At 70.8% G+C, this 56,205-nt stretch carries 49 protein-coding genes, 3 pseudogenes and 1 riboswitch (1 of these 53 cut by a window edge); of the genes and pseudogenes, 16 read left to right on the forward strand and 36 right to left on the reverse strand.

Features of this window, described 5'->3' with window-relative positions; translation table 11 throughout:
• On the reverse strand, window positions 1–131 hold the 5' end (the start) of the coding sequence (locus OF819_RS18595; protein WP_267244692.1) for a methionine synthase. 865 nt of this gene lie to the left of the window's left edge; 131 of the gene's 996 nt are visible here — the first part of the coding sequence; the start codon lies at window positions 129–131; the stop codon falls past the left edge of the window.
• Window positions 128–817 (reverse strand): SDR family oxidoreductase, encoded by a 690-nt coding sequence (locus tag OF819_RS18600; RefSeq protein WP_267244693.1) that lies wholly within the window; start codon window positions 815–817, stop codon window positions 128–130. The genes OF819_RS18595 and OF819_RS18600 overlap by 4 nt, the downstream gene beginning before the upstream one ends.
• Window positions 818–990: 173 nt before the next feature.
• Between OF819_RS18600 and OF819_RS18605 the strand changes: the two genes are divergently transcribed.
• Window positions 991–1,326: a DUF427 domain-containing protein gene (locus OF819_RS18605; protein ID WP_267244694.1), complete on the forward strand. Its 336-nt coding sequence runs from the start codon at window positions 991–993 to the stop codon at window positions 1,324–1,326.
• Between the two features lie 58 nt (window positions 1,327–1,384).
• Here OF819_RS18605 and OF819_RS18610 read toward each other — a convergent pair whose 3' ends face one another.
• Both OF819_RS18610 and OF819_RS18615 read right to left on the reverse strand, forming a co-directional pair.
• Entirely contained in the window at window positions 1,385–1,618 is a 234-nt protein-coding gene (locus tag OF819_RS18610; RefSeq protein ID WP_267244695.1) for a hypothetical protein, read from the reverse strand.
• Between the two features lie 157 nt (window positions 1,619–1,775).
• The gene (locus OF819_RS18615) at window positions 1,776–2,321 is read right to left on the reverse strand and encodes an ATP-binding protein (protein WP_267244696.1); all 546 of its coding nucleotides are present in this window, start codon (window positions 2,319–2,321) and stop codon (window positions 1,776–1,778) included.
• Between the two features lie 160 nt (window positions 2,322–2,481).
• On the opposite strand from OF819_RS18615, the gene OF819_RS18620 reads away from it, so the two are divergent.
• Together OF819_RS18620 and OF819_RS18625 are read left to right on the forward strand one after the other, a co-directional pair.
• A complete protein-coding gene (locus tag OF819_RS18620; RefSeq protein WP_267244697.1) occupies window positions 2,482–3,336 on the forward strand; it encodes a helix-turn-helix domain-containing protein in 855 nt (284 codons plus the stop codon).
• A gap of 14 nt (window positions 3,337–3,350) precedes the next feature.
• Window positions 3,351–3,542 (forward strand): DUF397 domain-containing protein, encoded by a 192-nt coding sequence (locus OF819_RS18625; RefSeq protein ID WP_267244698.1) that lies wholly within the window; start codon window positions 3,351–3,353, stop codon window positions 3,540–3,542.
• A 14-nt stretch (window positions 3,543–3,556) separates the two neighbouring features.
• Here OF819_RS18625 and mnmA read toward each other — a convergent pair whose 3' ends face one another.
• Complete coding sequence (mnmA, locus tag OF819_RS18630) at window positions 3,557–4,687, reverse strand: tRNA 2-thiouridine(34) synthase MnmA (RefSeq protein WP_267244699.1); 1,131 nt, start codon at window positions 4,685–4,687, stop codon at window positions 3,557–3,559.
• A 60-nt stretch (window positions 4,688–4,747) separates the two neighbouring features.
• Here mnmA and OF819_RS18635 point away from each other — a divergent pair, with 60 nt between their 5' ends.
• On the forward strand, window positions 4,748–5,440 hold the full coding sequence (locus tag OF819_RS18635; protein WP_267244700.1) for an N-acetylmuramoyl-L-alanine amidase: 693 nt from the start codon (window positions 4,748–4,750) through the stop codon (window positions 5,438–5,440).
• A 112-nt stretch (window positions 5,441–5,552) separates the two neighbouring features.
• Here OF819_RS18635 and OF819_RS18640 read toward each other — a convergent pair whose 3' ends face one another.
• The 4 genes from OF819_RS18640 to OF819_RS18655 all read right to left on the reverse strand — a co-directional run bounded on the left by OF819_RS18640 (window position 5,553) and on the right by OF819_RS18655 (window position 8,924).
• Window positions 5,553–7,001 (reverse strand): WGR domain-containing protein, encoded by a 1,449-nt coding sequence (locus tag OF819_RS18640; protein WP_267244701.1) that lies wholly within the window; start codon window positions 6,999–7,001, stop codon window positions 5,553–5,555.
• A 144-nt stretch (window positions 7,002–7,145) separates the two neighbouring features.
• Window positions 7,146–8,309: a cysteine desulfurase family protein gene (locus OF819_RS18645; RefSeq protein ID WP_267244702.1), complete on the reverse strand. Its 1,164-nt coding sequence runs from the start codon at window positions 8,307–8,309 to the stop codon at window positions 7,146–7,148.
• A gap of 121 nt (window positions 8,310–8,430) precedes the next feature.
• Window positions 8,431–8,754 (reverse strand): DUF4190 domain-containing protein, encoded by a 324-nt coding sequence (locus OF819_RS18650; RefSeq protein ID WP_267244703.1) that lies wholly within the window; start codon window positions 8,752–8,754, stop codon window positions 8,431–8,433.
• A gap of 8 nt (window positions 8,755–8,762) precedes the next feature.
• Window positions 8,763–8,924 carry a hypothetical protein gene (locus OF819_RS18655; RefSeq protein WP_267244704.1) on the reverse strand — a complete coding sequence of 54 codons (162 nt, stop codon included), beginning with the start codon at window positions 8,922–8,924 and terminating at the stop codon, window positions 8,763–8,765.
• Window positions 8,925–9,019: 95 nt separating this feature from the next.
• On the opposite strand from OF819_RS18655, the gene OF819_RS18660 reads away from it, so the two are divergent.
• A complete protein-coding gene (locus tag OF819_RS18660) occupies window positions 9,020–9,637 on the forward strand; it encodes a TetR/AcrR family transcriptional regulator (RefSeq protein WP_267244705.1) in 618 nt (205 codons plus the stop codon).
• 64 nt (window positions 9,638–9,701) lie between these two features.
• On the opposite strand, the gene OF819_RS18665 is transcribed toward OF819_RS18660, so the two are convergent.
• The 10 genes from OF819_RS18665 to OF819_RS18710 all read right to left on the reverse strand — a co-directional run bounded on the left by OF819_RS18665 (window position 9,702) and on the right by OF819_RS18710 (window position 20,052).
• Entirely contained in the window at window positions 9,702–10,541 is an 840-nt protein-coding gene (locus tag OF819_RS18665) for a thioesterase family protein (protein ID WP_267244706.1), read from the reverse strand.
• 51 nt (window positions 10,542–10,592) lie between these two features.
• Entirely contained in the window at window positions 10,593–11,252 is a 660-nt protein-coding gene (locus tag OF819_RS18670; protein WP_267244707.1) for a trimeric intracellular cation channel family protein, read from the reverse strand.
• A gap of 53 nt (window positions 11,253–11,305) precedes the next feature.
• Complete coding sequence (locus OF819_RS18675; RefSeq protein WP_267244708.1) at window positions 11,306–12,322, reverse strand: ABC transporter ATP-binding protein; 1,017 nt, start codon at window positions 12,320–12,322, stop codon at window positions 11,306–11,308.
• Complete coding sequence (locus tag OF819_RS18680; RefSeq protein WP_267244709.1) at window positions 12,319–13,380, reverse strand: ABC transporter ATP-binding protein; 1,062 nt, start codon at window positions 13,378–13,380, stop codon at window positions 12,319–12,321. The genes OF819_RS18675 and OF819_RS18680 overlap by 4 nt, the downstream gene beginning before the upstream one ends.
• 6 nt (window positions 13,381–13,386) lie before the next feature.
• Window positions 13,387–14,298 (reverse strand): ABC transporter permease, encoded by a 912-nt coding sequence (locus OF819_RS18685; RefSeq protein ID WP_267244741.1) that lies wholly within the window; start codon window positions 14,296–14,298, stop codon window positions 13,387–13,389.
• A 43-nt stretch (window positions 14,299–14,341) separates the two neighbouring features.
• A complete protein-coding gene (locus OF819_RS18690) occupies window positions 14,342–15,346 on the reverse strand; it encodes an ABC transporter permease (RefSeq protein ID WP_267244710.1) in 1,005 nt (334 codons plus the stop codon).
• Window positions 15,347–15,446: 100 nt separating this feature from the next.
• On the reverse strand, window positions 15,447–17,114 hold the full coding sequence (locus tag OF819_RS18695) for an ABC transporter substrate-binding protein (protein WP_267244711.1): 1,668 nt from the start codon (window positions 17,112–17,114) through the stop codon (window positions 15,447–15,449).
• Between the two features lie 285 nt (window positions 17,115–17,399).
• On the reverse strand, window positions 17,400–18,152 hold the full coding sequence (locus tag OF819_RS18700) for an enhanced serine sensitivity protein SseB C-terminal domain-containing protein (protein ID WP_267244712.1): 753 nt from the start codon (window positions 18,150–18,152) through the stop codon (window positions 17,400–17,402).
• 135 nt (window positions 18,153–18,287) lie between these two features.
• Window positions 18,288–19,046: an enhanced serine sensitivity protein SseB gene (locus OF819_RS18705; protein ID WP_267244713.1), complete on the reverse strand. Its 759-nt coding sequence runs from the start codon at window positions 19,044–19,046 to the stop codon at window positions 18,288–18,290.
• Window positions 19,047–19,386: 340 nt separating this feature from the next.
• Complete coding sequence (locus tag OF819_RS18710) at window positions 19,387–20,052, reverse strand: AAA family ATPase (RefSeq protein ID WP_267244714.1); 666 nt, start codon at window positions 20,050–20,052, stop codon at window positions 19,387–19,389.
• Between the two features lie 161 nt (window positions 20,053–20,213).
• Window positions 20,214–20,314: riboswitch (glycine riboswitch) on the forward strand.
• A gap of 152 nt (window positions 20,315–20,466) precedes the next feature.
• Here OF819_RS18710 and gcvT point away from each other — a divergent pair.
• The 4 genes from gcvT (at window position 20,467) to OF819_RS18730 (ending at window position 24,922) form a co-directional block, all read left to right on the forward strand.
• Entirely contained in the window at window positions 20,467–21,606 is a 1,140-nt protein-coding gene (gene gcvT / locus OF819_RS18715; protein ID WP_267244715.1) for a glycine cleavage system aminomethyltransferase GcvT, read from the forward strand.
• Between the two features lie 52 nt (window positions 21,607–21,658).
• The gene (gene gcvH / locus OF819_RS18720) at window positions 21,659–22,036 is read left to right on the forward strand and encodes a glycine cleavage system protein GcvH (RefSeq protein WP_267244716.1); all 378 of its coding nucleotides are present in this window, start codon (window positions 21,659–21,661) and stop codon (window positions 22,034–22,036) included.
• A 41-nt stretch (window positions 22,037–22,077) separates the two neighbouring features.
• Window positions 22,078–23,337, forward strand: a complete 1,260-nt coding sequence (glyA, locus tag OF819_RS18725) for a serine hydroxymethyltransferase (RefSeq protein ID WP_267244717.1) — start codon at window positions 22,078–22,080, stop codon at window positions 23,335–23,337.
• A 217-nt stretch (window positions 23,338–23,554) separates the two neighbouring features.
• A complete protein-coding gene (locus OF819_RS18730; RefSeq protein ID WP_267244718.1) occupies window positions 23,555–24,922 on the forward strand; it encodes an L-serine ammonia-lyase in 1,368 nt (455 codons plus the stop codon).
• A 59-nt stretch (window positions 24,923–24,981) separates the two neighbouring features.
• On the opposite strand, the gene OF819_RS18735 is transcribed toward OF819_RS18730, so the two are convergent.
• The 5 genes from OF819_RS18735 to OF819_RS18755 form a co-directional block, all read right to left on the reverse strand.
• Window positions 24,982–26,154 carry a YncE family protein gene (locus tag OF819_RS18735; RefSeq protein WP_267244742.1) on the reverse strand — a complete coding sequence of 391 codons (1,173 nt, stop codon included), beginning with the start codon at window positions 26,152–26,154 and terminating at the stop codon, window positions 24,982–24,984.
• Between the two features lie 442 nt (window positions 26,155–26,596).
• Window positions 26,597–27,103 carry an ATP-binding protein gene (locus tag OF819_RS18740; protein WP_416370568.1) on the reverse strand — a complete coding sequence of 169 codons (507 nt, stop codon included), beginning with the start codon at window positions 27,101–27,103 and terminating at the stop codon, window positions 26,597–26,599.
• Window positions 27,104–27,370: 267 nt separating this feature from the next.
• Entirely contained in the window at window positions 27,371–28,138 is a 768-nt protein-coding gene (locus tag OF819_RS18745; RefSeq protein ID WP_267244720.1) for an enoyl-CoA hydratase/isomerase family protein, read from the reverse strand.
• Window positions 28,139–28,216: 78 nt separating this feature from the next.
• On the reverse strand, window positions 28,217–29,494 hold the full coding sequence (locus OF819_RS18750) for a L,D-transpeptidase (RefSeq protein ID WP_267244721.1): 1,278 nt from the start codon (window positions 29,492–29,494) through the stop codon (window positions 28,217–28,219).
• Window positions 29,495–29,696: 202 nt separating this feature from the next.
• Window positions 29,697–30,932 (reverse strand): Ig-like domain-containing protein, encoded by a 1,236-nt coding sequence (locus OF819_RS18755; protein WP_416370569.1) that lies wholly within the window; start codon window positions 30,930–30,932, stop codon window positions 29,697–29,699.
• A 407-nt stretch (window positions 30,933–31,339) separates the two neighbouring features.
• On the opposite strand from OF819_RS18755, the gene glgX reads away from it, so the two are divergent.
• Window positions 31,340–33,463 carry a glycogen debranching protein GlgX gene (gene glgX, locus OF819_RS18760; RefSeq protein ID WP_267244743.1) on the forward strand — a complete coding sequence of 708 codons (2,124 nt, stop codon included), beginning with the start codon at window positions 31,340–31,342 and terminating at the stop codon, window positions 33,461–33,463.
• A 125-nt stretch (window positions 33,464–33,588) separates the two neighbouring features.
• Here the strand turns inward: glgX and OF819_RS18765 are convergent.
• Window positions 33,589–33,735: pseudogene (locus OF819_RS18765) on the reverse strand (LuxR C-terminal-related transcriptional regulator); the annotation flags it as partial.
• Window positions 33,736–33,941: 206 nt separating this feature from the next.
• Between OF819_RS18765 and OF819_RS18770 the strand changes: the two are divergent.
• The 3 genes from OF819_RS18770 to OF819_RS18780 all read left to right on the forward strand — a co-directional run bounded on the left by OF819_RS18770 (window position 33,942) and on the right by OF819_RS18780 (window position 40,910).
• Window positions 33,942–36,029 (forward strand): ABC transporter transmembrane domain-containing protein, encoded by a 2,088-nt coding sequence (locus OF819_RS18770; protein ID WP_267244723.1) that lies wholly within the window; start codon window positions 33,942–33,944, stop codon window positions 36,027–36,029.
• Window positions 36,026–38,134, forward strand: a complete 2,109-nt coding sequence (locus OF819_RS18775) for an ABC transporter ATP-binding protein (protein ID WP_267244724.1) — start codon at window positions 36,026–36,028, stop codon at window positions 38,132–38,134. The genes OF819_RS18770 and OF819_RS18775 overlap by 4 nt, the downstream gene beginning before the upstream one ends.
• Window positions 38,135–38,879: 745 nt before the next feature.
• Window positions 38,880–40,910, forward strand: a complete 2,031-nt coding sequence (locus OF819_RS18780; RefSeq protein ID WP_267244725.1) for a M4 family metallopeptidase — start codon at window positions 38,880–38,882, stop codon at window positions 40,908–40,910.
• Between the two features lie 86 nt (window positions 40,911–40,996).
• Here OF819_RS18780 and OF819_RS18785 read toward each other — a convergent pair whose 3' ends face one another.
• On the reverse strand, window positions 40,997–41,896 hold the full coding sequence (locus tag OF819_RS18785; RefSeq protein ID WP_267244726.1) for a tyrosine-protein phosphatase: 900 nt from the start codon (window positions 41,894–41,896) through the stop codon (window positions 40,997–40,999).
• Between the two features lie 12 nt (window positions 41,897–41,908).
• Between OF819_RS18785 and OF819_RS29140 the strand changes: the two genes are divergently transcribed.
• The gene (locus OF819_RS29140; RefSeq protein WP_323748938.1) at window positions 41,909–42,418 is read left to right on the forward strand and encodes a helix-turn-helix transcriptional regulator; all 510 of its coding nucleotides are present in this window, start codon (window positions 41,909–41,911) and stop codon (window positions 42,416–42,418) included.
• Here the strand turns inward: OF819_RS29140 and OF819_RS18795 are convergent.
• A complete protein-coding gene (locus tag OF819_RS18795) occupies window positions 42,403–42,885 on the reverse strand; it encodes a hypothetical protein (RefSeq protein ID WP_267244727.1) in 483 nt (160 codons plus the stop codon). The two genes, OF819_RS29140 and OF819_RS18795, sit on opposite strands and share 16 nt — an antisense overlap.
• Window positions 42,886–42,920: 35 nt before the next feature.
• Window positions 42,921–43,346, reverse strand: coding sequence for an SMI1/KNR4 family protein (locus OF819_RS29265; RefSeq protein ID WP_416370570.1), 426 nt, complete (start codon window positions 43,344–43,346; stop codon window positions 42,921–42,923).
• A 155-nt stretch (window positions 43,347–43,501) separates the two neighbouring features.
• Here OF819_RS29265 and OF819_RS18800 point away from each other — a divergent pair.
• Window positions 43,502–43,661: pseudogene (locus OF819_RS18800) on the forward strand (IS5/IS1182 family transposase); the annotation flags it as partial.
• Window positions 43,662–43,706: 45 nt separating this feature from the next.
• Here OF819_RS18800 and OF819_RS18805 read toward each other — a convergent pair.
• The 4 genes and pseudogenes from OF819_RS18805 to OF819_RS18820 form a co-directional block, all read right to left on the reverse strand.
• A complete protein-coding gene (locus OF819_RS18805; protein WP_267244744.1) occupies window positions 43,707–44,231 on the reverse strand; it encodes an SMI1/KNR4 family protein in 525 nt (174 codons plus the stop codon).
• Between the two features lie 600 nt (window positions 44,232–44,831).
• Window positions 44,832–45,897 (reverse strand): annotated as a pseudogene (locus OF819_RS18810) (IS630 family transposase).
• A gap of 13 nt (window positions 45,898–45,910) precedes the next feature.
• Entirely contained in the window at window positions 45,911–46,303 is a 393-nt protein-coding gene (locus OF819_RS18815) for a hypothetical protein (protein WP_267244728.1), read from the reverse strand.
• 254 nt (window positions 46,304–46,557) lie between these two features.
• A complete protein-coding gene (locus OF819_RS18820; RefSeq protein ID WP_267244729.1) occupies window positions 46,558–47,244 on the reverse strand; it encodes a hypothetical protein in 687 nt (228 codons plus the stop codon).
• 232 nt (window positions 47,245–47,476) lie between these two features.
• On the opposite strand from OF819_RS18820, the gene OF819_RS18825 reads away from it, so the two are divergent.
• The gene (locus tag OF819_RS18825; protein ID WP_267244730.1) at window positions 47,477–48,724 is read left to right on the forward strand and encodes a helix-turn-helix domain-containing protein; all 1,248 of its coding nucleotides are present in this window, start codon (window positions 47,477–47,479) and stop codon (window positions 48,722–48,724) included.
• Window positions 48,725–48,810: 86 nt separating this feature from the next.
• Here OF819_RS18825 and glgP read toward each other — a convergent pair whose 3' ends face one another.
• The 4 genes from glgP to OF819_RS18845 all read right to left on the reverse strand — a co-directional run.
• Window positions 48,811–51,588 carry an alpha-glucan family phosphorylase gene (gene glgP / locus OF819_RS18830; protein ID WP_267244731.1) on the reverse strand — a complete coding sequence of 926 codons (2,778 nt, stop codon included), beginning with the start codon at window positions 51,586–51,588 and terminating at the stop codon, window positions 48,811–48,813.
• Window positions 51,589–51,766: 178 nt separating this feature from the next.
• Complete coding sequence (locus OF819_RS18835; RefSeq protein WP_267244732.1) at window positions 51,767–53,101, reverse strand: FAD-dependent monooxygenase; 1,335 nt, start codon at window positions 53,099–53,101, stop codon at window positions 51,767–51,769.
• A 71-nt stretch (window positions 53,102–53,172) separates the two neighbouring features.
• Window positions 53,173–54,294, reverse strand: coding sequence for a monodechloroaminopyrrolnitrin synthase PrnB family protein (locus OF819_RS18840; RefSeq protein WP_267244733.1), 1,122 nt, complete (start codon window positions 54,292–54,294; stop codon window positions 53,173–53,175).
• Window positions 54,295–54,361: 67 nt separating this feature from the next.
• The coding region (locus OF819_RS18845; protein ID WP_267244734.1) for an MFS transporter at window positions 54,362–56,205 on the reverse strand (1,844 nt) is incomplete at its 5' end.

Consider the following 56,205-nt stretch of genomic DNA (forward strand, 5'->3'; position numbering starts at 1 on the left):
CCTCGGGCGGGCAGCTCGGGCAGGTGCGGAAACTCCTCGAAGGTCCCGGCGACGGTCTTCGCGGCCTCGCGCGCGTCCCCGCCGGGCATGGACCCGACGCCGGTCGCGCCCCGGAACATCTGCTCGCTCATCGCCTCGGCCGCACCGTCAGATCGTTGATCTCCGCGTCCCGGGGCAGGTCGATCGCGGTGAGAATCGCCGTCGCGACGGACTCGGGGTCGATCCAGCGGGACGGCTCGTACTCCTTGCCCTCCTGGGAGTGCACCTTGGCCTGCATGGGGCTGGCGGTGCGCCCCGGATAGACGGAGGTCACCCGCACCCCGTTCGCGTACTCCTCCTGCCGCAGCGAGTCCGCGAGCGCCTTCAGCCCGTGCTTGGACGCGGCGTACGCGCTCCACTGGGCATGCGCGTTGAGCCCGGCGCCGGAGTTGACGAAGACCACATGCCCCCGCGCGGCCCGCAGCTGGGGCAGAAAAAGCCGGGTGAGCTCGGCGGGCGCGATCAGATTGACATTGAGCTGCTGCCGCCAGGTCTTGCAGCTCAGCTCGCCGACCGCGCCGAGGTCCACGACCCCCGCGCTGTGCACCAGCGAGTCGATCCGCTCCGGCATCGTCTGATGCCCGAACGCCCACGAGATCCGGTCCGGCTCCGCGAGATCCGCGACGAGCGTACGGGCCCCGGGGAACTGCCCGGCCAGCTCCTTCGCCCGTCCCGCGTCCCGCGCCAGCAGTACGAGGTCGTCGCCGCGCTCATCGAGCCGCCGCGCCACGGCCGCGCCGATTCCGGAACCGGCGCCGGTGATCACATGTGTAGCCATGGCCCCATGCTCGCATCACCGGCGGCGCATGCACTCCTCCAGGGTGTGCCCGCCCTCACCGATGAGCTGCGCCAATTCGCGCACGGGCCGGGTGTGGCGCTCGCCGCGGATGTTCATGGCCGACGCCTGCGGGTGGGGGGAATCCCCATCCCGGCGTTCTCGTTGTGCCGTGCATGACCTCAGGCCACCGCATCACGATCGAACGCTCCACGCACCACGTCCGCGTCCTCTCGGCCGGAGCCGTCCTGGCGGAGAGCCGCCGCCCTCTGGTGCTGCGCGAGACAGGCTGCCCCGTGCGTTACTACATCCCCCCGGAGGACGTCCGCACAGACCTGTTGACGGAATCGGACACCCACACGTACTGCCCCTTCAAGGGCACGGCCTCCTACTGGTCCCGCCCGGAAGCGAAGGACCTGGTGTGGGCGTACCCGGTCCCCAAGCCGGACGTGGCTCAGATCAAGGGGCACTTCTGCTTCTACGAGGCGGAGGTGGTGGAGCCGTCCGGCTGAGCAGCTCATGGGCCCGCTGGTCAGCCGGCTGAACACTCGGGGCACTCGCCGACTCTCGTCAGCATTCCCCGGACGCGGTCGCCCCCTGCATGTTCCAGGTCTCCACAGTGAACGAGTCCGGCGGCTGCTGCCGCACCGCCGCCCGTACGTCTCCGGCCGACGGAGGCGCTGACGCCCTGGGGCACGGCGCGGCCGCGCCGGCCGAGGGAGCCTGAACGCCCCACCACAGCAAGGGGACGACGCCGACGCCGGCCAGTGCCGCCGTCCATCTGCGGATGAGCAGGCTCCGCATGAGTCACTCCTCAGCATCATGCCGGGCGCCGCGGCCCGGCCCACCCCGACGCTACGAACGCCCGCTCACGCCGGCATCCGCACGCACATGGCGCTAGCCCGACCGGTGTCACCGTTGCTCCACCCGGACGGCGCGCGCCGCTGCCCCGGCGTCATGCTCAGGCGGCCAGCGCAGGGGCCACGGGCGCGGCGGGGCCCGCGTCGCCGAGCAGCGGGAGGTCCCCGGGCGGGGGCGGGCCGTCGTCGCCGTGGACCAGTTCGAACCAGATGCTCTTGCCGCCCGCCCCGAGGAGCGCCTCCCCGATGCGGCAGCCGCCCCAGGCGTCGGCGAGCAGATCCAGGATCAGCAGCCCGCGGCCCCGCTCGGCGTCCGGCCCTTCCGGGATCAGCGGAACGGGGAACTCGGGGCTCGTGTCCATCACGCTCACCCGGAGCACGGGCAGCGTCCAGCGCAGCCGGACGGTCGCGGGCCCGGAGGAGTAGCAGACGGCGTTCGCGGCAAGCTCCGACGTCAGCAGCTCGGCCCGGTCGGTGAGTTCGTGCAGCCGGTGCGCGGTGAGCACGGCGCGGAGCGTGGTCCGGGCGATGGCGGGGCCGCGGGGGTCCCGCGGGAAGTGGAGCTCGTACTCCCAGGGGTCTGCGAAGGGGATCGGGGCGGGAGTGTGTCCGCCCGGGGCCGGATGCTCGTGGTCCGCATGTGCCATGCGGGGGCCTCCTACGGCGAGTTGAGTGGTGTGGCTCACACGATAGGACACCTCAACTCACGTGTGAGGCATCTTTCACGGACGAGTGAATGCCAGGTCGGTTCACTAGACCGCCGTAACACCCGCTGCCAGACTGGCCGTTCGCTTCAGGAGAGGAACCATGGCACCACGGAGCGCACCCACCGGCCGTCAGCGCCGTCTGGCCACCGAGCTGCGCCGCATGCGCGAACACGCGGGCGTTTCCATTCAGGAAGCGGCCTCGATGCTCGGCGCGGATCGCACAATGATCTCCAACATCGAGGCCGGGCGGACCACCGTCAGCGATGAACGGGTACGGCAACTCGCCAGCCACTACAAATGCCCGGACCAGGCGCTCGTCGACGCGCTCGCGGACATGGCCAACAGCCGCAGGGCCAGGCACTGGTGGAGCGAGTACCGGGGAAAGCTGCCGGATGGGCATCTGGACGTATCAGAGTTGGAATACCATGCCGTACGTATCCGCACAGCGCAGACGGTGCACGTGCCGGGGCTGCTTCAGACGGAAGACCATGCGCGGGCCATCTTTGAGCTTGGTGTGCCCAAGCTGTCCCGCCTCGACGTCGAGCTGCGCGTCGCACACCGCATGAGTCGGCAGTCAGTGCTCACCTGTGAGAACCCGACCCCGTACACCGGCATCATTCACGAAGCGGCACTGCGCATCGAGTTCGGTGGTCATGCGACAGCACGAGAGCAGCTGGCACGATTGGCGGACGCCGCCGACTGGCCAAACGTGACGCTGCGTGTCATCCCCTTCAGCGCCGGAGGGTTCTACGGGGCTGGTCAGTCCATCCTGTACGCGGAAGGTGAGGTGCCACAGCTGGACACCGTCCAGTTGGACACCGCAGTCGGGGCGAGCTTCGTTGATGCGCCGTCACCGCTGGCGAACTATCGTTCCCTTCTGGACCTGATGGAGGAGTCGGCGCTGCCTCCGAAAGAGTCGCAGGAGTTGATCCGGTCCATCAGGCGGGATCTCTGAGAGGACCGAGAACAGTGACCGCATTCGAGTGGAAGCGCGCGAGCTACTGCAGCGGCGGCGGGAACAACTGCGTAGAAATCGCGCTCCTCGACGACCGCACCGTGGGCATACGGGACAGCGTGCGACCGACGCCGGTCATCACCGTCCCGCGCGCCGCGCTGGAACAGCTCCTCGCCGGGGTGCGGGCCGGGGCCCTCGGGGGCTGACCGCCCCCCGAGACTCAGACCGCCGCCGCCGTGCGGCGGACCGTCGTCGCGATCGTCGCCGAGCCGACCACGCGCGTGCCGTCGTACAGGACGATCGCCTGGCCCGGGGCCACGCCCCGCACCGGCTCGGCGAAGGTGACGTACAGCTCGTCGCCGACCGGCTCCGCGGTGACCTCCGTCTCGCCGCCGTGGGCGCGGAGCTGCGCGGTGTACGTGCCGGGGCCCGAGGGGGCCGTGCCGCACCAGCGGGGCTTGACAGCGGTGAGGGCGGTGACGTCGAGGGCGGCCGCGGGGCCGACGGTGACCGTGTTGTTCACCGGCGAGATGTCCAGGACGTACCGCGGCTTGCCGTCCGGCGCGGGGTGGCCGAGGCGGAGGCCCTTGCGCTGGCCGATGGTGAAGCCGTACGCGCCCTCGTGAGTGCCGAGCTTCGCGCCGGACTCGTCGACGATGTCACCCTCCGCCTTGCCCAGGCGGGAGGCGAGGAAGCCCTGGGTGTCGCCGTCGGCGATAAAGCAGATGTCGTGGCTGTCGGGCTTCTTCGCCACGGCCAGGCCCCGGCGCTCGGCCTCCGCGCGGATCTCGTCCTTGGTGGTGAGGGTGTCGCCGAGCGGGAACATCGCGTGGGCGAGCTGCTTCTCGTCGAGCACGCCGAGGACATACGACTGGTCCTTGGCCATGTCGCTGGCGCGGTGCAGCTCGCGGCTGCCGTCCTCGCGGGTGACGACCGTCGCGTAGTGGCCGGTGCAGACCGCGTCAAAGCCGAGGGCCAGGGCCTTGTCGAGCAGCGCCGCGAACTTGATCTTCTCGTTGCAGCGAAGGCAGGGATTGGGCGTGCGCCCGGCCTCGTACTCCGCGATGAAGTCCTCGACGACGTCCTCGCGGAAGCGCTCGGCGAGGTCCCAGACGTAGAAGGGGATGCCGATGACGTCGGCGGCCCGGCGGGCGTCCCGGGAGTCCTCGATGGTGCAGCAGCCGCGAGCGCCCGTACGGAAGGACTGGGGGTTCGCGGAGAGCGCCAGATGCACCCCGGTGACATCGTGCCCCGCTTCAGCGGCGCGGGCGGCGGCGACGGCGGAGTCCACGCCTCCGGACATGGCGGCGAGGACCCGGAGCGGGCGGGGGCGCGGGGAAGTCTCAGTCATAGCCCTACCAGGGTACGGGCCGGGGGAACCGAAAGCTTGCGCGTATGCGTTGTGGTTCGCATGGGGAGCGATGACAGGCAGCAGCGGCACAAGCGTCACCTCGGCAGGCGGGCCGTGCTGCTGGGAGGCGGCGCGGCCCTCGTCGGCGGGGGCGTCTGGGCACAGGACGAGATCCGGCGCGTATGGCGCGGCATGCCCTGGGCGCGCAAGCCCCGCAAGGAGGGTGAGCTGGATCACGCGGGCGCGGAGTGGATCGCGGCGAATCCGGCGAACTGGCGGCTGGCCGACCGCCCCGACGACTACCGGATCGACCGGGTGATCATCCATGTCGTCCAGGGCAGCTATCCGACGGCGCTGAAGGTCTTCAAGGACCCCTTGCACGGAGCGGCGACCCACTACGTCGTCCGCAAGGACGGCCATGTGGCGCAGATGATCCGCGAGCTGGACGTGGCGTTCCACGCGGGCGACCGCGGCTACAACGAACGCAGCGTGGGGATCGAGCACGAGGGGTTCGTGGACCGCCCGGAGGACTTCACGGACGCGATGTACGAGGCGTCGGCGAAGCTCACGGCGGGGATCTGCGCCCGGTACGGCATGCCGGTCGACCGGAAGCATGTCATCGGCCATGTGGAGGTCCCGGGGACCGATCACACGGACCCCGGGCCGCACTGGGACTGGGACCGGTACCTGAAGCTGGTGCGAGCGGCGGCCAAGGCTGAGCAGAGCGAGCAGGCCGATCAGGCCGGAGCCTGAGAGACCGGTCGCAGCGCGAGGACGGCCCCAGGCGGGTGACCGCCTGGCGTCGAGGGCCTGACCGGGGCCCGTCACCGGCGGCCGCTGCCGCGCCGCCGGTGACGGGCCCCGGTCACAGCAGCCGCCGGATGTCGCCGCGGACGCGGTAGAAGCCGCCGGCGGCCGGGTGCAGCGCGTCGACCACGTACCGCGCGCCGGGCTCCCGTATCGCGCGGGGGAACTGGACGTTCCAGGAGGGCTCGTAGCCCTCGGACACCACGTGGACGCGCAGCCGGCCGCCGTCCTGTACGCACTCGACGACGACCGCTCCGGCGGGGGCGTCGGCGACGGCGGTCACCGCGCCCGCGGCCGTGACGGGCGCGTACGACGGCAGGGCTGCGGCGAGCTTGACGTCCCGCGGCTGGGGAACCGTGCCCTGCTGGGCCGCGGCGACGGCCGTCTCGCTCGCGTCCACGCAGACCAGGGAGCCGTCCGTGGTCACCAGATACAGCCGCTCGTCGCGGTACTGCATCGACAGGGCCGAGCCGCCGCCGGTGCCGAGCTTCCACAGCCGGGTGCCGTCCCGGTCGAAGCAGTAGACGGACGAGGCGGCGTCGCCGGCGAAGACGAACCGGCCGCCGGGCGAGGCGGCGCACGAGTACACCGCGCTGTCGCAGGCGTAGGTGGCCTCGATCGCGCCGGTCGCCTTCGACAGCCGCTGGACCACGCGATACGCCGTGCCCGCGTACACGGCGTCGTCCTCCTGCCAGCCGAACAGCACGCCGCCCTTGGTGGGCGTGTGCCACAGCTCGCCGCCGCCGTCGGGCGCGTAGGCGGTGACTCCGCGGTGGTGGCCGTGGTAGACGGCGCGGTCGTCGGCGCGGACCATCCAGGCGTGCTCGCCCTGGCTGCGGCGGGCCCACTGGTGCTCGTCCTCGTGGTCGATGACGGTCAGCCTGCCGTCGCGGTCCGAGACGTCCAGGACGCCCTCGTGGATGTCCAGCCAGAAGATGTCGACGTCCGCCGCGATGTCGTACGCCGCGAACGGCAGCTTCGAGGACAGGTCGTAGACCTTGCCGTCGTCGCAGCCCGCGTAGATCCAGAAGTCGTCGGCGACCAGGCACTTGACGCCGTCCGGCAGGCTGAAGCGGGCCAGCACGCCGCCGTCGTGGTCCAGGGTGTACACATCGCCCGCCTGATTGCCCACCCAGCAGTGCTCGTCGTCGACATGGATGCCGAACGCCGACGAGCCGGTGCGGAACCGCCACAGCACGGGCGCCACGGCGCGTGCGGTGGACGGCGCCGACGCCACCTGACGGCGGGTCACCGGACGTGGCGCGCGCTGCCCGGGGACAGCGGGGGCGTACCCGCTGCGGACCTTCTCCCCGACCTTCTTCGCGGCGGCGGCGCGCGCCTTCTCCGCGGTGGGGAAGGTCGTCGTCTGCGTCTGCCCGGCCGCGCCGATCCGCCCGTACCGCACCGTCACCACCATGCCGTCGACGGCCACTTCATAGAACTTGTGCGCGCCGCCGCCTTCCTGCGACAGCTCCAGATACGTCGTCGAGACCGCGGACCCGGTCATGGCACACCCCTCCCCAGGACGGACCCGCGGCCTTCCGGCGGGTCCCACTGTTCACACCGTAGAAGGGGGCACTGACAATCGCCCCGCGACCAATCGCCGGGCGACGCGGGGCGATCCGGTCCGGTCGGATGGGCCGTACGGCTGTCAGGTGAGGCCCGCCGTGCGGGCGCGTTCCACCGCTGGGCCGATGGCCTCCGCCAGCGCGTCCACGTCCGCCTTGGCAGAGGTGTGGCCGAGGCTGAAGCGGAGGGTGCCGCGGGCCAGGTCCGGGGCGCTGCCGGTGGCCAGCAGGACATGGCTGGGCTGGGCGACGCCCGCCGTGCAGGCGGAGCCCGTGGAGCACTGGATGCCCTGGGCGTCGAGCAGGAGCAGCAGCGAGTCGCCCTCGCAGCCGGGGAAGGTGAAGTGCGCGTTGGCGGGGAGCCGGTCGCCGGGGTCGCCGCCGAGGATCGCGTCCGGGACGGCGCGGCGTACGGCGTCGATGAGCGCGTCGCGCAGCGCGCCGACCTCGCGGGCGAACTGCTCGCGGCGCTCGGCGGCGAGGCGGCCGGCCACGGCGAAGGCGGCGATCGCGGGTGTGTCGAGGGTGCCCGAGCGGACCTGGCGCTCCTGGCCGCCGCCGTGCAGGACGGGGACGGGGCTGTGGTCGCGGCCGAGCAGCAGCGCGCCGATGCCGTATGGGCCGCCGATCTTGTGGCCGGAGACGGTCATCGCGGCGAGGCCGGAGCGCTCGAAGGAGACATCGAGCTGGCCGACGGCCTGGACGGCGTCGGAATGCAGCGGAATGCCGAATTCCGCCGCTACGGCGGAGAGTTCGGCAATGGGGAGGACCGTTCCGATCTCGTTGTTCGCCCACATGACGGTGGCGAGCGCGACATCGCCGGGGTTGCGCTCGATGGACTCCCGCAGGGCCTCCGGGTGCACCCGCCCGTATCCGTCGACCGGCAGATACTCGACGTTCGCGCCCTCGTGCTCGGCGAGCCAGTCGACCGCGTCGAGGACGGCGTGGTGCTCGACGGGGCTGGCCAGGACGCGTGTGCGCGCCGGGTCGGCGTCCCGCCGCGCCCAGTACAGCCCCTTGACGGCGAGATTGTCGGCCTCGGTGCCGCCGGAGGTGAAGACCACTTCGCTGGGCCGTGCGCCCAGCGCCTCGGCGAGCGTCTCGCGCGCCTCCTCGACGGTGCGGCGGGCGCGGCGGCCCGCTGCGTGCAGGGCGGAGGCGTTGCCGGTGACGGTCAGCTGGGCGGTCAGCGCCTCAACGGCCTCCGGCAGCATGGGAGTGGTCGCGGCGTGGTCGAGGTAAACCATGGTGGCCTCGATTCTACGAGGCGGAGCGGGGGCGCGGACGCGGCGCAGGGGCGCACGGTCGCCCTCGTACGCCCCTGACCGCGGTCGCGCCCGGCCGGCGCGCGGTCGGCAGATCGGCTCGTCAGCCGCCGAACGTCCAGATCACCGTCCCGTTGACCGTGACCAGCACGGCCAGCGCCACGAGATCGGCGACGCCCAGCGCCAGGCCGAGCAGGGCGCGCCCGCGGCGCGCGGTCCCCCGGCGGAGGGCGGTCGCGGCCAGACCGATGGCGATCGGGCCGAGCAGGAGGTTCATCACGAGCAGGCCGACGAGGCCGAGGACGAAGGAGGCCACGGCCATGCCGTCGGCGGCGGACGCCGCGCTCCGGGGACGGCCCCAGTCGGCTGTGGACACGGTGGACACGGTGGACACGGTGGGCTCGGTGGGCGTGTGCTGCAGGAGCATGGGCCTTCTCAGCTCCTTCCGAGGCGGGTGGAACGGCGCTCGCGCACCGCGAAGACGATCAGCCATACGCCGATGACGGCGGCGGCCGGGACGCTTGCGGCTGCGGGGAGCTGGACCACGGCGCCCAGCATGATTCCCAGAAGGAGAAGCGCTGCGACGAGGGCGATCATCGTCATCCTTTCGGTGAACACTTGTGAGTACGACTGTTCACTGACTAGCCAGTCTACTCTTCCCGTATCCAGCGAACGGCTGTTTACTGAATGTCATGAGTCACACCCTCGGCATCCGTCAGGCCCAGAAGCAGAAGACCCGTCAGGCTCTCTTGGACGCAGCGCTCCAGCTCCTGGAGGACCAGAGCCTGAGCAGCCTCGGCCTGCGCGAGGTGACACGTGCCGTGGGTGTCGCGCCGACCGCGTTCTACCGGCACTTCCGGGACACGGCGGATCTCGGGGTCGCCCTCGTCGAGGAGACGCTCGGCAGCCTGCACGCCACGATCGGCGAGGCGCTCGGGGACTCCCGAGACGAGCGGCGGATCGACCGTACGGTGGCGCTCATCGCCGCCCTCGTACGGGACTCCCCCGCGCATGTCCGCTTTGTCGCGCGCGAGCGGCACGGAGGCGTGCGGCAGGTGCGGGAGGCGATAGGGGCGCAACTGCGGCTGTTCGCCGAGGAGGTGGCGGCGGCGTTCGCGCGGGAGCCGGAGTCGGCGGGGTGGGACGAGGACGATCTGCTGATGCTGGCCGGCGTCTATGTCGACCATATGGTGATGACGGCGAGCGCCCTGCTGGAGGCGGGCCCCGAGGAGGCTGAGCGGATCTGCTCGCTGGCGCGGCGTCAGCTGAGGCTGGTGAGCCTGGGCAGAAAGCACTGGCTGGACGGCTGACCGCGCGCCCCACGGGAACGCGAGAGGGGGCGTCCGCATCCGGACGCCCCTCGCCGCTGTCAGATCAGCCGCGCGGGGCCATGACCAGCTGGCGGGACTGGGCGACCAGGCGGTCCGCCGAGTCCCACACGTCCGCGTCCTCCTCCAGGAAGCCGCCCGCGAGATTGCGGGTCGTGATGGAGACCCGCAGCGGCCCGGGGGCCGGGCGGCAGCGGATGTGCGCGGTGAGTTCCACGGTGGGAGTCCAGCCCTCCAGCCCCAGCTCGAAGGCGGTCGGCGGCAGCGCGTCCACGGTCAGCAGGAGCGAGAGCGGGTCCGCGTCCCGGCCGTCGGCGAGCCCGAACCAGGCCCGCATCTCCCCCTTGCCGGAGGGCGCGCCCAGCGCCCAGCCGAGCGTGGCCGGGTCGAGCTTGATGTCCAGCCGGTCGGTGATCGCCGAGCTGCCGGGGATCGGCGCGGGCGCGTCGGACGGCCCGAAGCAGTGCTCACGGGGCGGAATGGCCGGTGGTTTGGCGGACGTCCGGACGTCGTCGGGAAGCTGGTCCAGGTCTCCGTATGTCGCCAGCACGCGGATGCGCTCGACCTCGCCGCCGTCCTCGTCCCGCTGGAACAGCGACGCCTGGCCGGTGGACATCGTCCGCCCGGAGCGCACGGCCTGCGTCCGGATCACCGCGGGGCCCGGCCGGGAGGCCGTGAGGTAGTGCGCGGAGACGGCGAGCGGGTCGCGGTGCGGCAGCGACTCGCCCAGCGCGCGGCCGAGAAGCGCCAGCAGATAGCCGCCGTTGACGGCGCGGATGATGGTCCAGCCCGCGGAGAGTTCGGCGTCGTACACGCCCGGTTCGCGGAGGGTGACAGCCGTGTCGCGATCGAACTCGCTGTCCCCGATGGTTGCTGCCTCTGCCATGCTCGCACCGTACAACAGGAAACTACTAAGCGGTAGCTTTTGCTATGCGCCCTATGCTTCCTCCGCCGTCGCCGATCTGCGGTTCCAGGCCCTCGGGGCGCGCAGGTGGTAGCGGATCGCCAGCAGACGGACCCCGAAGGCAGTGCCGGCGGCCACCATGCCGGTGGCCGTGTTCAGGGCGTCGAGCCGGATGGCGAGGGCGACGATGGTCGCGCCGATGATCGCTGGGACCGCGTACAGATCGCGGTCCCAGCGCAGCAGCGAGGGGATCTCGTTGGCGAGGACGTCCCGGATGACCCCGCCGCCGACGGCCGTGGCGAGGCCGAGCGTGGCGGACGAGGTCAGGCCGAGGCCGTACTCGTACGCCTTGGTGGTGCCGGTGACGCAGAACAGCCCCAGACCCGCCGCGTCGAAGACATACACACCGCGCTGGATGCGCTCGACCTGGGGGTGCAGGAAGAAGACCAGGACCGTGGCCACCAACGGGGTCAGAAAGTATCCGAGGTCCGTGAAAGCGGCGGGCGGGACCGCCCCGATGATCAGATCGCGGAAGAGGCCGCCGCCGAGGGCGGTGGCCTCGGCGAGGACCGCGATGCCGAAGACGTCGAAGTTCTTGCGGACGGCGAGGAGAGCGCCGGAGATGGCGAAGACGAAGATGCCGGCGAGTTCAAGGGCGCGGAGGGTGGAGGGGGTGAAGAGGTCGGGGAGCACGGGACCGTTTTACACCCGGGGGCTCGGCCCCCGGACCCCCGCTCCGCCCCCGGTCATGACTCGTCGCCGCGCTGGACCGTGCCCTCCTCGATCTCCTTCGCGAAGTGGCAGGCCACCCGGTGGCCGTCCCCCAGGTCCGTGAGCGGCGGGCGCTCCGTGGCGCACCTGCCGGGCTGGGCCCAGGGGCAGCGGGTGTGGAAGCGGCAGCCCGCCGGGGGGTCGGCCGGTGAGGGGAGGTCGCCATGGAGGAGGATGCGCTCGCGGCGGTCCTCGACGTCGGGGTCCGGGACGGGGACCGCGGACATCAGGGCCTTGGTGTACGGATGCCTCGGGGAGGCGTACAAGGCGTCGCTGGGGGCCTCCTCGACCAGGGAGCCCAGGTACATGACGCCGATGACGTCCGAGATATGCCGGACCACCGCGAGATCGTGGGCGATGACGAGATAGGTCAGCCCGAGCTGTTCCTGGAGCTCCTCCAGCAGGTTGATCACCTGCGCCTGGATCGAGACGTCGAGCGCCGAGACCGGCTCGTCGCAGATGATGACGTCCGGCTCCAGCACCAGCGCGCGGGCGATGCCGATGCGCTGGCGCTGGCCGCCGGAGAACTCGTGCGGATAGCGGGACAGGGCGTTGGCGGGGAGGCCGACGCGGGCGAGGATCGCCTTGATCTTCTCCCGGCGCTCCTCCTGGTTCGCGCCGATGCCGTGCGCCGCCATGCCCTCGGACAGGATCGACTCGATGTTCTGCCGCGGGTTGAGGCTGCCCAGCGGGTCCTGGAAGACCATCTGGAGGCGGCGGCGGAACTTCCGCATCTCCTCCTCTGGCAGCTTCGCCAGGTCCGTGCCGTCGAAGACGACCTCGCCGTCGGTGATGTCCACCAGCCGCAGCACGGCGCGGCCGAGCGTCGTCTTGCCGCAGCCCGACTCGCCGACGAGACCGTACGTCTGGCCTGCCGAGACGCTCAGCGAGATGCCGTCGACCGCGTAGACATGGCCCACCGTACGGTTGAAGAGCACACCCTTCCTGACGGGGAAGTGGACCTTCACATCGTCCAGTTCGAGCAGGCTCATGCCGTGATCTCCTTCTCCGCGCCGTTCGCGTCCTCCGCGCCGTCCCTGTCGTCCGCGCCGTCCACGTCCTGCTCGGCGCCGTTCTGCGGCAGGACCGGGTTCACACAGCGCACCAGGTGTCCCTCGGTCCGCGGTGCGGTCAGTTCGGGGGTGCCGGTCAGGCACTCCATCGTGTAGTGGTCGCAGCGCGGCGCGAACGCGCAGCCGTCCGTCCAGGCGATCTTGTCGTTGATCGATCCGCGGATCGGGGTCAGCGGCTCCCCGCGCGGGGCGTCCAACCGGGGGATAGAGCCCAGCAGACCGTGTGCGTACGGATGGGTCGGGTGGGCGAACAGCTCGCGCCGGCCCGCGGACTCCACCGCCCGGCCCGCGTAGAGCACATTCACCTGGTCGCACAGTCCGGCGACGACCCCCAGATCATGGGTGATCATCAGCAGGGCGGTGCCCTCCTCGTCCACCAGCTCCTTGAGGAGTTCCAGGATCTGGGCCTGGATGGTCACATCGAGGGCCGTGGTCGGCTCATCGGCGATCAGCAGCCGGGGCGCGCAGGCGACGGCCATGGCGATCAGCGCCCGCTGGCGCATGCCGCCGGAGAGCTGGTGCGGATACTCCTTGAGCCGCCGCGTGGGGTCGGGGATGCCGACCCGGTCGAGCAGATGAGCGGCCTCCTTGCGGGCGGCGTCCCCCTTCATCCCGCGGTGGCGCTGCAGGATCTCGGTGACCTGGATGCCGATGGGGACGACCGGATTCAGCGAGGAGAGCGGATCCTGGAAGATCATCGCGAGCTGGCTGCCGCGCAGGTCCCGGATGCGCTTCGGGCTCAGGGCGAGCAGGTCCTCGCCGTCGAAGTCCGCGCGGCCGCCGATGGCGACGCCCTTGCGCGGGAGCAGACCCATCAGCGCCAGGGACGTCACGGACTTGCCGCAGCCCGACTCTCCGACCAGGCCCACGACCTGGCCCTGGTCGACGGTGAAGGAGACGCCGTCGACGGCGGTCGAGGCGGTGCGGCCACGTCCGCCGAAGGTGACGGTCAGTTCGTCAACGGTAAGCAGTGGCATGGGTTCTCAGCCTCGCAGCTTCGGGTCGAGGGCTTCTCGCATGGCCTCGCCGAGCAGGGTGAAGCCGAGGGCCGTGATGATGATCCCGACGGCCGGGTACACGGCCATCATCGGCGCGTTGTCGAAGAACCGCTGCGCCTGGGAGAGCATGACGCCCCACTCGGGGACGGCCGGGTCGGGGTTGCCGAGGCCCAGATAGGACAGGGCCGCGGCCTCGATGATCGCCGTGGCGAGGCTGAGGGTCGCCTGGACGATGACCGGGCTGAGCGAGTTCGGCAGGATCTGGGTGAGGACGATCCGCTTCTTCCGCACGCCCAGCGCCTTGGCCGCCAGCACATAGTCGGAGCCGCCCTGCGCGAGCATCGAACCGCGCAGCAGGCGGGCGAAGATGGGGATCTGGATGACGCCGACGGCGATCATCACGGTGGTCAGCGACTGGCCCATCACGGCCGCTATCGACACGGCGAGCAGCAGCGACGGCAGCGACAGCATGATGTCGATAAAGCGCATGATGACGTTGTCGACGCGCTGCCCGGCCCTGCCGCCCAGCGTGGCCGACGCACCCGAGACGACGCCGATCAGCGCGCCCGCGATCAGGCCGATGAGCATGGAGACCACGCCCACGAGCAGCGTCTGCCGGGCGCCGACGAGGAAGCGGGAGAACATATCGCGGCCGAGGTGGTCCAGGCCGAACCAGTTCTCGCCGCGGGCGCCGACGAACTCTCCCTGGTTGACGAAGACTTCGCCGCGCCAGTTCTGGGCGGACGGCGAGTAGGGGGCGACCCAGGGCCCGACGATCGCGACCACGATGAACACGGCGATGATCGAGGCGCCGATGACGGCCATCTTGCTGGCCTTCAGTCTGCGGAACGCCTCGCGCCACAGGCTCGCGCCGACCGTGGTCTCGTGTTGCTGCATCAGGGATGCGAGGCGGTCGATCTTCTCAGTCTTGGTGCTCACGTCAGTGCACCCGCACTCTCGGGTCAATGAGGCTGTACGCCAGGTCGACCAGCAGGTTGATGAGGACGTACATCATCGCGATGAACATGATGAAGCCGACGAGCACCGGGTAGTCACGGGCGTCGATGGCGGTGCGGATGAAGTTGCCGATGCCGTTGAAGGAGAACACCGACTCGGTGAGGACCGCTCCGGACAGCAGGCTTCCGGTGAGCAGACCGACGGCGGTGATCACCGGCAGCATGGCGTTGCGCAGCACATGGCGGGCGCGTACGACGCGCTTCTGAAGGCCCTTGGACTCCGCGGTGCGGACGTAGTCCTCGCCGAGCACCTCCAGCACGCTGGCGCGGGTCATCCGGACGATCACGGCCAGCGGGATGGAGGCGAGGGTGACCGCCGGCAGCACCAGATGCATGATCGCGTCCCACGAGGCGTCGAACTCGCCCGTGAGGATGCCGTCGAGTACAGCGAAGCCGGTGACGCTGGTGGCGTCGATGCCGGTGGTGAGACGCCCGTAGGAGGGGAAGATGCCGAGGTTGACCGCGAAGATGCCCTTGAGGATCAGGGCGAGGAAGAACACCGGGATGCAGATGCCGACCAGCGAGCCGGACACCGCGGCCACATCCAGCCAGCCGCCGCGGCGCTTGGCCGCGAGATAGCCGAGCGGGATGCCGACGGCGATCGCGATGGCCATCGCCATCAGGCTCAGCTCCACCGTGGCCGGGAAGCGCACGGCGAACTCGTCCCACACCGGCTGTCCGGTCTGCACCGACGTCCCGAGGTCCAGTTCGAAGATGCGCTTGAGGAATCTGCCGTACTGGACGTAGACGGGCTGGTCGAGTCCCAGGGCCCGGTTGATGCGCGCCACTTCGGCTTCGGTCGCCCGCTCGCCCAGGATCGCTGAGGCGGGTCCGCCGGGCAGTCGGTTCAGCCAGATGAAGAGCAGAACCGACAGGCCGAGCAGGGTGGGAATGAGCTGTAGCAGTCTTCGTACGACGAGTCGCAGCACCCCGCATGCCCCTTTCTTACGTGCGTGACTACGTGCGTGAGATGCGGGTCCGCCCGGCCACGCCGTGCTGTGGCCGGGCGGACCCCGCGTGCGGATGTGCTTACTTGAACGACGCCTCGGCGAAGTTCTCCTGCGTCAGCGGGGAGACCTTCGGCGGGTTGACGTTCTTGGCGAACGCGATGGCCGGCGGGGAGGAGGAGACCGGGAGACCGGGCAGGTACTCCATGATGATCTCGTTGGCCTTCTTGTAGGCCTCGATGCGCTGGGCGGGTTCGGTCTCCTTGGACGCGGCGTTCACGGCGTTGAAGACCGTGTCGTCCTTGAAGCCCCACTGCTTGTCGTACTTGGAGAACCAGGTGCCGATGAAGTTGTAGCCGTCGTTGAAGTCACCGGTCCAGCCGAGCATGTGCAGCGCGCAGCTGCCGGTCTCGACGGCGTCCAGATAGTCCGGGGCCCACTTCATCGGCTTCGGGGTGACGGTGACGCCGGCCTTCTCCAGGTCGGCCTTCATCAGCTCGAACATGTCCTGCGGGGCGGGCATGTACGGGCGGGTGACCTCGGTCGGGTAGCAGAAGTCGATCTTCAGACCGGACTCGCCCGCGTCCTTGAGGAGCTGCTTGGCCTTGTTGGTGTCAAACGCGTACGTCTTCACCTTGTCCGAGTGGCCCTCGACCGTGTGGGGCATGAACTGGGTCGCTACCTTGCCGCCCTCCGGCAGCTGGGTCTTGACCATGTTCTCGCGGTCGATGGAGTGTGCGATGGCCTGGCGCACCTCGGGCTTCTTCAGCGCCGGGCTCGCCTCCTGGGTCATGCCCAGGTAGAGGATGTTGAAGACATCGCGGGTCGGGACCTGGAAGCCCGCCTCCTCCAGGGTCTTGACGTCGGCGGGGGCGACCAGGTCGTAACCGTCGATGTCACCGGCCTGGAGGGCCTGGCGGCGGCCTTCCGTGGTGTCGATGGTGCGGATGACCAGGTTCTTCACCTTGGCCTTCTCGCCCCAGTAGTCGTCGAAGCGCTCAAGGGTGACTTCCTTGTTCCCCTTGTTCCACTCCTTGATCTTGTACGGCCCGGTGCCGGCGACCGTGCCGGCCTCCTGGCTGTACTTGGGGTAGGTGATCGCGTCACCCTTGGCGGAAGCTTCCTGCTTCTCGTACTCCTTGATGGCCTTCGGCGAGTGGATCGACAGGGCCTGGAGGGAGAAGCCGCCCGGCAGGTTGGCGGACGCCTCGTTGACCTCGATGACGGCGGTGTGCTCGTCCTTGGCGGTGCACGACTTGTAGTTCGGCTTGGGCGTCTCGGGGTCCTCGTTCTTCTTGAAGCCGCCCATGATGGACTGCCAGTAGTACGAGACCGCGCTGGACTGGTACGTGCCCGTCCAGTTGAACCAGTGCTCGTAGTTCGCGCAGACCGCGGCGGCGTTGAACGTTTCTCCGTCGTGGAACTTCACGCCCTTGCGGAGGTTGAACGTCCACACCGTGCCCGCGTCGTTGCTCTCCCAGGACTCGGCCAGGCCGCCGACCAGCTTGGAGCCGCCGGACTCGTGCTCAAGCAGCGGCTCGAACGCCTGGCGGGTGACCCGGTAGGTCTCGCCGTCGGCCGCGAGCGCGGGGTCCAGCGAGCCGGGATCGCCGGCGCCGGCGAACACGAACGTGTCCTTGTCGCCCTTTGCGTCGTCCTTGCCCCGGTCACTGCCGCACCCTGTGGCGATCAGGCCAACGGCGACAGCCGCTGTCACCGCCCGGACGGCTCTTGACTTGCAAATACGCATCGGTCCACCCCAGGGTTTCCGCCGTATGGAGAAGAGGTCTTGACCGGCCGAACACTACAGACGAGTAGGACGGCGGAGAACAGTCCGGATAGCGGTGATACCTAGCTGAGACCCGGACACTCAACAAACCGGGCAGATACGGGACAACAACGAACGCCGCACAATGCCCGAATTAACACCGTTGACATATAAGGAAGTTCAGTGCAGCTATTGACCGGTGGTTCAGCAGAGACGAGCGGGGCCTGACGGGCCGACAGCCAGGGCCGCCCGTCCACGTGCTGGGATTTATGGCCGGGCCGGGCCGTGGGCCTCACGGTCGTAGAAGGGGCGCGCACGGGCGCGCAGCCACATCGCCACAGGGTCGTACTCATCGGACATCGCGACCGTGGAGACCGGCAGCCCGTCCGGGACCGCCGTCACCGTCTGCCGCATCATCGCGCGCACCGCGTCGACGGACGCGGCGCCGGTGTCGTACAGATCGAGGCCGATGGCGAGATACGGGGCGCCCAGCGAGGGCTGCACCCAGGCACGGCGCAGCGAGCGGACCGCGGGGGTGCGGTGGGCGTTCTGCGCGAGCAGGCCGTAGAACTGGGGCAGCTCGATGACCGGCTCGGACAGGGTCAGCGGTCCCGCGGGCATCCGGTCGAGGCCGGTGGCGATCCGGCGCAGATCGGGCCAGGGGATGCCGACGCCGCCGCCGGGTGCGTGCGGGTTGAGCCAGATGCCCCAGCGCTCGGGGAAGAGGGCGCGGGCGATGTCGAGGCCGCTGACCACTTCATGGGCGCGGTTCCAGCCGGAGGCAGCGAGCTCCTGCGCCGAGGTGACGCAGGGGGCGTATCCGACGCCGTCGACCTCCATGTTTCCGTACTGGGCGTCGGGGGCGCCGGGCGCGCCATGCCAGAGCAGCATCCAGACCCGGCCCTGCGCGGGGTCGGCGAGCGCGTGCAGCAGCGCCTCATAGGAGTCGTAGCCTCCGGGAGTCACCTGGCGCAGCATGTGCTCGACCTGCCCGGCCGCAGCGGTGCCTGACGCGCTCACTCTGGGTCCCGCCCCTCGTCGTCCCTCTGGAACGCCGTCCCTCGTCGACGTCGCCCCTCGTGGTCCCTCGTCGTCCCTCTGGAACCCAGCTTAATCGGCCCTCTTAACGCAGACTTGACGACTCCGGCGGGCGGGTCACGCGGGCCGGCGCTCGTAGAAGGGGCGGATGCGCTCCAGCATCCAGTCGCCGACCGGGTCCTGGGCCACGTCCAGCAGTACGAGATTGACCGGCCACCGCACCTGGACGCGGCCGAGGGCCCGGCCGAGGGCGGCCATGGGCGCGTTGCGGCTCTCGCCCTCCCAGGAGGAGAGCTGGACGCCGACGAAGAGAGACGGCGCGTCGCCCTCGACGGAGGCGAGAGCGCGGCGGGCGGTGAGGACGACGCCGGACTCCTCGAACTCGCCGGCCGCGGCGGCCAGGAAGTCGATGGGCTCGTCCTGCCAGTCGGGCTCGAAGAGCCGTACCCGGCCGCCGGTCGCCGGGCCCTCCAGCGGGGTGCGCCCGGCGACGCAGAGTTCCGCCACGGCGGGCGGCGGGAGAGGCATGCCGACGGTGCCGCCCGGGTTGACGGCGATGCCGAGCTGCGGGGGCAGACCGCGGGCGAAGTCGCGGGCGGGCGCGACGGTGAACGACATATGCGCGCCCGCGCACTGCAGGAACTGCTGCTCCGAGCTGAACACGGGGACATACGCCGCGCCGTCGACCTCCACGGTGGGCAGGTCCAGGTCGGGGCTGTCGGGCCCGCCGCCGTTGGGGAGGGGCACCCAGACGTGGCTGCGGGAGAGGACCTCGACGAGGCGGGCGCCGGCGGTGGGGTTGCCGACGGAGGCGGCGAGTGTCTCCTCCAGCTCATTGCCGGGCCAGGCGGTGTGGGCCTGCGGCGGGATGTCCATGACGTGCGGCGCCCCTCTTCTTTTGCGGTGCTACGGGGTGACCTTAGCGTGCGGGGTGATCGGGGCGCGGGGTGCCGCCTGCGGCGGGCTGTTCCCCCACCCCTCCCCCTACGCTCAAAATGAGCCCCGCCGCCGTTTGGGGCGCGGGGGCCAGAATCCAGCCTCGCCTGGGGGTACCTCCCAGCGGTAGCTGGGGGAGTTTGAGGCGCGGGGGTCCGGGGGCGGAGCCCCCGTGAAAGGGGGTCTGGGGGCTTGCCCCCAGTTACGGGAAGTGGGGGTCCCCCCACGCCCCAGGGCGTAAGGGAAGGGGCAGGGGAACAGGCCCCCGCAGGGCACACGCTCACCCCTTCCGGAAGCCCAGCACCCTCAGCGCCGCCGCCGACTCCCGGTCCAGCAGCGTCGCGGAGGCGCAGCCCGCCGGCAGGTCGCCGGATTCGGCGGCGCGGAGGAGGCGGGAGACGGCGCGGCGGTGGCGGGTGAAGGCGTAGCGGGACACCCCGCGGCCGCGGGCCCGCTGGCCCGCGCGGGCCGTCTCGGGCGGGACGTCGAGGAGGATGAGGTGGAGTCCGCTGCCGCGGCGGCGGGCCTCGCGGGCGAGCCAGCGGCGCACCCACGCCTGGGCGCCGCAGTCGTGGACGACGACGCCGGCGCCGGAGCGCAGGGCCCGCCGCAGCCCGGCGTAGTGGGCGAGGCGCACCAGGGGCCGGTACACCCCGTACGGCAGGAACCGCGGCAGCCGGGCCTCCCAGCGCTCCCGCGCGTCCTGGGAATCGATGCCCCCGCCGGGGACCGCGCGTCTGATGAGGGTGGACTTGCCGCTGCCGGGCAGCCCGGAGACGACCACCACGTCGCCCGCGGCGAACAGCAGGCTGCCGGGGCTGCGCCCGGCCCGTTCGCGCAGGTCACGCAGGAGGGGCGCAGAGGCCCGTACGGCGATTCCCGCTGCGGGCCGCGCCGGGACGCCCGCGGCCGGCGGTGCGATCTGGCCGGTCCGTTGCGACGTCATCGCGCCTCCCCCATGTCGAGCCCGGAGCCGGGCCAACCCACCCTTGCTCATGGAGTGTAAAGAAACGGTAATGCGGCACAACCTTTCCCGTATCGTGGCCGGACCCCCCACTCTCCCCGGATGCATGCAATGATGTGCGCGCCAACTGCATACCGGCCGTTTGAATCCACGCGGGAGAGTCCCGGCGACATGAGTGTCCGCCGGGCGCCGAAGGAGCAAGTTCCTCCCTTGAATCTCTCAGGCCCCGTACCGCGTGCGACGAGGCAGATCTGAAAAGCGAGCCGCCGTCGAGCGGCTCCACCCAAGGTGCAAGTCACGACTACCCATATGTGCGGTCGCGACGAACCTCTCAGGTTCCGATGACAGATGGGGAGGATTGTCCTCGCCCTGACCATGCCCCTGGGAGCCCTGTCTATGAGCAACGCCCCTTCGAGCACCTCCCCGCGCCGTACGGCGCTCGACGCCCTGCACCGGTCGCTGGGCGCGACCATGACCGACTTCGCGGGCTGGGACATGCCGCTGCGGTACGGCAGCGAGCGCGACGAGCACAACGCCGTACGCACCAAGGCCGGTCTCTTCGACCTCTCCCACATGGGCGAGATCACCGTCACCGGGCCGCAGGCCGCCGCCCTCCTCGACTATGCGCTGGTGGGCAATATCGGCGGCGTCGGCGTGGGCCGCGCCCGCTACACCATGATCTGCCAGGAGGACGGCGGCATCCTGGACGATCTGATCGTCTACCGTCTCGCCGACGCTGCGTCCCCCGAGTACCTCGTCGTCGCGAACGCGGGCAACGCCCAGATCGTGCTGGACGCGCTGACGGAGCGCGCCGCGGGCTTCGACGCCCGGGTGCGCGACGACCGTGACGCCTATGCGCTGATCGCCGTCCAGGGGCCCGAGTCCCCCGGCATCCTGAAGTCCCTCACGGACGCCGACCTGGACGGTCTGAAGTACTACGCGGGTCTGCCGGGCACGGTCGCCGGGGTCCCGGCGCTGATCGCCCGCACCGGCTACACGGGCGAGGACGGATTCGAGCTGTTCACCCAGCCGCAGCACGCGGAGAAGCTGTGGCAGGCGATCACCGAAGCCGGCGCGCCCGCCGGGCTGACGCCCTGCGGGCTGTCCTGCCGGGACACCCTGCGCCTGGAGGCGGGCATGCCGCTGTACGGGCATGAGCTGACGACCTCCCTGACGCCGTTCGACGCGGGTCTGGGCCGGGTGGTCAAGTTCGAGAAGGACGGCGACTTCGTGGGCCGCGCGGCGCTGGCCGCCGCCAAGGAGCGCGCCGAGTCCCGCCCGCCGCGCAAGCTGGTCGGCCTGATCGCCGAGGGGCGGCGGGTGCCGCGCGCCGGGATGTCCGTGGTGGCGGACGGCCGGGTGATCGGCGAGGTGACCTCCGGGGCGCCGTCCCCGACGCTCGGCAAGCCGATCGCCATGGCCTATGTGGACGCGGCGCACGCCGCCCCCGGCACGGCCGGCGTCGGCGTGGACATCCGCGGCGCGCACGAGCCGTACGAGGTCGTGGCGCTGCCGTTCTACAAGCGCCAGAAGTGACACGCGTCTCCCCGTTCCCCAGCACTCACCCGCGTACAGGAGAATTCAGATCATGAGCAACCCCCAGCAGCTGCGCTACAGCAAGGAGCACGAGTGGCTGTCGGACGCCGAGGACGGCGTGTCGACGGTCGGCATCACGGAGCACGCGGCGAACGCCCTCGGCGATGTGGTGTACGTCCAGCTCCCGGAGGTGGGCGACACGGTGACCGCGGGCGAGACCTGCGGTGAGCTGGAGTCGACCAAGTCGGTCAGCGACCTGTACTCCCCGGTGACGGGCGAGGTCGTCGAGGCGAACCAGGCGGTCGTGGACGACCCGTCGCTGGTGAACACGGCCCCGTTCGAGGGCGGCTGGCTGTTCAAGGTGCGCGTGGCGGAGGAGCCGAAGGACCTGCTCTCCGCTGACGAGTACACCGAGTTCGCCGGCAGCTGACCGCGGACTGTCGCTGACTTCAGACCCCTAGGGATGTCACCATGTCGCTTCTGAACACCCCCCTTCATGAGCTGGACCCGGACGTCGCCGCCGCCGTCGACGCCGAGCTCCACCGTCAGCAGTCCACCCTCGAGATGATCGCCTCGGAGAACTTCGCCCCGGTCGCGGTCATGGAGGCGCAGGGCTCGGTCCTCACCAACAAGTACGCCGAGGGCTACCCGGGCCGCCGCTACTACGGCGGCTGTGAGCACGTCGACGTCGTCGAGCAGATCGCGATCGACCGGATCAAGGAGCTGTTCGGCGCGGAGCACGCCAATGTGCAGCCGCACTCGGGCGCCCAGGCCAATGCGGCGGCGATGTTCGCGCTGCTGAAGCCGGGCGACACGATCATGGGCCTGAATCTGGCCCACGGCGGTCATCTGACCCACGGCATGAAGATCAACTTCTCCGGCAAGCTCTACAACGTGGTCGCCTACCACGTGGACGACGCCACCGGCCAGGTCGACATGGCCGAGGTCGAGCGGCTCGCCAAGGAGGCCAAGCCGAAGCTGATCGTGGCCGGCTGGTCCGCGTACCCGCGTCAGCTCGACTTCGCCGCCTTCCGCCGGATCGCGGACGAGGTCGGCGCGTACCTGATGGTCGACATGGCCCACTTCGCGGGTCTGGTCGCGGCCGGTCTGCACCCCAACCCGGTGCCGCACGCGCATGTCGTGACCACCACCACGCACAAGACCCTCGGCGGTCCGCGCGGCGGTGTGATCCTGTGCACCGCCGATCTCGCCAAGAAGATCAACTCCGCGGTCTTCCCCGGTCAGCAGGGCGGCCCGCTGGAGCATGTGATCGCCGCCAAGGCCGTGTCCTTCAAGGTCGCCGCCTCTGAGGACTTCAAGGAGCGCCAGCAGCGCACCCTGGACGGGGCCCGCATCCTCGCGGAGCGCCTGGTGCAGAGCGATGTGGCCGAGCACGGTGTGTCGGTGCTGTCCGGCGGCACGGACGTCCATCTGGTCCTGGTGGATCTGCGGAACTCGGAGCTGGACGGTCAGCAGGCCGAGGACCGGCTGCACGAGGTCGGCATCACGGTCAACCGGAACGCGATCCCGAACGACCCGCGGCCGCCGATGGTCACCTCGGGTCTGCGGATCGGCACCCCGGCGCTGGCCACCCGCGGCTTCCAGGCGGAGGACTTCACGGAGGTCGCGGACATCATCGCCGAGGCCCTGAAGCCCTCTTACGACGCTTCCGCCCTGCGCGCCCGGGTCACGGCGCTCGCCGAGAAGCACCCGCTCTACCCCGGTCTGTAATCCGGACGTAAAGCGGCAGAGGTCCAAAAAGTCGGGGCACCGCGCACACTGGACGGTGAGCGCCAGTGAGCACGGTGCCCCGCACCATGCCCGCACCTCGCACTGTCCCGCCCCTGTCCCGCCCGTTCCGCCCTTCCCACGCTTTCCCGCCCTTCCCCCCGCACGCCCTGCACCACCCCGGCAGACGACGGCGTCTACCACCCCCTAGGAGACATCCGTGGCCATTTCGGTCTTCGACCTGTTCTCGATCGGCATCGGCCCGTCCAGCTCCCATACGGTCGGCCCGATGCGCGCGGCCCGGATGTTCGCCCGGCGCCTGAAGAACGAGGGCCTGCTCGCGCACACCGCGTCGATACGGGCCGAGCTGTACGGCTCACTCGGCGCGACCGGCCATGGCCATGGCACGCCCAAGGCGGTGCTGCTGGGCCTGGAGGGCAGCTCGCCCCGGACCGTCGACGTGGAGAGTGCCGACGCCCGCGTCGAGCAGATCAAGACGGCGGGACGGCTGAATCTGCTGGGCATGCACGAGATCGGCTTCGACTTCGACGAGGACCTGGTGCTGCACCGCCGCAAGGCGCTGCCGTACCACGCCAACGGCATGACGGTCTTCGCGTACGACGCCGAGGGCGGGCTGCTGCTGGAGAAGACGTACTACTCGGTCGGCGGCGGCTTCGTGGTGGACGAGGACGCGGTCGGCGAGGACCGGATCAAGCTGGACGACACCGTCCTGAAGCACCCCTTCCGCACCGGTGACGAGCTGCTGCGCCTCACCGGGGAGACCGGGCTTTCGATCTCCGCGCTGATGCTGGAGAACGAGAAGGCCTGGCGCACGGAGGAGGAGATCCGCGAGGGTCTGCTCGACATCTGGCGCGTGATGCAGGCGTGCGTGGCGCGCGGCATGTCCCGGGAGGGCATCCTGCCGGGCGGTCTGAAGGTGCGCCGCCGTGCCGCGAACTCGGCGCGGCAGCTGCGCGCCGAGGGCGATCCGCAGGCCCGCGCCATGGAGTGGATCACGCTCTATGCGATGGCGGTCAACGAGGAGAACGCGGCCGGCGGCCGTGTGGTGACCGCCCCGACGAACGGCGCGGCGGGCATCATCCCGGCCGTTCTGCACTACTACATGAACTTTGTCCCCGGCGCGGACGAGGAGGGCGTGGTCCGCTTCCTGCTCGCCGCGGGAGCGATCGGCATGCTCTTCAAGGAGAACGCCTCGATCTCCGGCGCCGAGGTCGGCTGCCAGGGCGAGGTCGGCTCCGCCTGCTCCATGGCCGCGGGCGCGCTGGCCGAGGTGCTGGGCGGCAGCCCCGAGCAGGTGGAGAACGCCGCGGAGATCGGCATGGAGCACAATCTGGGCCTGACCTGCGACCCGGTCGGCGGCCTTGTGCAGATTCCGTGCATCGAGCGCAACGGCATGGCGGCGGTGAAGGCCGTGACCGCCGCGAAGATGGCGATGCGCGGCGACGGCAGCCACAAGGTCTCACTGGACAAGGTCATCAAGACCATGAAGGACACCGGCGCGGATATGTCCGTCAAGTACAAGGAGACCGCGCGCGGCGGCCTGGCGGTCAACATCATCGAGTGCTGAGGAGCGCCCGCGGGTGAGGGTGCGCCCCGCCGGGCATGGGCCGGCGGAGCGCACCCGGCTCAGCGGAAGACCCCTGTGTGGCCCAGCGAGTAGCGGCCCGGCTGGGGATAGACCGCCAGGCCGTGGGGGCCGCCGCCCACCGGGATGCGGGCGAGCTGCTTGCCGGTGCGGGTGTCGATGGCGTACACCTCGGCGTCGTAACGGCCGGACAGCCACAGGACCTTGCCGTCGGCGGAGACGCCGCCCATGTCGGGGCTGCCGCCGTCGGGCAGCAGCCACTTCTTCGTCAGCTTGTTCTTGGGGAAGTCGAAGACGGAGATGGAGCCCTCGCCCCGGTTGGAGATGTACATCTCCTTGGAATCACGGCTGACGTAGAGGCCGTGGCAGCCCTTGCCGGTGGGCAGCAGCTTGGGCGTGGTGAACTTCTCGCCGTCCAGCACCCACATGCCGTGCGCCATCATGTCGGCGACATAGAAGGTCTTGCCGTCCGGGGAGAGCTTCACATCCTGTGGCATCGCTCCCTCGAAGGGGAGCTTCTGCTGGCCGATGACCTTCATCTTCTGGGTGTCAACCTTGAGGAGTTCGCCGGAGAACTCGCAGGAGACGATGAAGTACCGGCCGTCCGCGGAGAAGTCGGCGTGGTTGACGCCGTAGCAGGAGACCGGCTCGGTGTGCACGCGCTCCATCGTGTGGGGGTCGCGGAAGACCAGCTCCCGGTCGAGGGAGGCCATCACGACGGCGTGTTTGCCGTTGGGTGTGAAGTAGAGGTTGTACGGGTCGTGGACCTCGACCGGCTTGCCCGCGACGCCGGTGGCCGGGTCGATGGGGGTGAGGGTGTTGCCCCGGTTGTTGTTCACCCAGAGCGTCTTGAGGTCCCAGGAGGGCACGACGTGCTGCGGATGGTTGCCGACCGGGATCGTCTCGATGACCTTGTATGTCTTGGGGTCGATGACGGAGACGGTGTTGGAGGTGGTGTTGGGGACGTACACCCGGGAGGGGAAGCCCTTGACGACAGGCGAGAGCTTGCCCGGCCGGTTGGCGGCGTAGATGTCCTTGGGGTCGAGCACGGGCGGCATGCCGGGCAGCCCGGCGGGCGCGGCGGGCTTCTTCGGCTTCTCGGGCGGGGCGGCGTTCGTGCCGCGCGCCTCGTTGGTCTGTGAGGCGGCGCCGCAGCCGGCCAGCAGGACGAGCACGGCGCCGGCGGCGAGTGCGGCGGCCCGGCGGGCGAGCACCCTCGCCGGGTGCGCGGGGAGGGCGGCTTGCTGGGAGTGGTGGTCGATCGCGGTCACGGAAGAGCACAGTAGGGGCGAAACACCGCGAAGGTAATGATTGACCAAATTCCGGATGTTTGCGGGTCGCGCCCACGCCATCGACCCCACGAGTGCCCGATTAAGGATTCTCGCCATCCTGCGGATGTTTATTCAATGATTACGAGGCAGGTGGCCAACTTCACCTAGGATTCATCTTCCTAATTGCCCGATTCACCCGAATGCATCCCGGTGTGTTCTTTTGGCGTGAAGGCCACCGTCTGCCATAGTCGATGTCACGACCCCCATTGACCCGGGCCAGGTCGTCTCAGCGGCGACGGATACACCCCCTTGATCCACGCACGCTTTCACAGAAGCCCCCAAGACGCCCCAACCCGGCACGCGGGGGCTTCTGTGCGCCAGCCCCTCAGCGCTCCGCGACGCGCATCTCGAACCAGGTCGTCTTGCCCCGCGGCAGCAGATCCACGCCCCACCGGTCGGAGAGCTTGTCGACGAGGAACAGCCCACGGCCGCTGATGTCCATCGGCTGCACGGGCATCAGACACGGCAGCCCGCGCGAAGGGTCCTGGACCTCAACCCTCACCCAGCAGGGGCGCGGCCGCCGCATCCGCAGACCGAAGATGCGCGCACCGGTGTGCCGGACCGCGTTGCCGACGAGCTCCGAGACGAGGAGCACCACATTCTCGGAACACTGCGGGGGAAGCATCCACTGACGCTGCGCCACACCCTGCGCGAGCCGGCGCGCGGTCGCGGCCGACTCCGGGCGGGACGGCAGCCGGACCACCTCCTCGGCGGGGTTGCCGAACAACTCCGCCGCCTTGAGCGCCCGTTCGTCCTCCACGGTCGGCGCCCACTTCGCGGCCACCGCACCCATGCGCTGCCGCGGCTGTTCCACACCTTCCAGGCCCGCCATGCCCCCATGATGGCCGCAACGGGCAGCCCCCGTGGCCGTTCCGCCGGAATAGGGCCCCCGGAATTGCCCGTTCCAGGCGGAGCCCACGGCATATGACTGTGGCCGCATGCGGGTACCCATACCCACTCCGAGCTGCGCTGACGCCCCGCTTACGCATGATCGCTGAATGCAGTGGGCGCGCTGCGCCTTAAGGACCCCTTAAGGCGCGGCTAAGGTGTGCACAGGGTTGACGCCGCGGCGGCGGCGTTCAGCAGCACTCAGCGGAGCTCAGCTGAACTTCGCCTTGCCCGGGCCGTCTTCGACGAAGCTGCGCATACCGCGCTCGCGGTCCTCGGTGGCGAACAGGCCCGCGAACCAGTTCCGTTCGATGGCGAGTCCCGTCTCGATGTCCGCCTCCAGGCCCGCGTCGACGCACTCCTTGGCGGCGCGCAGCGCCAGCGCGGGGCCCTTCGCCAGCGCGGCCGCCCAGGCGTGCGCCTGCTCGTACACCTCGGCCGCCGGGACGACCCGGTCGACCAGACCGATCGACAGCGCCTCCGCGGCCTTCACCATCCGGCCGGTGAAGATCAGGTCCTTGGCGCGCGAGGGGCCGACCAGCCGGGACAGCCGCTGGGTGCCGCCCGCTCCGGGGATCAGCCCCAGCAGGATCTCCGGCTGGCCGAGCTTGGCGTCGTCCGCGGCGATCCGGTAGTCGGCGCACAGCGCCAGTTCGCAGCCGCCGCCGAGGGCATAGCCGGTGACGGCGGCGACGACGGGCTTGGGGATGCGGGCCACGGCGGTGAACGCCTCCTGCAGCCCGCGGGACCGGAGCACCATGGCCGTGTGGTCCATGGCCTGCATCTCCTTGATGTCCGCGCCGGCCGCGAACACCTTCTCCCCGCCGTAGAGCACGACGGCGCGCACATCCTCGCGGCGGGCCGCCTCCTCGGCCAGCTCACGCAGCCGGTCCTGGGTGGCGATGTCCAGCGCGTTCATCGGGGGACGGTCCAGGCGGACGGTGCCGACGCCCTCGGAGACCTCGAGATTCACAGTCATACGGGGCAGGTTAGCTGCCGTTAACGACAGCGGGCCCGGCGCCCTTGCCCACAGCGCCGGACCCGCACTGCGGAGGCGTTACTTGACCCACTCCGACCAGGGCATGTTCCAGCCGTTGAGGCCGTTGCCCGGCTGGATCTGCTTGTCCTTGGAGTTTTTCACGATCACCACGTCGCCGATGATGGAGTTGTTGTAGAACCAGGCGGCGGGCATGTTCCCGTCGTAGCCGCCGCGGACGTCGCGCAGCCCGACGCAGCCATGGCTGACATTCGCCGAGCCGAACGTTCCTGCAGAGGCCCAGTAGTTTCCGTGGATGAAAGTCCCCGAGGTCGACAGGCGCATGGCGTGCGGCACGTCCTTGATGTCGTACTCCCCGCCGAAGCCGACCGTCGCCCCGTTCATCCGGGTGACCCGGTACTTCTCGCTGATGACCATCTGCCCGTTGTAGGTCGTGGTCGACGGCGCGCCGGCGGTGATCGGCACCGTCTTGATGGTTTTGCCGTCCCGTACGACGGTCATGGTGTGGGCGGCGGCGTCCACAGTGGAGATCTGGCTGCGGCCGATGGTGAACGAGAAGGACTTGGCCTGCGTGCCGTAGACGCCGGGCCGTCCCTCCACACCGTCCAGATTGAGCCTGACCGTCACCTTGGTGCCGGCGGCCCAGTATTTCTCGGGGCGGAAGTCGAGCCGGTCGTTGCCGAACCAGTGGCCCTCGACCGGCACGGACGGCTCGGCGGTGACCTCGATGGCCTTCTCGACGGCCTCGGGGTCGGTGATGCCGCGGGTGAAGTTGATGGAGACCGGCATGCCGACGCCCACGGTCGAGCCGTCCTCGGGCGTGTAGTGGCCGATGAAGGTGTTCTTGGGGACGAGTGTGGTGAAGGTGGTGTCCTTTGCCGACTCACGGCCCCCGGCGTCCTTGGCGACGGCGTGGACGCGGTACTTGGTGGCCCCCGCCAGATGGGTGGCCGGCTGCCAGCTCGCACCGTCCGCGGAGATCGTGCCGGCGACCTCGACGCCCTCGTCGTCCTGGACCTTGACCGTGGTCAGCCTGCCGCCGCTCGCGGTCACCTTCAGGGTCCCGCTGGTGTCGACGGCCTCCGCGCCGTCCTCGGGGACGATGGTCACCACCGCGCGGGAGGCCGCGTTCTCGACCTTCCCGGCCTCCTTGCCGCCCTGCTCCCCGCTGCCCTTGCCGGAGGGTCCGCCTCCGCCGCCGCAGGCCGCCGCCAGCACCAGCAGCGCGCTCCCCGCGAGGGCGATCAGTCCATGCCGCCGCCCCCGTGGACGCCGCCTTCTCGCCCGCTCTTCGTCCGCACCCCCGGCCGACGCCCCCGATATCGGCTGCCCGTTCACTCCTGTGCTCTCCCCTCGCACGGCCTGGCATCGCCGAGGCCCGCACCCCGCGCGCCTGACGCGCGCACGGCGACAGACAATCACATCGGAGCTCGGGGCAACTCCCCTCGAATGTCACCGTTCAGTCCCAACTTGTCCGCTGGGCTCAGATGAGAGGGCCGCTCTCAGCGCAGGTCTCGACGCAAGGTCTCAGCGCAAGGCGTCAGCGCAGGGCGGAACCTTCCTTCCACGCCTTCCAGTCCAGATTCCAGCCGCCGAGGCCGTTGTCGGGCGCGACCTGCCGGTCCTTGGAGTTGACCACCTCGACGACATCGCCGATGAGCGTGCGGTCGAAGAACCAGCCGGCCGGGGCGTCCGGGCTGCCGCCCTGCTCATCGCGCAGCCCCACACAGCCGTGGCTGACGTTGTCCGCGCCGAAGACGTCCGCCGCGGCCCAGTAGTTGCCGTGCAGGAACGTCCCCGAGGCCGTCAGCCGGATGGCGTGCGGCACGTCCTTGATGTCGTACTCGCCCTTGCCGTCGTCGTCGGTGAAGCCGACCGTCGCGCCGTTCATCCTGGTCACGTCGTACATCTCGGTGACCACCATCTTCCCGTTGTACGTGGCGGTCTTGGGCGCGCCCGCCGTGACCGGCACGGTCGCCACCAGTGCGCCGTCGCGCCGCACCTCCATCGTGTGCGCCCGCGCGTCGACGCGGGAGATCTGGGAGCGCCCGACGGCAAACGAGATCCTCTTGTGCTGGATGCCGTACACGCCGGGCGTCGCCTCGATGTCGCGCAGCCGCATATCGACCGTGACCTTGGTGCCCGGCTTCCAGTACGCGCGCGGGCGGAAGTCGAGCCGCTTGCCGCCGAACCAGTGTCCGACGACCTCGACCGGCGGCACGGCGGTCACGCGGATCGCCCGCTCCACGGCGGCGCGGTCCTCGATGGCGCGGTTGAAGGAGAAGGACACGATCATTCCGGTGCCGACCGTCGAGCGGTTCTCGGGCTTGACGTAGCCGATGAAGCGCTGCTCGGGAACGTAGGTGGTGAACGTGGTGTGCCGGGCCGTGCGACGGCCGTGGGCGTCGAGCGCCACCGCGTCCACGCTGTATTTCGCGGCGAGTTCCAGCCGGGCGTCCTCGTCCGGGGTCCAGCGCAGTCCGTCCTCGGAGATGACGCCGGGGATGTCGACGGGCCGGCCGCCCTCAATCTGTTTCACCGCGACCCGCTCCAGCCGGCCGCTGGGCAGCCGCACCTCCACTTCGCCGTCCGGGCGTACGCCCTTGGCCCCGTCCTCAGGGGTGACGCGGATGGTCTCTTCGGGTGACCCCGGCTTCCCGGCGATGACGTCGAGCGCGCCCGCGGTGCATCCCGTCAGCAGGGCGAGGGCGAGGCCGCCGATGAGGGCTGCCGCCGCCCGCCTTGTCGGGTTTGTTCGCTTCATTACGGATTTCACGTACGCCCCAACGACAGGCCCCCTTCAGGGGAAACGTCCATGCGGGCCGCCCGGCCGATGTTGGGACGCAGGCCGCGCGGGCAGAACAGGTGGGAGGACCGCACGTGGGACGCGACGGCCGGGACGCCGTCGGCGCTGCCGCCACGCGGGCCCGATGAGCCGCGGGAGGCCAGGTGTCGAGCGCAGCCGAACAGCAGACGGCGCCGGGGGCGGAGCCGGAGCGGAAGCGGGCCGGGGGCCTGCCGCCGCACGCACCCGAAAAGCCGTACGGGCAGCCGTCCGGGCAGCCGTCCGAAGAGCAGCCCGGCGCGGGGTCCAGCGGGGAGCCCCGCGCGGAGCCCACGCCGCGGCGGCGCGCGGCCGCGCATGCCGGGCAGACCGCGCACGCCGTATGGCCAGGAGCGCCCATGCCGCTCGGGGCGCGCTACCGGTCGGGGCCGGACGGCGTCGCGGGGACGAACTTCGCGCTGTGGTCGGGCGGCGCGGAGGCCGTCGAGGTCTGTCTCTTCGACGACGACGGCGCTGAGACCAGGCTGCCGCTCACCGAGCTGACCCATGAGGTGTGGCACGGCTTCGTGCCGGGCGTGGCCCCCGGCCAGCGGTACGGATACCGGGTGCACGGCCGCTGGGACCCATGGACGGGGGCCCGCTGGAATCCGGCGAAGCTGCTCCTCGACCCCTACGCGCGCGCGGTGGACGGCGAGTTCTCGCTGCCCGCCGAGGTGTACGGGCATGTGCGCGACTGGCCGCAGCAGCATGTCGCCGACACCGTGCGCGACGAGCGGGACTCGGCTCCGTACGTCCCCAAGGGGGTCGTCGTCCACGATGACGACGACTGGTCCGACGACCGCAGGCCCAAGACGCCCTGGGCGGACTCCGTCATCTACGAACTGCATGTGCGCGGCTTCACCCGGCGCTGCCCCGGCATCCCGGAACCGCTGCGCGGCACCTACGCGGGCCTGGCGCACCCGGCCGCGATCGGCCATCTGACGGCCCTCGGGGTGACGGCCGTCGAGCTGCTGCCCGTGCATCAGTTCGCCCACGAGGACCATCTGCTGCGCCGCGGTCTGAAGAACTACTGGGGCTACAACTCCATCGGCTATTTCGCCCCGCACGCCGCGTACTCCGCGAGCGGCACGCGCGGGCAGCAGGTCGGGGAGTTCAAGCGGATGGTGCGGGCCCTGCACGCCGCGGGCATCGAGGTCATCCTCGACGTGGTCTACAACCACACCGCGGAGGCCGATCAGCGCGGCCCCACCCTCTCCCTGCGCGGCATCGACAACCGCGGCTACTACCGTCTCCCGTTCTCCGACGCCCGCAGGTACGCGGACTACACCGGGTGCGGCAATACGCTCCATGTGGTGCAGCCGCACGTCCTGCGGCTGATCACCGACTCGCTGCGCTACTGGGTCACCGAGATGGGTGTGGACGGCTTCCGCTTCGACCTCGCGGCGGCGCTGGCCCGCTCCATGCACGATGTCGACATGCTGTCCCCGTTCCTCGCGGTGATCGCGCAGGACCCGGTGCTGCGGCGGGTAAAACTGATCGCGGAGCCCTGGGACGTCGGCAGCGGCGGCTATCAGGTGGGGGCGTTCCCACCGCTGTGGGCAGAGTGGAACGACCGCTACCGGGACGCGGTGCGGGACTTCTGGCGCGGCGCCCTCCCCGACGTACGCGATCTCGGCTACCGGCTGTCCGGGTCCAGCGATCTGTACGCCTGGGGCGGGCGGCGGCCGTACGCCTCCATCAATTTCATCACCGCGCACGACGGCTTCACACTGCGGGACCTCGTCAGCTACGCGCACAAGCACAACGAGGCGAACGGAGAGGGCAACCGCGACGGCACACACGACAACCGCTCCTGGAACTGCGGCGTCGAGGGCGAGACCGACGACCCCCGCGTCAACGCGCTGCGCCGGCGGCAGCAGCGCAATCTGCTGACCACCCTGCTGCTGTCGACGGGCGTGCCGATGCTCGTCGCCGGCGATGAGATGGGCCGTACGCAGGGCGGCAACAACAACGCGTACTGCCAGGACAACGCCATCAGCTGGCTGGACTGGTCGCTGCCCGGCCAGCCGGGCCCGCGGAGCCTGCTGGAGCTGACCCGCAGGCTGCTCGCCCTGCGCCACGCCCACCCGGTGCTGCGCCGCCGCGCCTTCTTCACCGGCCGGCCGCAGGCGCCCGACGGGCTGCGTGATCTGGCCTGGTTCACCCCGCGCGGCACGGAGATGACCGAGCACGACTGGTACGCGCCGTCGTCGTCGCTCGCGCTGTATCTCTCCGGCCGCGACATCCCCGGCCGTGACGCACGCGGCGCCCAGGTGACGGACGACAGCTTCCTGACGGTCCTGCACGCCGGAGAGCAGCCGCTCGGCTTCCTGCTGCCGGGGCCGCCGTGGGCGCAGTCGTATGAACTGATCGTGGACACCTCGCGGGAAGACCAGGCACGGGCGCCGGGCACAGTGCACCCGGGCGGGGCGACCATCGAGGCGCCAGGGCGATCGGTGCTGCTGCTGCGGGTGCGGTCGTAAGCAGTCGCAAGCGGACGTAAGCGATCGCAGAGGTCGCGGGGTGCGGCGCGGAGAGCAGGCGCGGGCACGGAGGGCGGGGCGCTGGCGCGGAGGGCGGGGCGGGGAGGCGCGTCCGGCGGTGTGTCTCAGGCCTCCGGTTCCCGGGAGACGCCGAGGATGCCCCGCCCATAGGCCGCGGCCACGGCCGCCGCCCGGTCCTTCGCCCCCAGCTTGGCGAAGATATGGGTCAGATGAGTCTTGACCGTCGCCTCGCTGATGAACAGCTCTGCGGGCCTCCACTTCGATGATTGCCATGTGGCCGAGGGTGGCGCGGAGCGGGGGCGGCCGGTATCAGCCAGAGCGCTCGACGCGGGATCAGCCGATCGGATGATGCCGCGGCGAACGGCTCGTACAACTGCCCGTAAAACCGCCTTGGGCCAGCGTGGCCGCCGGAAAACCATGTGAGGGATGTCAGTGGTGAACCGTACGCTCACACCTGATGCCGACTGACTCTGCGCCCGCCGATTCCCTGGTCCCCGATTCCCCAGTCCCCGACGCGCCGTCCGCCGACACTCCGTCCGCGGACGCCCCGGCCGGGCGGTCCGCCGTACGCACCCTGCTGCGGCTGTGGCCGTACGTTCGGCCGGTCCGCGCGCGGTGGTTCACCGCGGCCGTCATCGCCGTCGTGGCCTCGTGCCTGAGCCTGGTCTTCCCGCTCGTGCTGAAGTGGATCGTGGACGGACCGGTGGCCGGCGGCGACCCCGGCGGGGTGTGGTTCGGGGCGCTGCTCCTGCTGGTGCTCGGGATCGCGGAGGCGGTGCTCTTCGGGCTGCGGCGTTGGCTGGTGGCGCGGCCGCTGGCCGGAGTCGAGGCGGCGCTGCGCGCCGATCTGTACCGGCATCTGCAGCGGCTGCCGATCGCCTTCCATGACCGCTGGGCCTCCGGCCAGTTGCTCTCGCGCGGTACGACGGATCTGATGGAGATCCGGCTGTTCCTGGCCTTCCCATTGACGTTCCTGCTGGTCAACGGCGTGACGATCCTTGTCGGCGTGGTGCTGTTGCTGGTGCAGGACTGGGCCCTGGGGCTGGTGCTGCTGGCCCCGGTCGTCCCATTGATGGTCATCTGCTCGCTGTTCGAATCCCGGTACGCACTGGCGGCGCGGCGCGCCCAGGACCAGGCCGGCGATCTGACGACGGTCGTCGAGGAGAGCGTGCTGGGCATCCGGATCGTCAAGGGCTTCGGACGGCACCGCAGCCAGGCGCGCGCCTTCCAGGCGCTGGCGGGGCGGCTGCGCGGCACGGAGTTGCTCAAGGCGCGGCTGCTGGCGGGCATCTGGGCGCTGATCACGATCATTCCCGAACTGGCCATCGGCGCGGCGCTGGTGCTGGGCACGGTGCAGGTCGCGGACGGCGGGCTGTCGGCGGGCACGCTGGTGGCGTTTCTGTCCACGGCGCTGGCGCTGCGCTGGCCCGTGGAGTCGATCGGCTTCCTGATCGCGATGAGCCAGGAGGCGGCGACGGCGACGGAGCGGTACTTCGAAGTCCTGGACGCGGAACCGGAGTCGCGCGAGGTGTCCGCCCCGGCGGCAGACGGCGCCCGGGCAGGCGGCATGGCAGAGGGCGGGGCAGGGGACGGGGCAGGCGGCGGGCTGGTGTTCGAGGGGGTGTGGTTCCGCTATCCGGATGCCGACCCGGCGTCCGCGCCGGTGCTGGAAGGCGTCGACCTGCGGATCCGTCCCGGCGAGACGATGGCGCTGGTCGGCGGGACCGGTTCCGGAAAGACCACGCTGACCGCCCTCGTACCGCGCCTTCACGAGGTGACCGCCGGACGCATTCTCCTGGACGGAGAGGACATCGCGGCGATGCGGCGCGCACGGCTGCGGGAGCTGGTGTCGGTGGCGTTCGAGGAGCCGACGCTGTTCTCGGCGAGCGTCGCCGAGAATGTGCTGATGGGCGCGGCGGACGCCGGGGCGGACGCGCTGGCCCGCGCACTGGACGTGGCGCACGCCGGCTTCGCGCACACCTTGCCCGAAGGTGTCGACACCCAGGTCGGCGAGCAGGGCCTGAGCCTCTCCGGCGGCCAGCGGCAACGGCTGGCGCTGGCGCGAGCGGTGGTCGGGCGTCCCCGCTTCCTCATCCTCGACGACCCGCTGTCCGCGCTGGACGTCCACACCGAGGCGCTGGTGGAGGCCGCCCTGCGCCGGGTGCTCCAGGACACGACGGCACTGGTCGTGGCGCACCGCCCGTCGACCGTGATGCTCGCCGACCGGGTGGCGCTGCTGTCGGGCGGGCGCATCGCGGCGGTGGGGACGCACCAGGAACTGCTGCGTACGAACAAGGAGTACGCATGGCTGATGTCGGGACGGGAGACGGGCCCCGGGCCGGACCGGGGCCGGGGCCGGGGCCCGGCCCCGGAAGGACCGGTCTCCGAACCGGGGCCGCCATCGGGGCCGCAGCCGGAACCGATGTCGGGACCGCAGCCGGTGTCGGGACCGCAGCCGCTGTCGGGACCGCAGCCGGTGTCGGGACCGGAACCGGTGTCAGGGCAGAAAGCAGGCACGGGCGCGCAGAAGGGCGGCAGCCGATGACCAGCAGTACGACAAGCCGGCCCTCCGCCCCCGGGGACGAGCCCGCGGCGGGCTCCGGGCAGCCTCCGGGCGGCGGGGAAGCCCGGGGCGAGGCCGTTCCGGGCGGGCATGACGCCGCCGCGGCGACCCGGCCGCGCGGCGCGGCGGGGCAGGCTGCGCCCGCGGCCCGCGAGCCCGCCGCCACTGCACTTGCGTCTTCCGCGCAGGGGCGCGAAGAGGGCGTCCCCACTCCGGCAGCAGCCGGCACAGCCGGTGCCGCGGGCACTGAGTCCGGCGCTGACTCCGGCGCTGACTCCCGCGGTGACTCCGGCGATCCGTTCAGCCGGGACGCGCTGCCCGCGCCCAAGGGGGCGACCGGGGCCCTGCTGCGGTCCCTGCTCGCGCCGCGCCGCGGGCTCGTCGCGGTCGCCGCGCTGTTCCTGCTGCTCCAGCAAGCCGCCGCCCAGGCGGGGCCGCTGCTCGTCGCGTACGCCATCGACCGCGGCGTGCCCGCGTACCAGGCCCATGACTACGGCCCGCTGATCACGGTGGCCGTCGGCTACGCGGTGTGCGCGGCCGGCGCGGGCGTCTTCCAGTACGCGTTCATCCGGGCGGCCGCGCATGTCAACCAGGACGCGCTGCTCGATCTGCGGGGCCGCATCTTCCGCCACTCCCAGGCCCTGTCCGTGGACTTCCACGAGCGCTACACCTCGGGCCGGCTGATCTCCCGCTCCACCACGGACGTGGAGTCGCTGCGCGAACTGCTCAGCGAGGGCCTGCAGGAGCTCATCGGCGTGGTTCTCGCCACCCTGTACATCACGGTGCTGCTGCTCTGGCTCGACCTGGGGATCGGGGGGCTCGCCGTCGCCTCGTTCGCGCCGCTGTATCTGCTCATCCGCCTCTACCGACGCCGGGCCGGGCGGGTGTTCAGCGTGCGCTCGACCGCGATCGCCGCCGTCATCGTGAAGTTCGCGGAGACCATGAACGGCATCCGCCCGGTGCGCGCCTTCCGCCGCGAGCAGGCCAACGACGCGCACTTCGAGCGGCTCAACCACCGCCATGAGCGGAGCAACGGCGACGCGATCCTGGAGATGGCGCGCTATGTGGTCGGCTCCCGGCTGATCGCCAATGTCGCCGTGGCGGGGATGGTGCTGTGGGGTGCGTACCGGGTCGCCGACGGGACGCTGGCGCTGGGCGTGCTGGCCGCCTCCGTGCTGTATCTGCGGCGGCTGTACGACCCGATCGACCGGCTCGGGATGTTCCTGAACTCCTATGAGTCGGCAGCCGCCTCGCTGGAGAAGATCGCCGGCCTGCTGGCCCAGACGCCGACGGTTCCGGAGCCTGCCGCCCCGCGCGAGCTGCCGCCGCTCGGGGGCGGCGAGCCGGGACGCGCGGTGGTCTTCGAAGGCGTGCGGTTCGCCTACCGTACGGGCGGCGAGGTGCTGCCCCGCTTCGATCTGACGATCCCGGCCGGGCAGACGGTCGCCGTCGTCGGCTCGACGGGCGCGGGCAAGTCCACGCTGGCGAAGCTGCTGGCCCGGTTCTACGACCCGACCGAGGGGCGGGTGCTGCTCGACGGAGTCGATCTGCGCGAGCTGGCGGTTCCGGAGCTGCGGCGCGGGGTCGTGATGGTCACCCAGGAGGCGTTTCTGTTCTCCGGGACGGTCGCCGACAACATCGCGATCGGCCGGCCGGACGCCACCCGCGCGGAGATCGAGCAGGCGGCGAAGGCCATCGGCGCGCACGACTTCATCATGAGCCTCCCGGACGGCTACGACACGGACGTACGCAAGCGGGGCGGCCGCATCTCCGCGGGCCAGCGCCAGCTGGTGGCCTTCGCCAGGGCGCTGCTCGCCGATCCGGCGGTGCTGATCCTGGACGAGGCGACCAGCTCGCTGGACATCCCCGGTGAGCGTGCGGTGCAGCGCGCCATGGACACGGTGCTGCACGGCCGTACGGCGGTGGTGATCGCCCACCGGCTGTCCACGGTGGAGATCGCCGACCGGGTGCTGGTGATGGAGCACGGCCGGGTGGTGGAGGACGGCGAACCGTCCCGCCTGATCGCGGGCGAGGGCCGGTTCGCGGGGCTGCACCGGGCGTGGCGGGAGAGCGTGGTGAGCTCGTGATCCGGAGCGGATCATTCCACAGGGCAGCTTTTCCGGACATCGTCTTTTGACGTCTTTCGTCATCTTCTGACGCCCTTTCGGCGGAGTCCCGATGCGGGCCTCCGCCGTCTTTCTGGCGCCTTCTGTCAGCCAATTGCGCTAAGGAAACACTGACTTTGAAACGAATACGTCCACGCCCCGCACCGGCGGGGGCGGATCAGCGCGCCGAAGAAGTCGTTCGCGGCCGCGGTCGGCGCCTGGGAAGCGAAGTACATGAAGTTCGTCACGGGCGACTTCAGCGGCGACAGCCGCGATGACCTCGCCATCCTGAACCACCAGTCGGACGGCGCGGTGAAGCTGTGGACCTGGACTGCGCGCCCGGACGCGATGTTCAACGGCGCTCGCGCGGGCTGGACGGCCCCTGCGACGAGCTGGGTGTATGCCTCACGGAGCTGTTCAAGCCCTACAACTGACCGTGATCGACTGAGAGCGGGGCCCGCCGTGCACCACGGCGGGCCCCGCCGTCATATCGCCGTAAACCACGGCCGCCTGAGGAAACGTCCGGTTAACGAACACGACCATGCAGCCAACGGACGAGTTTCGGCCAAGTATTTGACGCGGTCCTGACAGACGGGGCGCGCGGCTGCCACCCTTCCCCCACGTCCACGACTCATCTCAGCACTTCCCACGGCACGTCCACGCACCAGCGTTCTGCCCGGTCCGCCCACCCATCGGGCCGGTACCCCCCATCGCAGAAGGAGTCCGCGTGAGACCCACGCCCCGCCGGCGCGCCACCGCGGCCGGAGCACTCATCGCAACCGCCGCCCTCCTCGCGGTCGGCTTCCAGACCAGCAGCTCTGCCGCGGAGACTGCTGACGCCGCACCCCGCGCCCAGGCTGCGAAAGGCGCCGACCCCGGCGCCCTGCCCGCCGATCTGACCCCGGCTCAGCGCGCCGAGCTGATACGCGAGGCCAATGCCGCCAGGGCCGCCACGGCCAGGGAGCTCGGCCTGTCCGCCAAGGAGAAGCTCCTCGTCCGCGACGTCGTCCAGGACCGCGACGGCACCACGCACACCCGCTATGAGCGCACCTATGACGGACTGCCCGTCCTCGGCGGCGATCTGGTGGTCGCGGAGAACCGGGCGGGGACGACGGAGTCGGTCGTCCGCGCCTCACAGGCAGCCCTCCGCAGCATCGACACCAGGGCCGCCCGCGTCTCGCCCTCCGCGGCCGAGAAGCAGGCCGTGTCCGCCGCCAAGGCCGAGGGCTCCAAAGCGGCCAAGGCCGAACGCGCCCCGCGCAAGGTGATCTGGATGGGCGGCCAGGGCGAGCCGACGCTCGCGTATGAGACCGTCGTCGGCGGCCTGCAGCACGACGGCACCCCGAACGAGCTGCACGTCGTCACCGACGCCGCCACGGGCGAGAAGCTCTTCGCGTGGCAGGCCGTCCACAACGGCACCGGCAACACCCAGTACAGCGGCCAGGTCACCCTGGGCACGGCCCCGTCGTACACGCTGACCGACACCGGCCGCGGCGACCACAAGACGTACAACCTCAACCGCGGCACCTCCGGCCGCGGCACCCTCTTCTCCGGGCCGGACGACATCTGGGGCGACGGCACCCCGCAGAACATGGAGACCGCGGGCGCGGACGCGCACTACGGCGCGGGCGTCACCTGGGACTACTACAAGAACGTGTACGGCCGCAGCGGCATCCGCGGCGACGGCGTCGGCGCGTACTCACGCGTCCACTACGGCAACAACTACGTCAACGCCTTCTGGCAGGACAGCTGCTTCTGCATGACGTACGGCGACGGCTCCGGCAATGCCAAGCCGCTCACCTCCATCGACGTCGCCGCACACGAGATGACCCACGGCGTCACCTCCTACACCGCGGGCCTGATCTACAGCGGCGAGTCCGGCGGGCTGAACGAGGCGACCAGCGACATCTTCGCCGCGGCCGTCGAGTTCTACGCGAACAACGCCCAGGACAAGGGCGACTACCTGGTCGGCGAGAAGATCGACATCCGCGGCAACGGCACCCCGCTGCGCTATATGGACAGGCCCAGCAGGGACGGCGCGTCCAAGGACTACTGGTACTCGGGCATCGGCAACGTCGACGTCCACTACTCGTCCGGACCCGCGAACCACTGGTTCTATCTGCTCTCCGAAGGCAGCGGCCCGAAGACGATCAACGACGTCGACTACGACTCCCCGACCTCCGACGGGCTGCCCGTCACCGGCATCGGCCGCGACAAGGCCGCGCTGATCTGGTACAAGGCGCTCACCCAGAAGTTCAACTCCCGTACGAACTACCACGGGGCGCGCGAGGGAACGCTCGCCGTGGCGAACGAGCTGTACGGCGCCGACAGCGCCGAGGCGAAGGCCGTCGCCCACGCCTGGGCGGGCGTCAACGTCGGCGACCGGCCCGGAGACCCCGGCGAGCCCGGCGGCGACGTCTACGAGAACACGACCGATGTCTCCATCCCGGACTACGGCGCGGCCGTCACCTCCTCGATCACCGTCTCCGACCGCAGCGGCAACGCCCCCTCGGCGCTGAAGGTCGGCGTGGACATCGTGCACACCTGGCGCGGCGACCTGGTCATCGACCTGGTGGCCCCGGACGGCAGCACCTACCGGCTGAAGAACGCCAGCGGCGGCGACTCCGCGGACGACGTCAGGGAGACGTACACGGTCAACGCCTCCAGCGAGACGGCCAACGGCACCTGGAAGCTGCGGGTGCAGGATGTGGCGCGGTACGACACGGGCTACATCAACAGCTTCAAGCTCACCTTCTGACAGCTTCTGAAAGCTGCTGACGGCGTGAGCGCACAGGGCGCTGTTCCGGGCCGTACGAGCCCGGGGCAGCGCCCCTTCGCCGTCGGTCAGCTCACCAGCCGGAAGCGGAGGCCGAGCAGGGTCCAGGCGCTCAGCGAGAGGCCGTCCCTGAGATAGCCGAACAGGCCCCCGTAGTCCCGCTCGGCCTCATCGAGCGCCGCGTCGAGGTAACTGGAGCGCACCTCCTGGACCGGGATCAGCAGATCCGGGTTCTCCATGAGACCGCGCTCCCGCACCGCCTCGCGGGTGCGCCGGTCCGCCTCCGCGCGGAAGACATTGGAGAGCAGGAAGTCCTGCCGGGCCGACGCCTCCGGAACGCCCAGGGCGCGGAGCAGGACATAACTGGTCCAGCCCGTGCGGTCCTTGCCCGACGTGCAGTGGTACAGCAGCGGCCCGCGCACCTCGCCCGACAGATCGCGCAGGGTCTCGGCGAACCGCGCGCGGTTGTCCTGATCGGTGACGAACGCCCGATAGATCGCGCGCATCAGCTCCTCACCGCGCCCGCCGCCGAGCGCCTCCTCCTGCCGCACCGGGTCCGCGGAGCCGATCACCGACAGCAGCTGGGCGAAGAGCCCCAGATCGCTGACGGGCCTGGCCACCGGGGTCAGGCCAGGGGGCAGCCGGTCAGGACCGTTCTGGCCCACTTCGAACGGCACCCGGAAGTCCACCACCCGCGCCAGGTCCAGCCCGGCCACGGTGCGGACATCGGCCTCGGTCAGCTTGCCGAGCTCGTCGGCGCGGAACACCCTGCCGTACCGCACCCGCTCACCGTCGTATGTCCGGTAGCCGCCCAGATCGCGGACATTGACCGCGCCCTCCAGCGGAATGTGCCGCACGCCCTCCGAGAGGGCCGGCGGTCGTGTGCCGGCTGCCGCCTGCGGGACGACCACCGCCGTGGCGGCGGCAGCGGCAGCGGTGCTCAGCAGAGCGCGTCGGGAAAGATGCATCGCTGAACTCCCATGCGGGACGAGGGAACACCCTGCTGTCGACAGGGCGACGCGTCGCGCGTACGAGGCAGCCGACCCAGTGCGGACCAGCCGAGCGCGGACCTCGACCTCACGCTTGTTCGGCGGGAAGGTAGCAGCCCTCCCCCGAGGAAGGGAGGGTCATGCACCGGCTCGTGTCACGCAACGGAGACACATCCGGCCCTGCGCAAACTCCGCGAACGCGCCGGACTGACATCAACCGCAGCCGCCGCCCTGCTGGGCGGCCCGCAGGCCCGGATCAGCACTATTGAGGCCGGCCGATACGCCGTGAGCGCAGATCGCGTGCGCGCCCTGGCCCGCAACTACACATGCACCAACGAGCAGTACATCGACGCTCTGGCCGCGATGACGGGCAACCGCGCCCGCGGCTGGTGGGCCGACTGCCGCGAGCGGCTCTCCCCCGGCCTCATCGAGCTCACCGAACTCGAGCACCACGCCGTGGCCCTGCGTGTCGCCGTGGTCATCCGCTATTCAAACCAGTGACGCTCAGGCCACTCAGGCATCCAGTCGGTGGCCACGTCTCCCTTGAATACGCCGACCAGCCACTCGGGCATTGGCATATCAAAATCACACCAATCCGCCCAGTTCCTTCTGAACGCCGACACCAACCAGTCCCCACCGCTCTGCCGCAGGAACAGTTTGTCACCTTCGATGGTGTGACCGAACAGAAACATACCTCCTCGATCCGGCAGCACAGCGGACGGGATTATCGGGTGCCCGTCTCGCAAAAATTCACTCATCCAAACTCCCTTCTCAACGGCAAATCGCGGACCGTAGAGAAAGAGGAAGTCGGATATTAGAAGATCCCCGTACAGCCCAAGGATCTCCCCGTCGTCGCGCGACAGATCAACACACAACGAGCGGCATGCCCGCTCTATGGAGCGGGTCTCACCAAAGGGCGAGGGGCCCAGAATCCTTTGCAGGTCATCCATCACGGACACGTCAGCCATCCCCTACAGACCGTGCAGGCCTTCGCGAGCCTGCGTTAATCGAATTCCATTCCGGCAATCGAATCGATCTTACCCGTCCATGGGTCAAGGCCGGCACCGTGACGAGCCCACACGGCGACTGGCCAATCTTCCGGCGAAGCAGCCGATGTCAGCCAGCACAGAGCATCTGCTCCCGCAGTCTGCCCCCATACCAGCATTTTGTCGAGGCTGTACCTACCTCCCAAATTCGGATCTTGCCAGTTCTGCATCGCGGGAGAGGTTCGCGTATCGTGAGGCAATCGATCAACGGTAAACGATTCCGGAGCATTTGGGGGCGGAATCGCCACGGTAATGCTGCCACTAATGGCCCCAGACCCGTATACAGCGACAAACTCTCGATAATCTTCCGGGAATAGGAGACCGACCTCTACAGCGGCAGCAGGCCAATCAACTTCATCCCCTGCATTCTCATGAGGCGGCATAAGATCCCGCAGCTCCTGAAACGCACCCCCATTCACGCCACACCCATCCCCCTCCGGCTGGTGACCATCTCCGCTGAGTCTCCTTCATCCTGTTCCGTGAGGTGAAATGGGCTAGTCAGAAGCGGTGGTGACCGGCAGGGCCCCTCGTCGTTGGCGTGGTGATTTCACTCATCACACCGGCGACCAGAGGGCGCCCTGCTGGTTCCGTATCCTGCCACGCTCGACGTGCCCTACGAGCTCGTGGAGCACGTTGCCTGGCTCCTGCATGAGCACCGATGCCGGATCAACTCGCGCTGGCGCAGGCTCGGCTGCTTCAAATCGGAAACTGGCGGCAGAAGACTCCACATGAACGCACCCCACTCAGTCAACCGTTTCGCGTGGATTATAGGACAGCCGATCAAGCGCATAGGAAAGCAGATCGGCGAACGTTCCGAAGAACATGCTATCCCCCTCGCCAACCCACCAAATCCGCTCCGGAAGAATATCGGGCGCATCAATCATGAAGATCGCCCTGGAGCAATCACCATTGACGGCGATCGGGAACAAACCGATCTCTGCCGGCAGTCCTACATCCTCGGTCGTCACATCCTCACGAACACCCTGCAGGAACCGTGCAGCCAATTTCGCCAGTACCCCTCCTTCAATGTCCTTGCACCCCAATACGGACATGTCCAGGTGGAATCCGTCCATGCCATCCGTCAACGAAAGGAAATCTCTGTAGGTCGCCTCAATTAGCTGCCCGGATCGCTGCTCCAGCGCCACCAACTCCTCGTGTTTCGCAGGCGGATAGATCCGGGGGATCGCAGACACCCCAACGGGATCTTCTGAAAAATAGCGACTGACCCTATCGACAGCCAAGTCTCGCACCAGCCTGAGCAAGTCCACAACTCCTTCCGACCCTATGGACGAGTTATTCGACATATGCCGTACTCCCCTCGAGTTACCGATCCCACGACACGTTCTGTCACATACGTCTCAGGCGCTCCATCCACGCCCGCATAGTAGAACGCGGTAGGCCTATACCCCACCTCATACTTAAGAGCCCAGCGACCCACCTTCGAGTTGACTGAACCGTCCTGCTGGTGCCAACAGAAGGGCTCTTGCTTACCGGACCACGTGGTGTCCGGAAGGTGACCCGCAACTTTGCCGCTGTAGGCATAGGGCGTGCCACTGATGTCCCGTATGTGCCTCCCCTTGATGCTTTCAGCTACGATTTCAAGGGAATCCACCTTCCCGCTCGGACCTACCACCATCTCCTTACCTGGTGAAACACCCCCCTTCGGCGACCAGTAGCCAGGTATCGAATTAATCGCTGCTATATGATCCGTCTCCCATGTCTCGCTGGGACCGGTCATCGTCCGCGGCCCCTCGGGCTCGGCTCTGACGAGAGCCGTGTCTATCGGCTGCCAGCTCCCCTTGCCGTCATGGAAGTTCACCGGTTCGGTGTAGAAACGCGTGGTGTATTGATCCGAAACTCAAAGGGTTCTATTCGAGGATGTAGCCGACGTGCGGGCCGCCGAAGTAGCCGCGGACGATGTGTGGTTGGCGTTGGCGGCGGTGGAGGAGCCGGCGGGTCTCGGTGGCGAGTTGGGCCTGGTCGCGGGCCCGGCTGTGCATCGGCAGGCTCCGTTTGAGGTCGGCGTTGACCAGTTCGTCGGGGTTGAGCTCGGGCGAGTACGACGGCAGGAAGTGCAGCTCGATCCGGTCGGGGTGTTCGGCGAGCCAGGCTCGGACCTTGCGGGAGCGGTGCGCGAAGTGGCCGACCACCACGAGGCGGACCTTGTGGCCGAAGTGGCCCGCGAGGCGGTCCAGGAAGCGGCACATCACGTCGGCGTCGAAGGTCTCGGTGAACACCATGAAGTGCATGCGGCCCTTCGTGCTGATCGCGGACATCGCGTTCACCGAGAACCGGTTCCCCGAGCGGCGCACGACGGGGGTGCACCCCTTGGCGCCCCAGGTGCGGCCGGTGACCTGGTCGGAGCGGATGCCGACCTGGTCGGCGAAGCACCTCGGCGCCCTCGGCCCTCGCCTTCGCGCGGATCGCCGGCCAGGTCTCCTCCCGCCAGACGCGGACCGCTTCGGCATCCTGCTCGACGGCCCGCTTGTCCGGCCGCTGGAAGGTCAGGCCCCAGCGGCGCAGGTACTTGCCCACGCCCTGCTCGGTCAGCCGCACCCGGTACACCTTCGCGATCAGATCCCCCACCCCGGCCCGCGTCCACAGCTGCCCGGCCAGCCCCAGGTCACACGGGCGGTGATCCAGCACGGCCTGCCGGAGCGCCTGCTGCTCGACCGCATCGAGAACCTGGTGCTCGCCGACTCGGCGTCCACGCGGCTGGGCCACAAGCGCCTCGCGCCCGCCTGCCAGCCACTTCGCCCACCAGTTGTCCACCGCCTTGAGCGAGACCTGGAACACCGCCGCGACATCCTCGCGAGTCCGGCCCGCCACCAACGCTGCCACCGCCCGCAGCCGAAGGGCCTCCTGCGCCGACGACGACAACTGCCGCGCGTCCCCCACCAGTTCACTCACGCACGGACCAACGACCCTCAACATCTATCGTTTCGGATCAATAGGTGCCGTCGGAGTTCCGGAAGGTCTGTTCGCGCTCCTTACGCGCGTCCTTCAGCTCCTCGCTGCTTTCAGGTTCAAAACCCCGGGGCTCAGGCGTGACGGGTGCCTGGGTCTCCTCGACGTGCTGAACGTCAGGCAGCTTTGCGGCACCGCCGTCGAGGTCCGGGGAGGGAGTCGGCTGCTCAGCCGCCAACTGTCCCGGCGCGGTCAGTGCGCCCTTGCGCCCGCCTTCAGCAGCTGCTTGAGTCGCCTCGCCGGACGCCGTGTGCCCGCGTCCTTCGGCGGAGCCCCAGCGCTGATCGGGGGCGTCCATCCGCCCGACGGCCGAACCGCCGGAACCTCGCGAGGCTGCCAGGACGGTCTGCTCGGAACCGGTCAGTACAGCCATCACAAAAGCGACGGCGACAACAAGCGGACGTGCAGTGCGCACAGGCTTCCCCCCACCAAGCCAACAAGAGAACTGACGTTCTACGACTTGGACAGGAGATCCACAAGATGCTCACAGGGTTCCCGCATTCAACGTGAGGAAGATCACTTCACGCTCGGCGGCAAATCGCCCCATTCGGAGCGCTGTTGGTCGAGGCCCGCTGTCACCTTGTGTTGTACAGGCGGGCCTCGGCCGGGCTCCCAGGGGACTAGTGATCAGCGGAGCTTGTTGACCGCGGTGGTCGTGGTCTGCTTGAAGGCGGAGACCGGGGCGTCCTTCAGGGTGCCCATGCGGCCCCAGTCGACGAAGGTCACCGTGTTGCCGTCGCGGCCGATGCCGTGGAGGTTGACGCTCATTCCGGCCTGCGGCCGGGCGAAGTAGGTGCCGTAGGCGTGGGCGCCCTCTTCGACCGGGAGGTGGCCGTAGTCGTCCCAGGCCGCCGTGGAGCCGGGGTTGGCGCGCAGCCAGTCGGCCGCGCAGTCGGCGACGGCCTTGTTGGCCGCGGTGGCGAGGCGCTCGGCGGCGCGGGCGTTCGGCGTCACCACGGTGACCTGGAGGGCTTCTGCGTCGAGGTCCGTGCGGAAGGTGCGGTGCCAGGTCGCGCCGTTGGCCGGGAGGACGTCCTCCAGGCAGAGCACCGGGGACTCCGGCATGCCCTTGGTGACCTTGCCCGCGTACCAGGGCGTGCCCTCGACGGGCGGCAGGTCCTTCGCGGCGAGGAAGCCGGGGGCAGCGGCCGCCGCGCGCTTCGCGGGCTGCTGCTGCGGCTGGTGCGGCTGGTGCGGCTGCGCCTGGACCTCGCTCGCCACGGTCACCGCGAGGGTGCCGGCCACGACCGCGCTCACGGCGGCGGCGAGGGTGGTACGGGCGATGGTGCGGGCGTTGCTGCGTGCCGTGGTCATGGGCGTGTTTCCCCGTTTCTGATGAGTCGGATGGGGCTGTGTCGTTCGGTGGTTCCAGACTGGGCGGCGGGTCGGCCGCGGCGCAATGACCGCCGCCCAGTGCGGTACGCCTGGAACGGCTGCGCGTACTCTGGCCTGCGGAAACGCCAACTGCCTGGAACGCGTGGCGGAACGGCGGAACGCCCAGGGACGGTGTGGGACACGGCAGTGAGACGGGGAGGGTGACAGCGGAATGGACCGTTCCGAGAAGGTGCCCGAGAAGACGCCTGAGAAGACATCCGAGGAGATCGCCGCGTTCGCGGAGCGGCTGCGCGAGCTGAAGGAGCGCTCCGGCCGCAGCTACGGTGCGCTGGCGGCGCAGCTCCATATCAGCACGTCCACGCTGCACCGGTACTGCCATGGGCGGGCCGTGCCCTCCGGCTATGCGCCGGTCGAGCGGCTGGCCCGGCTGTGCGGAGCGTCGGCGGCCGAGCGGATGGAGCTGCACCAGCGGTGGGTGCTGGCGTCCGCCGTCCGCGACCGCGCGGAGAGCGGAGGGCGTCCCCAGGGGGAGGCGACGGCTCCGGACGCGGACCCCGGTACGGATGCCGGCCGGGGCGCTGCGCCGGACACCGTCCCGCAGACCGGCACGCGCACCAGCCTCCCGCCGGACACGCCGGCGGCGTCGGGCGCCCGCCGTCGGCTCCGGCCCCGTACGCGGATACTCGCCGCCGCTCTCGCGACCGTCGCCGTGGTCGTCGGCGGGGTCGTCGCCGTCGAGTTGGCGGAGAGTGATGCGGAGACGGGTGCGGAGAGGGACGCGGGGGAAGGGCGCACGCCCGCGGCTGAGGCGGCGCCCGCCCCCGAGAGGCCGCCGCTCTCCTGGTCCGCGGACAGCCATGTCTGGGCTTCCGGCTGCGGGCATACGTATCTCGTCGACCGCGCCCCCGCCGATGTGCCGCCGCCGCCCGTCGCCCAGGACGCCCGGAAGTGGGCGGCAGACCTCGGCGCGGTGCACGGCGGGGACGCCATCACCCGGGTGACGGTGCGTCCGGCGAAGGACGCCGGGCCCGTCGTCGTACAGGAGCTGCATATACGGGTGACGGAGCGCCGTGAGCCGCTGCCGTGGACGGCCTACGCCATGGACCAGGGCTGCGGCGGGGCGCTCACTCCGGCCGTGTACAAGGTGGATCTGGACGCGGACCGGCCCGTCGCCCGGCCGGTCGACGGGGTCGAGGTGTCCGGCGCCACCGGTGAGGTGAAGGAGCTGCCCGCTCCGCGGCTGCCCTATCAGGTGAGGGCCGACGATCCGCTGGTGCTGCGCGTCGAGGCGCAGACCGCCCGCTGTGACTGCGACTGGTATCTGGAGCTGACCTGGACGAGCGGGGAGCGGAAGGGCGTGCTGCGCGTCGACGACGGCGGCAGGCCGTTCCGCACCAGCGCGGTCAGCCCCGGCGGCGGGTACTGGTACGCCGGGGAGCAGGGCTGGACCCGCTCATGACCCGCCCACAAACCGCCCATGAGCAACCCGCCGACCGGCCACGAGCCGCCCCTGGCCGCGCCCAACCGGCCCCGCCGGCCGCCCGGTCAGCGCATCAGCACCCCCGCCCCCTCCCCCACGGCCTCCGTCGGCAGCGCCACCAGCCCGAGATCTGCGCTCGACGCGAGAAGCCGGTGGGCCGGGAGGATGCGGACGGTGTAACCGAAGGGGCCGGTGCGGTCCAGGGCCAGCGGGCCCTCGTACACCCAGCGGCCCTCCAGATCGGGCCCGCCCGCCGGTTTCAGCGGGAAGGTGTGGGCGTCGCCGATGGTGTCGTCGGAGTCGACGCGGCCCGCGACGGCCTGCACCTCGACGTCGTCCGGCCGCAGCGCGCCCAGCGTGACGCGCACCCGCAGCGACAGAGTGGCGCCCAGCTCGGCCGTTCCGGCGGCGGCTGACTGGTCGAGGGCCTCGACATGGTCGATCCCCACCCGCGGCCAGGCCTCGCGGACCGCCGCCTTCCAGGCTGCCAGCTCCCGCGCGGCGTCCGCGTCCAGCGCCCGGTGGGCCTGCGCGGCGGGCGCGTACAGCCGCTCGACATACTCACGCACCATGCGCCCCGCGAGCACCTTGGGCCCGAGGCAGGTGAGCGTCCTGCGGACCATCTCGATCCAGCGGCCGGGCAGCCCGTTCGCGCCCCGGTCGTAGAAGCGCGGCGCGACCCGCTCCTCGATCAGTTTGTAGAGCGCGGCCGCCTCCAGGTCGTCGCGCCGCTCCTCGTCCGTGGCGGAGCCGTCGGCGGTGGGGATGGCCCAGCCGAAGTCCGGCTCGAACCACTCGTCCCACCAGCCGTCCAGCACCGACAGATTGAGGCAGCCGTTCAGCGCGGCCTTCATTCCGCTGGTGCCGCAGGCCTCCAGCGGCCGCAGCGGATTGTTGAGCCAGACATCGCAGCCTGGGTACAGCTTCTGCGCCATGCCCATGCCGTAGTCGGGCAGGAAGACGATCCGGTGGCGTACGGCCGGGTCGTCGGCGAACCGCACCAGCTCCTGCACCAGCCGCTTGCCGCTGTCGTCCGCCGGGTGGGCCTTGCCCGCGACGACGATCTGCACCGGGCGCGTCGGATGCAGCAGCAGTTCGGCCAGCCGCTCGCGGTCGCGCAGCATCAGGGTGAGCCGTTTGTACGAGGGCACCCGGCGGGCGAAGCCGACGGTGAGGACGTCCGGGTCGAGCACCGAGTCGATCCAGCCCAGCTCCGCGGCCCCGGCGCCGCGCTGCCGCCAGGCGGCGTGCAGCCGCCGCCGCACCTCGTGCACCAGCTGTTCGCGCAGTTCGCGGCGGAGCTCCCAGATGTCGTCGTCCGGGATGTCGGCGACGGCGTCCCAGCGCTCCGCGGCCCCGACCGCCAGCTTGTCCTCGGCGCGGCCCAGGCCGATCTGGCGGGCGCCGAGGCGCAGCACCTCCGGGGCGACCCAGGTGGGGGCGTGCACGCCGTTGGTGATGGAGGTGATGGGGACCTCCTGCGGGTCGAAGCCCGGCCAGAGGCCCGCGAACATGGCGCGGCTGACGGAGCCGTGGAGGGTGGAGACGCCGTTGGCGCGCTGCGCCAGGCGCAGCCCCATCACGGCCATGTTGAAGAGCTTGGCGTCGCCGCCCGGATAGGTCTCCCGCCCGAGCGCCAGAATCTTCTCGACCGGCACGCCGTCCAGTTCCGCGCCGTCGCCGAAGTGGCGGGCGACCAGCTCGCGGTCGAAGCGGTCGATGCCGGCGGGGACGGGTGTGTGGGTGGTGAAGACCGTTCCGGCGCGTACGGCTTCGAGCGCGGCGGCGAAGTCCAGGCCCGCGCCGCCCTCCTCGGGGGCGAGCGCCAGCTCCCTGATCCGCTCCAGGCCGAGGAAGCCGGCGTGCCCTTCGTTGGTGTGGAACACCTCGGGCGCGGGGTGGCCGGTGAGCCGGCAGTACGCCCGTACGGCGCGGACGCCGCCGATGCCCAGCAGCATCTCCTGGAGCAGCCGGTGCTCGCTGCCGCCGCCGTAGAGCCGGTCGGTGACATTGCGTTCGCCCGGGCCGTTCTCCTCGACACCCGAGTCAAGCATCAGCAGCGGGACACGGCCGACCTGGGCGACCCAGATCTGGGCGTGCAGCGCGCGGTCGCCGGGCAGGGTGAGGGCGATGCGGCAGGGCGCGCCGCCCTCCTCGCGCAGCAGGCGGAGGGGGAGTTCGTTGGGGTCGAGCAGCGGATAGTGCTCCTGCTGCCAGCCGTCGCGGGACAGGGACTGGCGGAAGTAGCCATGGCGGTAGAGCAGTCCGACGCCGATCAGGGGGACGCCCAGGTCGCTGGCGGCCTTGAGGTGGTCGCCGGCGAGGATGCCAAGGCCGCCGGAGTACTGGGGCAGCGCCGCGGTGACGCCGAATTCGGGTGAGAAGTAGGCGATGGCGGACGGGAACTCCCCGCTGTCGCCGCCGGACCGGTCGGACCGGTCGGACGGGCCGGACGGGCCGGACGGGCCGGAACCGCCGGAACCGCCGACCCGGCCGGATGAGGCGGCTGGGGCAGACGGGCCGGATGCGCCTCCCGTGACCGCGCTGTGCTGCTGGTACCACCTGCGGCCGTGCAGATAGTCGTCCAGATCGCCGGCCACGACGGCCAGCCGGCGCAGGAATCGCCGGTCGCCTGCCAGTTCGGCCAGACGTGCGGCGGGCACGGCGCCCAGCAGCCGTACGGGGTCATGGCCGGACGCCTTCCAGCCCCCGGGGTCGACGGCCTGGAAGAGGTCGCGGGTCTCGGTGTGCCAGGACCAGCGCAGATTGCGGGCCAGGTCGCTGAGCGGGCGGAGCGGTTCGGGCAGGACGGGGCGGACGGTGAATCGACGGATTGCCTTCACGGGTTCCACCTTCGCAGGGGAGGTACGCATCCGAGGGGACGCACGGCGGTGTGCGTCGCGCCGTCACCCGACGGTAATGGCACCTGACCCCGGCAACCACGGCGCGCGGCCGTACGCCCGGCGCATCACGGGGAGCGCGAGGAGGGGCACAGGGCCTGAGCACGCGCCCCACGCGTGCTCACGGAAGCGATCGCGGGGTGAGCCGGTAGGGCGAGCCCTGGTTGACGGTCTGCGGGTCGAAGGCGCCGGTCGCGGCGTAGCGGGCGGCGATCCGGGCCAGCTCGTCGGGCGGGATCACATCATGGACGTCGGCGAAGCCGCCGGGCGCGCGCTCATGGGCGAGGTTGATGACGACCTCGGGGCCCAGCTGCCGGTTCGCCCGCTGCAGCTCGGTCATCGCGGGCCTGCGGTCGGCCTCGTACCGGGCCAGGGCGACGGCCGGGTCGGGGTTGAGGGCCATGGCGTACCCCAGGGCCCTGCCGTCGACGATGGACTGGGTCGCGCCGTTGGAGCCGATCGGGTACATGGCGTGCGCCGCGTCGCCGATCAGGGTGGTGCGGCCCAGGGTCCAGCGCTCCAGCGGCTCGCGGTCGACCATCGGGTACTCATACGCCGCGTCGGCCGCCTTGAGGACCTCGGGGACGCTGACGCCGTCGAACTCCCAGCCCTCGTAGTAGGGCAGGATCTGCGCGACGGGTACGGGCCGGTTCCAGTCCCCGTACGCGTAGGCCCTGCGGTCTCCGCGTTCTCCGCGCGTAGCGTGTGCGGCGCGCGCCTCGGGCACATCGTCGGCCGGGATGGCGAGGGCCCAGTTGACCAGCGTGTCGCCCGTCGCCGGGTCCGGCTCGCTCATCGGGTAGACGACCGCCTTCTGCCGGTCGTCGCCCGCGATGAGCATGAAGTCGCCCGCCGCGGCGGCGGGCATGCGGGAGACTCCGCGCCAGACGAGCATCCCGTTCCACGGCGGGGCCCCCTCGCGCGGATTGAGCGCGGCGCGCACCGCCGAGCGTATGCCGTCGGCGCCGATCAGCACATCCGGCTCCAGGCAGGTCCTGGCGCGCTGCTCGCCGTCCCGGTGCTCCAGCTGGACGCGTGCCCCGCCGTCCGGGAGGGTGTCGACGCCGGTGACGCGGACGCCCGGCACCAGCGCGGCGCGGCCGAGCCGCCGGACGACGGCGCCGGCGAGCACGGACTGGAGTTCGGCGCGGGCGATCGACAGCTGCGGCCAGTGGTACCCGGCGTCCATGCCGCGCGCCTCGCGCGAGATGAGGGCGCCGCTGCGGTGGTAGTAGCGCAGCTCCCGGGTGCGTACGGCGCGCTCTTCGAGGGGGTCGAGCAGGCCGAGCGCGTCGAGTTCGCGCACGGCGTTGGGCATGATGTTCAGCCCCGCGCCGACGGGCAGGCTCTCCCGGGCGGCCTCGACGACGGTGATCCGCTCAAATCCGGCGGTGTGCAGGGACAGCGCCGCGGTGAGCCCGGCGATGCCGCCGCCGGCGATAAGGATCTGGGGCATGGGGGTCGGACCTCCTGGGACGGTCATGCGGGCGGCGGCACGGCCGGCGGCCGCGCCGGGGAGCGGCTCGGTCAGGCGGCGCGGGGGCCGGGGACGGACGCGGACCGGCGCACCAGGGTCTCGTTGTCCCGGGTCAGGTCGAGCACGGAGCGCAGCAGCTCGATCGGCGCGCCGCCGCTGCCCGCGTCGTACAGCCGCACCTCGTCGGCGTACGCCTTGCGGGCGATGGTGAGATGGCGGGCGCGGAAGGTCTTGAGGATGCGCAGCACACGCGCCAGGGAGACGGCCGAGGCGGCCAGCTGGGGCGGCAGCCGGTGGGCGGACTCCCAGCTGAGGGCGGCGGAGAGCTTGGAGACGGCGGAGACGCCGCCCTTGTGCGCGTGGTAGTGGGCGCGCCAGGAGGGGAGGCTGTACTGCACCGAGTCGTCGAGGAAGGCGTTGTACTCGGCGTTGCCGCGGTCGCACTGCCAGAGCGTCAGATCGACCAGCCAGAGGGGCACCTGCGCGGCGGCGGGGCCCAGGTAGACGCGGCCCGCGACGTCGATCTCCTCGAAGTAGGAGCGCATCCGCCGGGCGAAGAAGACCGGTGAGACCCGGTCGACGGTGAAGTCGATGGCCTCGACCATGGACTGCACCTGCTGGGCGATGCGGTCGAGGGTGAGGGCGAAGCCGGCTTCGTACGGTTCGCGGCGGGCCAGCTCCGCGCAGCTGCCGAGGGCGGCGACGAGGTTGGGGAAGACCATGCGGACCGCGTCCTGGAGATTGCCCTCCATGGGGTCTGAGGTGTACATCCGCTGGCGGCGGCCGAGGGGGTTCCAGGCGGTGTAGTGGTGGACGGTGTCGCGCGGCACCATGTCGGTGCGCCGCCCCAGCTCTTCGAGGACGGGCAGCACTTCGGGCACGGCGGCGACCGGCTGCACGCCGTGCCGCTTGAGCGAGCCGAGGAGGATGCCGAGGTCCCGCATGGCGGCGAGCGCGTCGACGACCCCGAGCGCCGCCACCCGTTCGGGCGACGGCACCAGGGCGCGCAGGGCGACGGTGAGCGCGGGCACGTCGGCGTCGGCGTTCATGGCGGGAACGGCGGCGAGGACCGGGTCGGCGGCGAGCGGATCGGCGGCGCGTATCTCGGCGATGCGGTAGCGCGGTTCGCCGCGCAGATCGGGACCGGGCGTGGCCAGGTCGTACAGCGTCACGGTGGGTGCCCCCCTCGGGCGGTCGGTTCGGGTCGGTCGGCGGGCGGGCGGGATGCCCGCCGTCACGTCACTCCACGGCGCCGCCGACCCGGTCGGTGCGGGGCGCGGGGGCCGTGTGCGGCGACTCCGGCGCGGGTGTGGGTGCGGCGTCGGCCGCCGAAGGGTCCGCCGCTCCGGAATCGTGCGGCGCGGGCGCATCGGCCTGCACGGCCGCGCGTGCCCCGCGCGGCCCGGACGCGTCGGGCCGCGCGGGCATGGTTGCGGCGACGGGCCCGGACCCGTCGCGCTGCACAAGCTCGTCAGGCCGGGCCGCGGATGAGGCCGTCCGCCCGGGCCCGCCACCTCGCGCGAGCCCGTCACCTCGCGCAGACGCGGCCCGCGGCACGGGCACGTCACCTCGCGCAGACGCGGTCCCGGCCGTCCTTTCGCGCCGCGGTACGGCCGACGGCCCATCCGGTCCTGCGGCCGACGGGACCCCGCGCGGCCCGGATTGCCGTCCGGACGGCGGCGGCAGGCGCAGCCGCGGCGACAGCAGGACGGCGAGGGCCGCGAAGCCCGCGCCGGCGAGGAGCGCGGCGCGGAAACCGGCGGTCTGGTCCGCGGCGGTCGCATCCGGTCCGAGGCCCGCGGTGGCGACGGCGACGAGGACGGCGAGTCCGAGCACCGAGCCGAACTGCTGGCTGGTGTTGACCAGTCCGGAGGCCAGACCGGTCTCCTCGGGCCCTGCTTCCGCGGTCGCGGCGACATTGGTGGTGACCATGACCAGGGGCAGGGCCGCGCCGAGGACGAGGCTCGGGGCGAGCACGGCCGTGGTGAACGTCCCGTCGGCCGAGAGCGACAGCGCCAGCCAGACCATGCCGCCGAGCAGCAGCGCGAACCCCGCCGTCATGGTCGTACGCAGCCCGAGGCGGCCGATGAGCCGGCCGGTCTGCGGTGCGACCGCCACGACCACGAGGGAGAGCGGCAGCAGGCCAAGTCCCCCGGTCAGCGGCGAGTGGTCGAGGACGCTCTGCAGATACAGGCTGACCAGGAAGAACATCGGGAACAGCGCCATCTGGGCCAGCGCGCTCAGCGCGTTGGCGCGGCGCAGGGCGGGCCGGCGCAGCACGGCGGGCGGTACGAGGGGGTGCGCGGTGCGCCGTTCCCAGAGGGCGAAGGCGGCGAGGAGCACGAGGCCGGCCGCGCCCGCGGCAAGGGTGCGGACGCCGGTCCAGCCCGCTTCGCCCGCGCCGACCAGGGCATAGGCGAGAAGCCCCAGGCCCGCGGTGCAGGCGAGCGCCCCGCCGAGGTCGAAGCCGGGCTGTGCGCTGCGCGTCCCCCCGTCGAGCACGCGCAGCGCGATCAGCCCGAGCGCCGCGGCGGCGAGCACATTGAGCCAGAAGGCGGAGCGCCAGCCGAGGGCGTCGGTGAGCACTCCGCCCAGTACGGTGCCGAGGACTCCGCCCAGTCCGCCCATGGCGGCGAAGACGCCGAGCGCCCGGTGCCGGGCGGGGCCGTCCGGGAACAGCCCGAGCAGCAGCGCGAAGGCGGCGGCCGCGGCGAGGGCGGCCCCCACGCCCTGCGCCGCGCGCGCCGCGATGAGCTGGCCGGGGGCGGCGGCGACGGCCCCGGCCGCGGAGGCCGCGGCGAGCAGGCCGAGCCCGGCGAGATACACCCGCCGCCGTCCGAACAGATCGGCTGTGCGTCCGCCGAGGAGCAACAGCCCGCCGAAGGTGATGAGATACCCGTTGGCGACCCACGACAGCCCGGCCGAACCGGACCCGAGGTCCCGGCCGATGGACGGCAGCGCCACATTGAGCATCGCCGTGTCCATGATCATCAGTAGCTGGGTGGCGGCCAGCAGCGCGAGCGCGAGGGCCGTCCGCGTCTGGCGGCCGTCGGCCGCGCATGCACGTGTGCCGGGCCGCCGCC

This window comes from Streptomyces sp. PR69 (assembly GCF_026420845.1).
Taxonomy (GTDB): domain Bacteria; phylum Actinomycetota; class Actinomycetes; order Streptomycetales; family Streptomycetaceae; genus Streptomyces.

Excerpts from the sequence above, each read along its gene's own strand:
- OF819_RS18600 (WP_267244693.1), bottom strand. The coding sequence starts at position 817 with ATGGCTACACATGTGATCACCGGCGCCGGTTCCGGAATCGGCGCGGCC.
- OF819_RS18605 (WP_267244694.1), top strand. The coding sequence starts at position 991 with ATGACCTCAGGCCACCGCATCACGATCGAACGCTCCACGCACCACGTC.
- OF819_RS18610 (WP_267244695.1), bottom strand. The coding sequence starts at position 1,618 with ATGCGGAGCCTGCTCATCCGCAGATGGACGGCGGCACTGGCCGGCGTC.
- OF819_RS18615 (WP_267244696.1), bottom strand. The coding sequence starts at position 2,321 with ATGGCACATGCGGACCACGAGCATCCGGCCCCGGGCGGACACACTCCC.
- OF819_RS18620 (WP_267244697.1), top strand. The coding sequence starts at position 2,482 with ATGGCACCACGGAGCGCACCCACCGGCCGTCAGCGCCGTCTGGCCACC.
- mnmA (WP_267244699.1), bottom strand. The coding sequence starts at position 4,687 with ATGACTGAGACTTCCCCGCGCCCCCGCCCGCTCCGGGTCCTCGCCGCC.
- OF819_RS18635 (WP_267244700.1), top strand. The coding sequence starts at position 4,748 with ATGGGGAGCGATGACAGGCAGCAGCGGCACAAGCGTCACCTCGGCAGG.
- OF819_RS18640 (WP_267244701.1), bottom strand. The coding sequence starts at position 7,001 with ATGACCGGGTCCGCGGTCTCGACGACGTATCTGGAGCTGTCGCAGGAA.
- OF819_RS18645 (WP_267244702.1), bottom strand. The coding sequence starts at position 8,309 with ATGGTTTACCTCGACCACGCCGCGACCACTCCCATGCTGCCGGAGGCC.
- OF819_RS18650 (WP_267244703.1), bottom strand. The coding sequence starts at position 8,754 with ATGCTCCTGCAGCACACGCCCACCGAGCCCACCGTGTCCACCGTGTCC.
- OF819_RS18655 (WP_267244704.1), bottom strand. The coding sequence starts at position 8,924 with ATGATCGCCCTCGTCGCAGCGCTTCTCCTTCTGGGAATCATGCTGGGC.
- OF819_RS18660 (WP_267244705.1), top strand. The coding sequence starts at position 9,020 with ATGAGTCACACCCTCGGCATCCGTCAGGCCCAGAAGCAGAAGACCCGT.
- OF819_RS18665 (WP_267244706.1), bottom strand. The coding sequence starts at position 10,541 with ATGGCAGAGGCAGCAACCATCGGGGACAGCGAGTTCGATCGCGACACG.
- OF819_RS18675 (WP_267244708.1), bottom strand. The coding sequence starts at position 12,322 with ATGAGCCTGCTCGAACTGGACGATGTGAAGGTCCACTTCCCCGTCAGG.
- OF819_RS18680 (WP_267244709.1), bottom strand. The coding sequence starts at position 13,380 with ATGCCACTGCTTACCGTTGACGAACTGACCGTCACCTTCGGCGGACGT.
- OF819_RS18685 (WP_267244741.1), bottom strand. The coding sequence starts at position 14,298 with ATGCAGCAACACGAGACCACGGTCGGCGCGAGCCTGTGGCGCGAGGCG.
- OF819_RS18695 (WP_267244711.1), bottom strand. The coding sequence starts at position 17,114 with ATGCGTATTTGCAAGTCAAGAGCCGTCCGGGCGGTGACAGCGGCTGTC.
- OF819_RS18705 (WP_267244713.1), bottom strand. The coding sequence starts at position 19,046 with ATGGACATCCCGCCGCAGGCCCACACCGCCTGGCCCGGCAATGAGCTG.
- OF819_RS18710 (WP_267244714.1), bottom strand. The coding sequence starts at position 20,052 with ATGACGTCGCAACGGACCGGCCAGATCGCACCGCCGGCCGCGGGCGTC.
- gcvT (WP_267244715.1), top strand. The coding sequence starts at position 20,467 with ATGAGCAACGCCCCTTCGAGCACCTCCCCGCGCCGTACGGCGCTCGAC.
- gcvH (WP_267244716.1), top strand. The coding sequence starts at position 21,659 with ATGAGCAACCCCCAGCAGCTGCGCTACAGCAAGGAGCACGAGTGGCTG.
- glyA (WP_267244717.1), top strand. The coding sequence starts at position 22,078 with ATGTCGCTTCTGAACACCCCCCTTCATGAGCTGGACCCGGACGTCGCC.
- OF819_RS18740 (WP_416370568.1), bottom strand. The coding sequence starts at position 27,103 with ATGGCGGGCCTGGAAGGTGTGGAACAGCCGCGGCAGCGCATGGGTGCG.
- OF819_RS18745 (WP_267244720.1), bottom strand. The coding sequence starts at position 28,138 with ATGACTGTGAATCTCGAGGTCTCCGAGGGCGTCGGCACCGTCCGCCTG.
- glgX (WP_267244743.1), top strand. The coding sequence starts at position 31,340 with ATGCCGCTCGGGGCGCGCTACCGGTCGGGGCCGGACGGCGTCGCGGGG.
- OF819_RS18770 (WP_267244723.1), top strand. The coding sequence starts at position 33,942 with ATGCCGACTGACTCTGCGCCCGCCGATTCCCTGGTCCCCGATTCCCCA.
- OF819_RS18775 (WP_267244724.1), top strand. The coding sequence starts at position 36,026 with ATGACCAGCAGTACGACAAGCCGGCCCTCCGCCCCCGGGGACGAGCCC.
- OF819_RS18785 (WP_267244726.1), bottom strand. The coding sequence starts at position 41,896 with ATGCATCTTTCCCGACGCGCTCTGCTGAGCACCGCTGCCGCTGCCGCC.
- OF819_RS29140 (WP_323748938.1), top strand. The coding sequence starts at position 41,909 with ATGCGGGACGAGGGAACACCCTGCTGTCGACAGGGCGACGCGTCGCGC.
- OF819_RS18795 (WP_267244727.1), bottom strand. The coding sequence starts at position 42,885 with ATGGCTGACGTGTCCGTGATGGATGACCTGCAAAGGATTCTGGGCCCC.
- OF819_RS29265 (WP_416370570.1), bottom strand. The coding sequence starts at position 43,346 with ATGCCGCCTCATGAGAATGCAGGGGATGAAGTTGATTGGCCTGCTGCC.
- OF819_RS18815 (WP_267244728.1), bottom strand. The coding sequence starts at position 46,303 with ATGGCTGTACTGACCGGTTCCGAGCAGACCGTCCTGGCAGCCTCGCGA.
- OF819_RS18820 (WP_267244729.1), bottom strand. The coding sequence starts at position 47,244 with ATGACCACGGCACGCAGCAACGCCCGCACCATCGCCCGTACCACCCTC.
- OF819_RS18825 (WP_267244730.1), top strand. The coding sequence starts at position 47,477 with ATGGACCGTTCCGAGAAGGTGCCCGAGAAGACGCCTGAGAAGACATCC.
- OF819_RS18835 (WP_267244732.1), bottom strand. The coding sequence starts at position 53,101 with ATGCCCCAGATCCTTATCGCCGGCGGCGGCATCGCCGGGCTCACCGCG.